This is a genomic window from Streptomyces sp. NPDC055287, assembly GCF_053646035.1.
The window spans coordinates 1-54,566 of the sequence record NZ_JBSHNE010000035.1 but is presented as its reverse complement, the minus strand read 5'-3'; the positions used below and the strand labels follow the sequence as shown (position 1 = coordinate 54,566).

Sequence of the window (54,566 nt, the reverse complement as noted above, 5' to 3'; positions counted from 1 at the left end):
GGGAGTCGAAGACGAAGCCTTCCCTACTGAGCGCAGGGGCAACTCCCCGGGCCCGAGTCCTCGACGCCTGATTCGATGCAGCGCCCTTGGCTAACCTCTCCTGGAGTATCTTCCGCCAGTCGTCACCGATATCGGGAAGCGCGGGCGCGGCAGTGACGCCGCGGACCTTAAGCCGTGCCGGCTGGCCACGTGGCCGAACACCGGCTGGATCGCTGCCGTCACTTCCGCGGTGAATCGAGGAACGAGGTAGGGCGGCATGATGAGTACAGCGTCCTGTAGGTCTCCGAACCTGCTATCAGGGGCCAGCTCTACATCTTCCACGTCTGCCAGCAGCGCAGCAGCCTGGCTGTTGCCTTGCTCGTGCATGAGAAAGGCTGTTTGAGCCAGGACGAGATGCAGTGGAGGCGTCGATGTGGCGAACTGACCGGAAGCTTCAGAGGTCGTTACGGCGACAGATACGTGCACTTCCGTCGCCGTGCCTTCCTGGGGCGAGCGGGGAAGGGCGAAAGGTGCCTGCCCCTCCACTACAAGCTGGATGGCGGGCCGGGTGTTGAGGACCTCGGCAAGCGCTTCCTCGAGCACGGCGGGAGAACCTGAACCGACGAGGTTGTCACATGCGCCCTGGTTCGTTGCGCTCAGCGTCAGAGTGACGCCGTCGTAAGAGAGCACCTGCATGTTTTGAGTCAGCAGAATCCAAGTGAACCGTCGCCGATTCTTGACTGCTTGCAGGATCTGGGGCCAAAGCTCTTCCGCCTGTGCCGTCTTGTCTGCCATACCGCCGTTCGTCCTCTCCCCTGCGCCGCCCAACCAACAGAGTAGAGGCAGACACTGACAGCCCGGGGCGCATCTACATCAGGTGCCTGAGCCCACCTGCCTCGTGCCCCCAGAGCGACGTGCAGCAGAGCTCCGGATCAAGATCGTCGTGGCACATCCGTGCGGCCAATTGGCCTCTTCATTGATGGACCTGCGCTGGTCGCTCTCGTCCCAGCCCTGCCCCACCCGCGACCACACGGTCGCCGAGCCTTGGGTTGCGCCCCGCAATTACTGGCTTGGCAGATCCCCTCCGCAGGCAGGCCGAATTACCGTACATTGCGTGGCCTTCATGAATGCTCACTGTTAGCGGCCAGGGACTGACGGACGTGCTGTCGTGGTCTAGGTCCATGCCGAAGCTGACGTCTCGCGCGGAAGGCGATCGCCCTCGCTCTTTGGACCTTGCTGGGCGTCCTCTACGTCAGTTGGTCGACAGGGAGAAGGCATTCACCGCCGCGAGACGTCTTTCTCTAGGCTTTCTCGGCTGCTTGACACTCGTCGGCCCGATTCTTGACCCTCGGGTCATCTGCCAGCTTCGCTGGGAGTTCCGTGTCGTTGGTGAACTGTGCCTTGATGAGCTGACGAACGCTTAGCCCTCGAACCGTACTGAGATCGGCGGCAGTGAGGTTGGCGTCCGTGAGGTCTGCGTGGGCCAGGTTGGCTCCGCTGAGTATGGCCCCCGTGAGGTCTGCTTTCGCAAGTTTCGCACCGACGAGATCAGCGTCTGTGAGGTCCGCGCCCTCCAGCGTCGTCCCGCTCAAGTCGGCATGTGCGAGACTTACATCTCTCAGAACCGCCTTGATGAGGAGTGCGCCTGTCAGATTGGCGCGGGGCAAGGAGGCATGACTGAAGTCAGCATGCGCGAGATCAGCCCCCACCAGGATCGCATTCGTCAGGACTGCGCTCGTAAACGTCGTGTCCACGACGTTGACTGCGGTGAAGTTGGCGTCCGGGGCGATCGCGCCGGACAGGTCACCTTCCCAGAATGTGGCCCCAGCGAGTGTTGCCGATGCGAGATGAGCGCCGGCCAGCACGACGCTCTCTAAACGGGCGCCTGTGAGGTCGACCCCCTGCAGATTCGCATCCTGCAGGTCCGCGTCGCGGATGGTAGCCCCGATGAGGCAGGCCCCACGCAAATCCATCACGAGACTGCGCCGCACCGGCTGCCGTCCGAGAACTGTCAAGGCCGCCGTAACGTCGGGAGCGAGCAGCTTGGTTGCCGCTTCCGGAGATTCCTCATCCGCGCCCGTTCCTACCCCTCCGTTCGGCCTGTTCCTGTCCAGTGCCGGGGTACGCACGAATGCCGACAGGACCTCGACGACTGTTTGGTGGTCTCTCTCGCTGTCGTTCATGATTCGCTCGAGGCTGTAGATGCCGCCGAGCCGTTCGTGGAGATTGCCGGACCCGAGCAGCTTGATCGCTGCAACGTACCGCTCGGTAACCTGCCCCTCGCGCGTCAGCTCCACTTGCTCACGGTCCTTCTCGCGCACGTGGGCGAACTGCTCCTGGCTGTGCTCGTACAGTTTCTCGGCGTGTTGGTGGTTCCGATGTGTGTAGGAGAGCCCGAGCCCGGCAATCGCCCCGGCTCCGATGGCAACGAGCATGGTCCGGAAGCCGGTGATGACGACGCCGTCGGCCGGCTGCAAGTTCTTCTCGCGTAGGTGGGCACCGTCGATCCACCACGGTCCACGCCACAGGATGAGGACGTATCCGATGGCCGCGACCGTGCCCGCAATGGCAAGGACGAGGCGTCTAGTCTCCGGCTTCATGCAGCGATCATGGCCGAGCGCGCAGCGGCATACACACGAACAGGTCATCCTTGGGATGAAGTTGAGCTTCGGCCCGCCACATCCGGCGGCGCCGCTGTGCAGGAGATCCGCAGCGAGTAGATTCGCCCTCCGCCATGCGGTAGACAGGCCCTCCCCAGCTGCCCCTCCCTGGCGTCATGGCCCCGAAAGTTCAGGCGGTGACCTCCTATAGGTGGCTGCGATCAAGCGCTCACCACGAAGCCCGGCCGCCGCGCGAAGTCCCGGCAGGATGTCCTCGTCTTGCGGGGCAGTCACCACAATCCCTTCGGTCGAACGCTGCATGCGCGCTGCGACTGTGGCCAACCTTTCGTCCAGCGTTGCCAGATCGCCGTGCGTGGCTTTAGCCTGCAGCCGGCATCGCCGGGCACCAGAAGACCGGCGTCTTCCTGAGCTACGAGGCAGCCCGGCTTGGAATGCTCTGCACTCGGTCCCGTGCGCCAGCATCCTTGTAGGTGCGTACATTCCCGCTACGCCTGCTCGACACGCCGCCGGGCTGCGTCCAGCGCGCGACGCTCCGTATAGGCACCATCGCCGCTGGTGGGAAGGGAGCCGTAGCGTTCCGTCGCGATCTGGTCGATGCGCGCGGCGTAGCGGCTCTTCGCGGCCTTGACCGCCTCTTCGGGAGGAAGGAGCTCCTCTGCGGCACGCAGTGCTTGAAACAGCTCTTGAGTGAGTTGCAGGAGCCGTTTGAGTTCGTCCTCGGCAGCGGAAGACCCTCGCATGTCGGCGGACTTGAGACGGGCGGCGGCCGTGCGGCGGGCCTGTTGCTCCATGGCCACGCACACTGCCTGACGGCGACGCTCCAGGGTCCGGAACGTGGTGTTACTCGGATCCGCGACGACCACTTCGGCGGCGTTCACGGCCCTGGCCAAGGCCGGTGTGAAGCGCGTCGCCGCCAGTGCGGCCGCCTCCCGCTCCTTGCGCTCAGCCTCGCGCCGCTGCTGCTGGAGGCCGGGCCAGGCGGGGAACTCCTCGCGCCCCAATCGCTGTCCGCGAGTACGCGGCTGCGCCTTTTCGGACTTGGTGAGGCGCGGGTCCCAGTCGCTGTGTGCGGTGAAGCTGTAGGCGCTGCATCCGACCGTTCCCCACCCCCCGAACCCGTGACGACCATGGGCCCAACGGTCGTTGACAAGGGTGATCGGCTCACCACAGTGCCGGCACAGTTCTTCCGACACCTCACGTTCCATTCCCACGATGCCCCCAGGCTGGCTGTGCGGCTCTCCCCCGAGCCATGTGACTGCCTCATCCTGCCACTTGCAGAGATGCGTGGAAGGCCGAGGCCGCTACAGCGGGGCTGATGAAAGCCGGCTGCAACGCGACTCCTCACGCCATACCGGCGCTCGCGTGTACAAACATGCGGACGAAAGCCGGCACCAACCACGCGCCCATAGGCCCACATAGGAAGTGCCGCCGAGCTGTCCAGCAGAAATGTCATGCCCCGCCACCGATGACCTCACAGCCATGGCATCGAGGGCATCTACAGATGCTCAGCTCAAAGGACCGATGCCATCCGCCTGACACTGACTCAGTATCGGCACCACTCCGCTGGCACCGCGGCGGCACTTCACACTGGGGTTACCCGAGGTGCTTGCGACGGGACTGCCCCAATCTCTGCTCGTGCGATCACGCACGAGGGTGTCAACTCCTTCTTCCCTGTAGCGCTGTGCGCCGTGTGTGCCGCAGCTCAGTTGTCGCGGATGGACAAGGGGCGTCGGGAGCGGGTTTCCCCTGCTTCGGAGAAAGGGCAGGGGGAACTCTTCGAGCTCGGCGCCTTGACTCTGGCCGTCGCTTTGATCTGGTGGTTCACCAGTGTCGAGACCGCTTTGGCCCTAGCGGTCGGACTCGGGGCCGGCCGGTCGTTGGCCGCCCGGAACCGAAAGTAGCGACAAGCGTCCGAAGCCGGGGCCCCGGTGCAAGGCCGGCAAGCGCCGACCGGTGAACGGTGGCTGCCGGGACTGGGTGCTGCCCTCCTACGGGCCGGGAGCGCTCTGCAAGGGGCTCCGTGCGAAGCCCCAGGGCCAGGAGTCACCTCCGGAGCAAGTGGGCGAACTCCTGTTGCAGCCGAGGGCCAGAGCGGTGGCCGACGGTGGCCGGGAGCGCACATGGATCTGCAAGAGCAGCGCCCGACGACCGGCACGCTCGTCATGCCTTCCAGCGTGCCCCGGGCTGGTTTCCAGGGGCGAGTCGGCTCAGGGCGTCCCCCATGACGTGTTGCCGGAGGCCAGTTCGAACGGTGCGGGCCGTGCAGCCGGGAGGTACCCCTTTCAAGAGCTCCTGTTCTCTTCTCGGATCATTCGTCGGAGGCTGGTGCGTGCCGCGCTCAGGTCTGCCTCGAGGCTCGTCACCCGGCTGTGGAGTGCGTGGTTGTCTTCGGTGGTCTGCCGAAGCGTGTCTTCGAGTCTCTGCTTTTCTCGGGTGAGCCGGTCGACGCGTTCGGTCAGATCCTTGGTGCCGAGGGTGTCGAGTTGCTGTCCAAGCTGATGCCGGAGAGCCTGCCGCATCCGCTCTTGTTCTTGCCGTAGGTCGCGGATCTCTTGTCTGGCCAGCTCGAGCTCTGTGCGCAGCGTCGCGGTGGGGGTTCGGGTGTCTGCGGGTCGGGAGACCTTGGGCTGGTGGCGTTGCTGGGCGGCTTCGATGTGTTCGCGGACGCCTTGGGTGTAGGTGAGCCAGGTGGAGACGCCGGCGGTGCGGGCGACCGCGGTGTGCGTGATCTTTTTGCCCTGTTGTTCCAGAGTGGTGAGGGCGGTGAGGACGCGCTGGCGTTTGTCGAGGCTGTCGCGGCGGCGGGCCTGGACCAGGGTGTGCGCGTTTCCACGGGGATTCATGCCGGGTCCGTCCTCGTGATCACGGTGAGGGGCAGGAGGGTGTGGGTGCCGGCTCGGGCTTTGCGCAGGACGGCGCTGGCTTCCTCGATCTCCTGGCGTTCGGCGTCGGGGAGGGCGGCGAGTTGGCGGCGCATGCGGTCGGTGACCTGCTCGAAGGCGCTGATCTGGGCGGTAAGGGCGGTGGTGACGAATTCGGCGGCGTCCATCGCCTGGGCTGTTTCGCGGTCGGCGCGTAGTTCGTTGATGTGCTGTTCGATCGCTGTGAGGTAGGAGGGGTCGGGGCGGTAGTAGCCGCAGCCTGCGCATTGGAAGCGGATGGGGCAGGAGCTGCCGCCGGCTTTGACGTTGCTGGGTTCGGTGCATCCGCCGTAGGGGACGGCGACCGAGCGCAGTTCGTAGGCTGACTCGGAGCAAGGGCTGGGCCGGCCGTGGTTGTCGACGACGTGGGCGGAGAGTTTGGTGACGGCGTCGCGTTTTCGTTTGAGGGAGACGGTGTAGTAGCGCTGGGTGGTGCTGACGGACTTGTGGTCCATCAGTTCACGCAGGACGTCGAGGGGGGTTCCGGCGTCTGCGTGGCGTTGTGCGTAGGAGTGGCGGAATGCGTAGGCGTAGATGAGGGTCCGGTCGAAGGGCAGCGGGTCGCCGTGTGTGTCGGCGCCTTCACCGTGCAGGTGGGGGATGGAGTCCACCCAGTGGCGCAGGGTCTCGCCGAGGTAGCTGGTGTGCAGGTACGGGCGGGTGGCGAGGCGGGTCAGAGCGGGGAAAAGGTAGTCGGCGCCGGTAGGCGGGAGGCTGGGCTGGAGCTGGTCCCGTCGGGTCTTCCAGGTGCGGATGGCGTCAGCGGTGGGTGCGGTGATGGGCAGGCGCCTGCGGTGGCGGCGGGCCTTGTGGTTGTTCCAGAGGAGTGAAATCTGGTCGTGGCGGGTCTCCAGGCAGTCGAGGGGCAGGGAGAGGACTTCCAGGGGCCGCCGTCCGGTGTCCCTGAGCAGGATGTAAAGGGTGCGGTACATCAGTTGCAGGTCTGTGGGGGCGAGGGTGCGCTGGCCTCGGGCCCTTCCCTGTCCTAGAAGGTCGAGGTGGGCGTCGAGCTGGCGGATCACCGGTTCCGGGATGGCTTTGCCGGTCTCGTCCTCGTTGGCCTCTTCCTGCTGGATGCGGTGGGTGGCGGGGTCGCGGACGAAGGCCGCTGAGAGATTTTCGGTTGCCCCGGAGCGCCGGCTGTAGTCGATCAGGGCGAAGAAGTGGCTCGCGATGGACATCCGGTAGGCCGAGCCGGCGGGCTCGCCGTCCAGCTTGAGCGCGGTTCGGAACGACTCGACCACAGCGGTGACATCGTCGTAGCGCAGCCGTGCGGGGTCGTCGGTGCCCGGGCGGGGCGCGAGGGCCCGGGAAGCGAGCTCCACCCCGCGCAGCGTGCGGCCGAACTCGTCCGCTCCGGGGCGTTGCTGGATCGTCCAGGTCCGCAGCAGGTCGCGCAGCCACCGTTGCCGGATCGTGCGCAGATCGACGGTCTTGGGAGTTCTGATTCCCGCCGGTGTGCGGGACCGCTGGCCCAGCGCTCGCAGGTCCAGGATGTCGTCCTTGGCCGGCGCTGTTCCTGTGTACTCGGCATGAGCGGCCTGGACCGCGGTGCGGACGCGGGTCAGAAGCCTGAGCACGGCGACGGTGGAGCGCGGGCACATCTGTTCGTCGGTGACGGGGCTGACGAGTGTGGTGGTATCGGCCAGGTCGCGGACCATTCGGCGGACCTGAGGAGGCTCGAAGATCCGCAGCCATTGCTCTGCCTGCTGCAGGCCGTAAAGCACCTCGAAGCGCAACGGCTCGGGCAGCGGAAGGAGACTGAACTGGTGCGGGAAGAGGTACGGGGGCTGCTGTGCCGCCCATGGAGCTACCAGGGCATCGGGGTGGGAGCGGCGGTGTTCACGGAAGCGCTGCGCGTGGTGTCGGCACAGGCCCCGGCCGTTCAGGCCCGGCAGCGGGCAGGCGGGTGCCGGGCATGCGGGGGTGTCGGTGTAGGGGGTGGTGGTGTCCTCCCAGCGGCCGGGCAGGCCGCGGCCGGTGAAGGTTCTCCACTGGGTGTAGTGCGTGACGCACAACTGCCGGCAGTGGCGTGGGCGGACACAGCGCTGCCCGTTCTTGCTGAAGCCGCATTGCTCCGGCAGCCTGCCGGACGGCACTCGGTTGCGTTCGGGCACGAAGGTGCGGGCGAACTCGTCTACGGGGTGGGGCGACCTCTTCTGTTGCTCCTTGCAGAAGGGGCAGAAGATCCCTGCCGGTGAGACCACCGTGTCGCACACATTCGTGCGGCACAGCGATACGGAGCTTCGAGGCTCTTGGACGCTTCCGGTGAACAGCCAGCAGTCCGGCCGCCACTCGGTGGGCCGCCAGGCAGGATCCAGACGGGCCATCAGCCACGGCACCCACCGTGCGTCCTCGGAGTCAGGGCCGTCGGCGGCGCGTGGTGCGGGTACCAGTGCGGTCACGGAGGGCAGGCTCACGGGCGTTCCTTCAGAGAGTCGACGTGCTCGACGGCGGCGCGTGCTTCGGCGTCGTCGACGTGGCGGTAGTTCTCCATGGACAGCGGTGAGGCGTGGCCCAGCAGCCGCTGCACCACATCCCGGTCGACGCCGTCGCGCAGCCAGCGGGTCGCCGCCGAGTGGCGCAGCATGTGCGGGCGGCAGGGATGCGCGGCGGTGCGGGCCAGGCGGTCGAACATTTCCTTGGTGCTCGGGTACGACATGGCGCCGCCCAGCGGCGGGCGGAAGAGGTTCACGAAGACCATCTGCGACTCGCCTGCCTGGGCCACCCGGTCCCGCTCGTACTGGTAGTCGGTGTAGAGCGCGACCAAGTCGGCGGTGGCCGGCACGGTACGGGAGAAGCGGGACTTCGCCAGAGCACGGTTGGGGTTGTCGGTACGACGGCGGACGTGCACGTGCGGGCCCTCGATCCCGCAGCCCACCGCGCGCGAGGAGGCCAGCAGGTGCATGTCGCCACGGTGCAGGCCGAGCGCCTCGCCGATCCGCAGCCCGGTACAGGCCAGCAGCGCGATCAGGAAGCGGTCCCGCGCTCTGGGCGTGATGGCGATCATGCGGCGGATCTGCTCGTCGCCGAGGTCTTCATAGCCCGGCTCGACGATCTTGAACCGGAACGCGGCCGTCTGCACCTCGCGCCGCCGGCCCCACTCGCCCGTGTCGAAACCGGGCGGAGTGAAACGCAGCAGCCTCGGCTCCGACAGCAGGCCGGCCGTGGACGCCGGCACCCAGCCGTGCGCGTGTCCGAACCGGAGGAACTCCGCCACCGCCGTCATCACCGCGTTCGCCGTCGCCCGCGAACGGAACCGGACCGGGCCCGGCCGGGCCTCATTGCTGCGGGACGGCAGAGGCGCCTCGATGAGCCACTGCTGCAGCCCGGCAAGCCCAAGGAAGCCCGGCGTCCTCCACTCCAGCCGCTGCATGAAGCAGTAGTTCAGGTACAGGGCGACCCGCCCGGCGTAGACCCGCTCGGTATTCGGCGAGCAGTCCCGGGCCCGCAGCGAAGCAAGATAGGCGACCGCTTCCGTGTGCAGAGCGTAGGTGTGGGCATCGACAACCACCCACCGCGCTATGCCGGTTCCAGGAGAGACAGCACGCTCCGCCACGTAGATCCGTTCCACGTGCCGAACGTAACCACCACTCCCCCACCCTCACCCTCGGATCACCCCACGACCATTCCCGCAGGTGACAACCCAAACAAACATCCCTCACACCCACCCCACCCCTAGATAAAAGGCCTTCGAGCGCATGATGAACGTGCCGTCGAGATGCTGGCCATTCCGCAAGAAGGGCTGCAGACGACGCATCAGACGTCGTCCTGGCTCGGTGAGGCGCCCGAGGACGAGGACGGCGAGGAGCAGCGGGTGCTGCTGCGGTTCGGGTCCCATCGGGACCCGGTGTTGGTGGCGCGGTTGGTCCAGTACAACCTGATCGAGCCGGAGAACGCGCACTGGAAGGCCGGCCACCGTGCGGCCGTCGCCTACCGGGAACGGGAGGGCAGTCTCTCCGTGCCCTACAACCACGAGGAGAGCGGGTTCCCGCTGGGCAGGTGGCTGTCGGATCAGCGGCGGGCCATGCGGGGCGGGGGCCTGCCCGCGAAGCGGGCTGCTGACCTGGACGCGCTCGGGATCGTGTGGGAGCCCGCGGATGAGGCGTGGGAGGAGAACCTGGGGGCGGCGGCGGCGTACTTCGAGACGTACGGGACCCTCGCTGCGCCGGTCACAGCGGCGATGATAGACCGGCCCATCGGGCAGTTCCTCGCGAACGCGCGGAAGAAGAACGGGCTCGGCAAAGACCGGCGGCGTGCCGAGCGGCGTGCGGCGCTGCTGGCCGCGATCGACCTGGACTGGAACCCTGACTGGCCCATCGACTGGCAGCGCGCCTACGCCACCCTGGCCCAACTCGCGGCGCCGGGCAGCATGCTGGCCTATGTGGAGCCCGGGACGGTCGTGCACGGCATCGACCTGGGGCGGTGGCTGGCCACCCAGCGGCGCGACTGGCACCTGCTGCAGGACGGGCAGCGTGAGCGCCTGGCAACGCTCGGGATCGGCCCCGCGGAAAAGCCGGAGGTCCCCGCCCAGGCCCGCCGGGCCGCAGGCCGGGCCTCGGGTCGGGCCTCGGGTGGGGCCTCGGGTGGGGCGTTCGAGCGAGGCGTCGCCGCGCTCGCTCAGTACAAGGCACGGGAAGGGAAGGCCGTCGTTGCCCGGGGGCATGTCGAGGAGTTGCCGGACGGTACCTCTGTCCGGCTGGGGGTGTGGCTGTCCAACACCCGCAGCAGACGCGCCGGGCTGAGCGAGGAACAGCGCGAGCAGCTCGCCGGGCTGGGACTCGACTGGGCAGCGGGATGACGACGGCGGAGGACTCGATGCCGCGTTCGGCCGCCCACCTGGATGGTCGGCAGGCCCGCCTGCGCGCCGCGCTTGAGCGTCACGCTCGCCGGCGGGCCTGGTGGGAGGAGACAGCGATCACAGCCGTGATGAACGACCCGCAAGTGCGGCGGCTGAGCGATCTGATCCACCAGGAGGACATCCCCGGCCGGCCGCGATCTGCGCGACCGGTGCCAGGTATTCCAGGACCGCTACGACCAGGCGCTTCGGCATGCGGACATCGGACGAGACCATGCAGTCACCGACACCCGCCTTGCCCGTGCTGTCAGCTCAAGTCACGCGAGGATCTTCGGGGCGGCTGGTGCCCGGTTCTGATCAGGCGGCAAGGCCGGGCTCCATGTCGCGGCCATCTTCCTATGGTCCGCGCGGTGAGCCAACGCGTGCTGGCCAGGACGAGTGCCGCGACGGCGGGGCGAGCGCGGGAGCCTTGTCAGCGGACGACGTCGAAGACGTTCTTCTGGAGGCCGTTGGCGTAGGCCTCGTGCTCGACGAGCTTCAGCTTCTGTGTGTCCTTGTCGGTGGCGCTGAAGAGCCGCTTGCCCGCGCCGAGCAGCAGTGGGAAGACGACCAGGTGGTAGCGGTCGATCAGGCCGGCGTCCGAAAGGGCCTGGTTCAGGGTGGCGCTGCCGTGGACGATGATCGGGCCGCCCTCGGTCTCCTTCAGCGCGGCGACCTCGTCGAGCGAGCGCAGGATCGTCGTCTCGCCCCAGTTCGACACCAGGTCGTCCTCGGCGAGGGTGGTGGAGACGACGTACTTCGGCATCACCTTGTAGTCGGCGAAGTCCTCCATGTCGGGCCACACCGGGCTGAACGCCTCGTAGCTGGTCCGGCCCATCAGGATCGCGGAGGCTTCCTTCTGCTCCCGGCCCTTGATCTCGAATGCCTCGGGGAGGAAGTCGACGTCCTTGAAGGTCCACCCCGTGTTCCGGTAGCCGGGCTCGCCTCCCGGGCCTTCCACGACGCCGTCGAGCGATATGAAGGCGGTGCTGATCAGGGTACGCATCTCAGGTTCCTCTGTGTCTCGTGTCTGTTCTCAGCGGGTGCGGCCGGTGCACGCTTCGACCACCCTCGTGGCTGCGGTGCAGCAATCATGATCTATGACTGTGGATCATGGAGAAACTCATCGGTCGTCGCCCGCCCCTTTCCCGACGGCCTCGGCCATCTGGATCACCTCGGTGAGCCACACACGTGCCCGATCGTGAGAACCTCCAGCACCGCAACGTCCCGCCTGGCGCAGCCCTTGCCGGCCCCCGGAGTGCGACGGCCCCACGGCGTTGACGCCGCGGTGCACGATCATGCGCTAGATGTCCGTTGTCATCCAACCCAGTCCTCATCTCAACGAACGCAGGCGACTGACGTTCCGTCTCATTCAACCGAGTCGTCGCAGGTCAACAGCCCAACGCTTACGGCGGATCGGCGCGGCGGAGCTGGCACTCCCGAAAGTGGCTGCGCCAATCCAGTCGCCGCAGATCAGGGCTCCACACGTCGACCTACTTCGCTGACAAGGGACAGCAGCGAGTCAGTAGGGTGCTGCCATGTATCACATGGGGCGTGAGACAAACGATTACATGAAGGACGACTACAGCTGGTGGGAGTACATCACCGGCGGGGTCACCCGGGACGCCAACAAGGAAGCCTGGGACGTCCTGACCAACAAGTCTGACTGGGCGATGAGCGACGACTACGCCGCCCTCATCTCATCGATCATTCTCGCTGCCATGTTCATCGGCACGCTGCAAGTCACCAACCTTGCCAAGAGCCTTACGGCCCCGTTCCAGGAACTGCGGTTACAAAAACGCCAGGCCGCCCGCCATCTGCGCGACGGCACTCTCACCAACGAGCACCTGGACGCAGTCCGCCAGGCCGAACTGGAGAACCAGGAGGCAGGACAGCGTCGCTCGTGGCTAGCCGCGGCTGTGCTGATCGCCTGGTGGTTGGGGGTGGGTTTCCAGTGTGGCGCGATCTTGATGCAGGTGCTTATCTGGTCAGCAACCGACAAACACACAGCCTCGCCTGACGTTGCCGAAGACGCCTTCATGGCAGCTCTATGGGCCGTTTCCGCGATCCTGCTCGAGCCAATCATCCGCGCCGCAGGGTCCTACCTCTCCAAGTGCAGCAAACTCCCACAGGAGAAACAGCTGGCAAGCATCTACGAGGATTACAAGATCGCCTATGCGGCCTCGAACCCCAGCACCGTGATGCTGCCCGTGCAATCCGGCAGCACCGTAACGCCTGAAGGCGCGTCTCGGAACGGGGGATGACTGCGGCGGCTCTCCTCTGCGACTGGTCGGCCACGGTTCGCGCCGGTCGTCCCAGCCCATGCAGTGCGAGACGATCGCGCCGTCGGCCAGCCACCGGACGGTGATCTGCCACGAGGGCCAGGTCTCGCACGAGCCCCTGCGGGCTGACCGTCCCGCTTGCCGCGCACGTCACCAACGGCTGCTGACAGTCGTGGCAGGCGCTGTAGCTCGCCGTCGGCGAGGCGACCCCGATCGGGTGGTCTCGGATCCGATTTCGTCTGTATCTGCCCGGTCCGGAGCCCTGATCTGCGGCGACTGGATTGGATGACACACCCACTCTCGGGAGAGCCAGCTCCGCCGCGCCGATCCGCCGTAAGCGTTGGGCTGTTGACCTGCGACGACTCGGTTGAATGAGACGGAACGTCAGTCGTCTGCGTTCGTCGAGATGACGTCTGGCTCTGTACGCGAGAACGGACCGCACTTACGCACCAGTTTGGGTGGCAGCCAGCGTCGGTCAGCGAGTCGAAGAGTTCACGAGTTTTGACAGCACCGGTACTCGACGGCATCTGATCGTTCTTCGGGCTGCCCCGAAGCGTGCCGCGCTCCTATTCCGCTGCGGTCAGCCAGTGCTGCGGGAGCGGGTCAGAGCCGGCCCACCGAGGGCCGTGCCGATCAGCCCGACCATCAGTAGCCGCGATGGCCCCGAGTCGCCTGGCGCTCATGGCATAGACGCTGGCGGCGGCCGACTGCACCCAGGCGCGTGGCTGCTGGTGCCGGTCATCGACACTCGGAGTGGGATGGCGCCAGCGGCCGCCGATGGACGCCGCTTGAGGATCAGGACGGCAGGGTCTCGCCGTCGACCTCGCGCCAGAAAGCGTCGACCCGTACGTTGAACAAGTCCGGGGACTCCTGGAACGGCTGGTGGGCCTCCTCAGCCATGACCTCGAAGCGGGCGCCCGGGATGGCGTCGGCCACGACCCGCCCGAGCCGCGGCGGCGTGGTGATGTCCCGTTCCCCGGCCAGGACGAGGGTCGGTGCGGTGATGCCGGACAGCCGGTCGAGCGTGTCGTGCCGCATGAACGGCTCCAGTTGACGCTGGAAGGCATCGGCGGACTGCGGGTACGGGAAGGCGAGCGTTTCGTCGATGATCCGCTGCACCGTGCCGTCGGCATGGGCGCGCGGCGTGTACATCCACAGGAAGAACGCCTCGAGCATGGCGCGCTCGTCGGGCGCTTCCGTCACCAGCCAGTGCCAGAAGCGGGCCATGGTGGTGAAGTAGGCGTCCGCCCGTGCCCAGGTACTCATGAGGACGAGGCTGCGGACGGCCTCCGGGTGACGGAGGGCCAGCTCCTGCGCGATCGCGCTGCCACCCGAGAAACCGGCGACATGCGCCCTGTCGACCCGGAGCCCCCGGAGCAGTTCCGCGGCGTCGTCAGCCATCATGGCCACGGACAGGGGCCCGTCGGGCAACGGCGTCCGCCCTGACCCTCGGTTGTCGAAGGCGATGACCCGGTACCGGTCCGACAGCCCGTCAAGCTGCTCCTGCCACGCCTCGGCGGGGTCGCTCAGCCCCGCGATCAGCAGGACGTCGGGCCCTTGGCCACGGCTCTCGGTCCAGATCCTGGTTCCGTTGGCTTCGACGTACTCACCCATGGAATACACCTCCCGCCCTATCGTCTCCTCTGCCGGTCCGTGATCGAATACCGCCGCGCCGCACGCACTCCTGAACACCTTCGGCCCTCCGCACCACATGCCCGGCCGGTCACGAACACCTGCACCGCTGGAGCCTCTAGTAGGTCGTCGATTGCCTTGGGCGGGTGCTGTCGTTTCTCTTGAACATCGAACATGGCGGAGTTCGAGTGCCTCCCAGAGAGCTGAACAACTGCTGTCGCAACTCATGAACAAAGCCAGGCGGTGGAGGAGCTGGTGGCTGCGGTTGTTCCGGAGCTCGAGCACCGGGTTGAGGCCGCTGCGGCATCCGCCGAAGCTCAAGAGCTGTGCGACCACTGAGGCTCTCCAAACCGGGCCGGCAGGCCACGAGCACCGACGCCCGCGACCTGGTTCCCTGAGCAACCGGGATCTTCTCGCGGTATCCGAGCGTCACCACGGCTGGCCAACGACGGCCGAGTCATAAGCCCCCGAGCGGATTGTGACGGCCACGCCGGGGGCTTACGCGCCTGCATGCCTACGCAGCGCAGACTGTCGCACCAGTCCGGCGCTGCGCGGGCCGCCACGCCTCGGCTCACCTGAACGCCACTGGGCAGCCGCTGCCGCAGGTCTCGATCGGCGTAGTCAGCCGAGATAGCCGAGGTCCCGGTCGGGCTTGCACACCGGGCAGGGGTTGATGCCGTCCGCGAGTGCGCGCAGGGCCTGGGCGCGGTCGATCGCCCGGGTGCGTCCGCCGCCGAGGCCGCATCCGCCGACGTGTACGGCCATGGGCGGGCGGCCTTCGCCGATGCCGAGCTGGATCACCCAGTCCGGAGGCGGTGGCGGAGGCCGACGAGCAGCGAGCTCGGCCTGGCGCTGCTCTTCCTGTCGGAGCCAGCGCCGGGTCTGGTCGAGCTGCTGGAGCTGGACACGCTCCAAGAAGCGGAGCAGCTCCACCCGCGACGGTTCATCGGACACCCGTTCGATTGTACGGTGACTGCCATGCCAGAGCCCCCGGCCGGATAGGAGGCCTCGTAGGGTGCGCCGTACAGAGCGCCCTACGAGGCGTCCTACGAGGCGCTTTGTCGTCCCGCGCGGACGTGACGGAACCGCAGGTCACGTCGCTGGTCAAGGGGTGCGCGGCGCGGCGACTACTTCCCTGAGAGGGGTCTTTGCGAAGAAGGGACGGCCCGCAGGAGCTCCCACACAGGGCGTGAGCCGGACGCCCACACGGCAAGGGTGTGGCGGTCGACCACATGGAGACGCTGCTGCTTGGCGAAGGCCACGGCGGGCGCGGTCACCCGGCCGTTCGTCACGAGCACCGCGATGTCGGCGCCGTGGACCTGGCGGGCGGTTCCGTTGAGGACCTGAAGGTCCGGTGTGCCCACCGGGGAGCCGGCGAGGCCGTTGTGGCGGTGCTTGCACTGGATCACCCAGCGCCGCCCATGGGGATCGGTGGCCTTCACGTCAGCGCCCAGGTCCCCGCCGCCCCCGACACGGACCGCGTCTGGGCAGCCGTCACGGCGCATCAGGTCCCGCACCGCGTCCTCGAACCGCGAGTGGTGCAGGGCGTCCAGCTGGGACAGCTCGTAGCGCAGGCCCTGTGCGCGTACCGCTTCCCACCGCGCTTTCTGCTGCTGGTGGTAGAGCCAGCCGCTGCCGGCCAGCACCGCGAGCGCGGCAAGGACGATGAGGATCCACCAGTGGGCGAGCAGCCAGTTGACGACCGCCACCACCAGGGCAACGGCCAGGGCCGCGGCGACAAGGAACGCGATCAGCCGGTCGTCCGCACGCTGTCGCCGCTTGCCCGGCCTGCGGGTACGCCGCCGCACCGGCGGGCGCCTGGCCGTGGTCGCCCGCCTCTTGCGTGCGCGGGGGCTCATCGGCTGGCCTGTGTGACGCCGCTCGCCAGCTGCCCCAGGATGTCCTGGATTCCCTGGCCGACCGGGGTGGGAGCGAGCAGAACCCCCAGCGCCAGGATGAGGACGGCAGTTGTCCTCTCCTCGTTCCGGCTGCGGGCCTGCGTACGGCGGCGCAGCCGGAAGAAGACGATGACCGCGAGCAGCACCGCCACATTGATCGTCAGCAACCGCCAGACTTAGCGGCCAGCACTGCCGCGAGGCCCTCTTGTAGGTCTTTGACAAAATACTCGGGGACCTCCAGCGACGGGAAATGTCCCCCGGTTTCGGGTGACCTCCATCGGACGATCTGTCGGTACCGCTCCTGTGCCCAGGTGCGCGGACTCTTCTCGATGTCGCGGGGGTACATAGTGATCGCTGACGGGACGTCGACCCGGAGTTCGGGATCGAGCGAGTTGTGGCTTTCGTAGTAAATGCGGGCCGACGATGCTCCGGTCCGCGTCAGCCAATACAGGGTGACGTCGTCAAGAATGCGGTCCCTGGAAATCGTCTCGAACGGGCTGTCCTCGGTGTCTGACCACTCGGCGAACTTGTCAAGGATCCAGGCAAGAAGCCCGACCGGTGAGTCGACGAGCGAGTAGCCGATGGTCTGCGGCCGGGTCGCCTGCTGCTTCGCGTACGCCGCGCGGTGGTGCCAGAAATCGCGGGTTTCCTCGGTCCACTTGCGCTCGACCGCCGTCAGCCCGTCCGTCGTCAACCCGGGCGGCGCCTCCGCGAACGTGGTGTGGATGCCGAGAACGTGCGCCGGGAACCTGCCACCGAGGACCGTGGTGATATTGCCTCCCCAGTCGCCGCCGTGGGCTACGAACTTGCTGTAGCCGAGCCTTCCCATCAGTTCAACCCATGCGGCCGCGATCTTTTCGGTTCCCCACCCGGTGGTGGCCGGCTTGTCGCTGTATCCGAAGCCCGGCAGCGACGGGACCACGACGTGGAACGCCGGCGCGTCCGCATCCTTCGGATCCGCCAACTCCTCCACTACATCGGTGAACTCAGCAATGCTGCCCGGCCAGCCGTGCGTCAAGATCAGAGGCGTGGCATCCGCGCGCGCGGACCGGCGGTGCAGGAAGTGGATTCCTAGACCATCAATGGTCGTGCGGAACTGGCCGATCCGGTCGAGGCGCTCTTCGAACGACCGCCAGTTGTACCCGGTGCGCCAGTAGTTCACGACATCGACGAGGTCGGCGAGAGGAACGCCCTGCTCCCATCGGCGAGAGCCGGGCCCGGCGCCATGGACCGTCTCAGCTTCCGGTAGCCGCGCCGCGGCCAGTCGCGCGCGCAGATCGTCGAGGTCAGCGTCAGTGGCGCGGGCTTCGAATGCTTGCACGTCGCTGGTGGGACGGGGCATGAGACCTCCTGGCTTCGCGGAACCGGCTAAGACGGTTCTAACAGTTCTTCGAGCCACGCCGCAACCAGCTAAGGTGGTTCCATGCGTGCTGGCTTCCCTGACTTCCGCCTCGGTTCGGTGCTGGCGACCAGCTTCACGGGGACTCTGTCGGAGCGACATGGCGACGCCGTCGAGCGCATTCCCACGCCGCAGCGACTCGTCGACTGGCTGGCCGTGTACGGCCTCGCCGTGGACTCCTGCACCACTGCCCAGCTCGACCTCGCCCGGGAACTGAGGGAGTCGATTCACGCCGCCGCGACAGCGGCCGCGGTCCAGGACGCCCTCCCTGCGTCTGCTGTCCACGTCATCAATGACCGCAGCGCCGAGGGTCGGGCTGCGGCCATCCTGACGCCCGAGGGCAAGCGGCAATGGCGGCTCAGCTCGGCTTCCTGCGTGGAAGATGCCCTCAGCGTGATCGCCACCGACGCGATTAGCATCATCTCGGGCGAACGAGACGGAAAACTGGCCTTGTGCGCCTCACCGACCTGCCAAGCCGCCTTCTTCGACACCAGCCAAAGCCGCACCCGCAAATGGTGTGACATGAACACGTGTGGGAATCGTCAGAAGAAAGCGCGCTTCAATGCCAACCAGCACAAAAACCCCAGATCAGCGGAGTGATCGTTACCTCGGTACACCCAAGTGGCTCCCACGCCTACGACACATTTGTCGCGTTGGGTGCACCCCAACGGCACCACTGAGAGCCATCCGTCGCCTTCGATCAACGTCCTCAATCAGTACGTCCACGTTTACTGATGAGCCGGCAAACCGCTCACATCACAGTGATCGCGTCCCGCTCAACGCTCATCGAGGCCACCCGGAGCCAAGCCGTCGGCAGCAACACGCTGGCCCCAGCCACTCCTGCCGACGTCGGACCACCTCGCCACGACACTCACGGACAGTGAGCATCCACCGCCGAGATTCGCCAACTATCCCTCTCAAGATTCGCCGACAAGAATTCTCCACGTGCTTCTGACCTGCACGGCTCAGTCCATGAGTCGCCAACTAAAGTTCTCGGTCACACTGTTGTGACTGAGCGCTCTACTTGGCCAATTAGCGTCCTAGTTGGCCAGCGTTAGCGCTTTAGTTGGCGCGCAGGGTAGCCCCCGACCTAGCCCGCCCGGGCGGCGGCGAGGTGGGCGTCCACGGCGACGACACCGTCCATGCCCTGGCAGAGGCCCACGATCACCGGGACGAGACGCGGTTCCGGGACGTGGCCCCGCAGGGTGACGGCCCCGTTCCGGACCTCGACTGCGACGGTGCCCTCGTCCAGGCCGAGGATGCGCCCCAGGACGTCCTGCTCGACCTCGCCGCGGATCTCGGCGTCGGAGCGGATGAAGGCGTCGAGCAGGTCGCTGCGGCTGACGATGCCGGTGAGGAGCCCGTCGTCGCCGACCACCGGCAGCTGCTTGACGTGCCGCCTGCGGAGTTCCCGCGCGGCCCGGGGGATCGTCCAGTCGGCGCGGGCGGTGAAGACGGGGCTGCTCATGAGCGCGTCCGCGGTCCGGGCCCGGACCTTGCCCCAGGCGCGCTCGTCGTTCCCGTCCTGCCCCTGCGGATCGGGCATGCCGGTCTCGTGCCGCAGCACGTCGGATGCGGACACGACGCCGACGGGGGCGCCGTCGTCGTCGACGACCGGGGCCGAGGCGATGTCGTTCGCGTCCAGCAGGGCGGCGACCTCCTGGAACGGTGTGTCGGGGCGGAGGGTGACGACCTCCTCGGTCATCACGTCACCGACCGTGCGGCGGTGCAGCATGGCTTTGGCCTCCTCCGCTGTGCGACGGGGCGGCCGCAGTCGGACCGCCCGGGCCGACGACTCGCGGCGCGCCGGCCTCCGCGGCCCTGCCGGCTCGTCCACGCAGTCTCCCCTACCCATGACAGCACCCCGCCGCTCCGGCGACCAGTGACGTTCGACCTGGCGAGGAGGGCCGCGGCCCCACGGCCAGGAGTGCCGCCGAGTGCGCGGTAGATGCTGGCACCTCGACGCCATGTCCGCGTCCGTCTGGAGTTGAGCGTTGTAGTTGGCCGAGCGGGCCAAGTTGGGCGGTCAGTCACAGTTGGCCACTCTGGCGCTCAGTTCTTGCGCGGAGGCAGAACAGCGGCGACCCGGCGGCGAATGCACCAACCGGGCGTAGCTGTTCCGTTGCGGAGGCAGGCACGCGGAAGGCTGATCACCGGAACCTCCGTGCAGCCATCGGGGCCCCCTCCCGGGAGCCAGACCATGGCGATGCCGTGGTGATCAAATCGTTGCCGGTCCGCGTACAACCGCGCACCGCCCTCACCTGTCCCACAGTCAGCCGCGAGGAGGGACCTCCGGCCGGTGCGCCTATGCGCTCGGCCCAGGCTGCAGGGGAACGGGCGGGCTCGATGAGGGGGAAGACGATGTGGAGAACGGTGGTGGCCGGTGCGGCGGCCGCCGTGTTCACAGGGGTGGCCGCGGTGCCGGCTGGGGCGGCGGAGGGCGGGGTCTCCTTCACCCGGGTCGCGGTGAACGGCGGGAAGCCGATCGTGATCGGGGTCAAGGAAGAGGTCAAGGTGCAAGCGGTCTTCCGGATGACGACCAGGCTCAGATACGACTTCGGGCCGACGGTGTTCCCCTACCGGGGGAATCCCGACACGGGGGAAACGCTGCACAGTGCCATCGAGTCCAGCGACTGCAAGGTCGTGGACAGGGAAAACGGAATCTGCGACTTCGTGGAACGGCTGTACATCGACCCGCGGAACCTTGGCGGCAACGAGGATGCCGGCACCTGGGGAACCGCTGCTCGGGTCTTTCTCGCCGGTGACGCCCACGACACCGACGACGAGAACCTCCCGTTGCAGGTCAAACGTGCCGCACGCGTCACTGTCAACGCCTCGCCGGAGCCGGTCGCCACAGGGAAGACGATCACCGTTACCGGGCTGGTCACACGGGCGAACTGGGACACCCACACGTACCAGGGGTACGCGGGCCGCACGGTGAGCCTGCAGTTCAAGGCAGCGGGCGCCTCCTCGTACACGACGGTCAAGAAGGCGACGTCGAGCAGCACGGGAGCGCTCAGGACCACGGTGAAGGCCACCGTGCCGGGGACGTGGCGGTGGACGTACTACGGGAACTCCACCACCGGAGCGAAGTCGTCGACCGGGGATTACGTCGCCGTGGGGTAGGCGAGGTGCGCCGACCGCCTCCCCTTCCATAAGCGTCATCATCCGGACCAGACCGCTCTGAAAGCCGCTTCCTGCGGAGCGAGTGGCGGCACAAAATCCTGAGCGCGCTACTTGGCCGGCCTGGCCAAGTAGCGCGCTCAGTCACACAGGCGCAAGTCTGGGAGCTGTTCCCGGTTGCCGAGTCCTGGGGCGCCCCCGCTGGCGCAGCTCGCTGAGCTGCTCCTGGAGCGCACCACCGCACGCCGACCGCTCCGCCGTTATTACTCAGTAATAGCGGCTCCGTGGATCGCCCCCACTCGCCGCGAGCTATTACTGAGTAATAACTCGCGCCGGAGAGCTCCACTGGGGGTCCGGAGCAGCAACGACTCCAGTACGCGAAAGAGCCCGCGTCCACCCCTGCAGCAGGGGTGGACGCGGGCTCTCTTTGGGGTGCGGGGTCAGATGTAGACGACCCGGACAACGGTGACAGTCAGGACCGGCGGGCTCACGTAGTAGCGGATGACGACGCCGGCGACGACCGCTTCACGCCGGTCCGCATCAGCCTTGACGGGGGCGGATCCCTGCGCGTACGGGTCTGCCGCGAGGCGTTGCATGGCGGTATCGAAACGAGCCCGCAGCGCCGGTTCCATGGCGCTGCGGGCTTGGTCTGCGGGCGGTGCGTATTGGATGCGGTAGCGGCTCACGCCACCTCCGGCCGGTCGGTGTCGGCGGGGACGGCGCCGATGTCCTCGCCGCGGGCCAGGCACTCGAAGAGGGCGTTATCTTCCTCGTCGGCGGTGGTGCCGGCCAGGGCCCAGCGGACGAGGGCGGTGGGGAGGTCGGCGGCGGGGACGTGCTCGATCTCGCGGTCGAACGCCTCAGCCTGGTCGGGGGGCGTGGTGGCGCGGATGGTGGCGATGGTGCCGGGCAGCTCCACCAGGGTGCCGCCGATGACCGTCTTGAGAGTGGCGTCCACGAGTGCCTCCTTAGCTCTGTGGCCACGGTACGCCGCCCAGCCGGGCGGGCGGAGTGCAACTGAGTCAGACCGAGGGGGCGGGAGGACATTGCATGGGGTGTCCATAGTTGGGCAGGCTGTGGGTGCCCCGGGGTGGCTGGCTGGCAATCTGCTGGTGACGGAACAGCCCGCCCCGGGGCCTTGCTGTGCTCAGGCGTGATCACGCTTGCGGCGAGACTTGGGCTCCGCTCGGGGCCCATGTGCACGTGCGGCAGCCGTGGCAGCGTGGGGGCGGGCAGATCAGCACGCATGTACCGCCAGAGCCGCTGACCCGTGAACCCGGCCCGCTGCAGCGCCCGGACCGTGGCGGGGCGGTGGCCGACAGGGAGAGCCTCCAGGCCGAGCGACAGGGCCGAAGCGAACTGGAACGCCTCCACCCGCCGAACAGGCAGCGCGGTGACGGCGTGGCAGATCAACGCGTCGGCCATCGCCTGGTCCTCGCGGCAGTGGAGCCACAGGAGCTGTCCCGTGCCGTCCTTCGCACGCACCGCGTACGACACGACGCCCACGACGGCTCCGGCCCCGTTCACGGCCACCTGGGTCACCGGCCTGTTCAGCTCGGCCCACCAACCGGCATCCACTGGCGAGCGGCCTTCCAGCGCCTCGCTCAGCATGGCCGGGGTGATGCGGGGCTGGCCGAGGAGCCGGTCCGCTTCGATCACACGCAGCACGGCCGGTGCGTCGGCCGGGCTGTACAAGCGCAGGTTCGGGCGCGTGCGGGGCTCCCGGTTCCGACCATGACCGCGTTTCCCCTGTCCAGCAGCCCAATAGGGGCGGCGTGAGGCCGCTCTACTGGGCTGACGGGCAGATGACCACTCCGCGCCGAGGAACCACTGTTCGAGCCAGCCGGGCGGGCACACGTTCGCTCCACCCCGGCGTGACGTCGGGGACCGCACGGGCGCGGCGGTCCCACCTCAGAGAGCGTCGTTGAACCCCGACAGATCCGTCCCCGCCCAGCTGGCATGTGCATCCCCGTCGAGCTCTGGACCCTGCGCGAGCATGTCGAGAAGCAGCGCGAGGTCGGATGCGTCTTTCGCCCGGCCCGCCAGGGCAAGCCGCGCCCGCTGGCGCTGCGCCCGCCGTCCCGCTCCCCCGATGGAATCGTGTTCTGCGTTGTCCATGACCGTCGTTTTCAGTCTGTGACCTCAGCGCGCGCCGACAACGCGCCTGCGCATGGCCTGACGGTCGATCCGGCGGCCTCGGTGCTGAAGGTGCGCCCGCCACGGTCAGGTGGGAGTCCGCCAAGACCGAGCCACAGCGCCGCCGCCGCCCGGTGTGTCGGCGTGCTGGCTGTTCAGTCCTGGCCACCCGCGATGGCCTTCAACGCAGGATGCAACGCGAGGGGTGCGGCCACCGTGGTGAGTGTCGAGTCCGCGAGCGCGACCTCGTGACGAACGACCGCTGTCAGGACACCGAGCCTCTCACAGCCCGGAACAACCTCCACAGCCGCTCCGGCACCAGCCCCTCAACGAGGGCCATCGAGTACAGCCCCCTCCATCGGTGCCGGAGTCACCGGTCTGTCAGTGGCCTTCCAGGACGCCCCAAAGCGCGCCAGGTAGTGCCACACCTTCTTGACCGCCTGGGGGTCATAGCGGCCGGCACGTGCAGCATCTCCGACGATCCGAGGATCGAGCACGCCGTCGACCCCGATGTGCGTGCCCAAGTCCACGTATTCCTGGCCGCGGTAGCAGGGGTGACGTCGGAGTTCTTCAACCTCGAGTCGGAAACCGGGGTGCCACTCCACTGGGCAGCCAAGACGCAGAGCCGCGGCCTCGACCGTCGTGCCTCGGTAGCAGGGGTCCAGAACCAGCGCCTCCACATGGTGGTGCAGCCGGACCGGGCCGTGCACCTGCGCCTCGATGTAATCGTCAAGCTCGTCCTGACGATCGGCGAGGGCAAGCTCGAGGAGCCCCATGCGGGCCGCGACACCGAAATCCGAAGGTTCAAGGAAACTGTCCGGGTAGCAGAACGTGGTCCGCTCCCGCGTCTCGGCAGCCAGCCGGAAGTGGGCGGAGCCGAACCGCGGCGCCCCGCCGACCGGCTTGCGACGGAAGTTCAACGCCCCGTAGACGGGCCGCTCATGAGCGGTCGCTTCGTCGTACGCCCCGTCGAAGATCCGGCTCTCCCAGCGCCACCGGTCGCCGCCTGGATACGCGGTCAGTCCGCCGTTGCTGGTTCCCGTGACGAACTGCGAGCGGTAGACGCCGTCCTCGGCCATGGCGTCCAGGATCGGCTTGCCGTGCAGCAGACGGTCCGGGTGGAAGTTGAGGGTCACCCGCAGCGCCAGGTCCATCGCAGGGCCCGACGCCAGTTCCGCGACATGCCGAAGAGCTCGTTCCTGCGATGTCTGGGAGGCTGCGAAGCTCATCGGCACAGTGTTCCCCGACTTGATCATCGGTGCACGTGGATTGTCCACCGACAGCCCGATCCGGTGTCACGGAGCGTTGATCCAATCAAGACCGTACCGGGCCCGGTCCTACGATCCGTCGCACGGCTGCGGACAACGTGCATGAGGCGAGGATCCTGGACGCTCTGGGCGAAGACTCCTCGTTAGCGGTGGGTGACGGTGAACCCGCTGTCGTTGAGCGCGGCGGTCCACACGTCCCGGTCGAACCACTTGGTGATGTTTGGCTGCAGTTCGGAGAGCACGCGCATGCGCGCCTGTACAGGTCGCCTCCGCTGCGGGCCAGGGCGTCCGGCACGCCGGCGAGGATCAGCGCCAGCTCGGGATTGTCCAGTGGCGGAAGGGGGGCCTGCCCGACCTGTTCCGAGTCGCCGCTGTCCTGGGCGTCGCGATCACTTTGCGCGAGACGCTCGGCGAGCGCTGCGGCGTCGAAGTACCGCCAGGCAGAGCGCACCTGGATGCCGAGGCGTTCCGCCACGGTGCTCATGCTCTGCTCGATGGTGTCGGCCACCGTCGCGGGTCCAAGGGTCACGCCACGCCTTGCCAGTTCGGCGAACATCGTAGGGGCGTCGCTGGCCCCGCCGTCGCTGACGAGAGGCACGGGGCTCGCCGGACCTGGCCGACGATCTGGACCTGACCCGCCGGGAAGCGGCGTCGCTGGCTCAGGCTGTGAGCGCGGTGGAGGAGGCCAGTACCGATTTCCGGGGAGCAGATCTGCGTTGCGTGGAGCTGGATGGTGTTCAGCTCGACGGCATCCGGTGGGATGCCGCGACCGGATGGCCTGCGGAATGGGAGGAGCGGATCTGGAATGCCTCGCTCGCGGCCGACACCGGCCGTGGTGAGCTCATCGTCGGTGTGGAGCCGCATGACAGCTCCGTGCCGGCTGACATTTGACGTGGCCTCAAGGCTTTGAACGCCGGTCGTGATCTTGGCACCGAAACGGTCTGTTCCTTGCCCGCCTCTGGAGAGGAGTTGAGGGGCTCTGGGGTCTGCGCAAATCGACTTGCGCAGCCTTGCAGGTGGCATGGCTGCGGCGGCCGCCCCAGGATGGCAACGAAAACCGGCCTTGCGGCGGGCCCCGGCGCACTGCGGCACCGTTGTCCGAGCAGATCAGACCGGCGCCCCATGCAGCCCGTTGCCAATGTGTTGCCGTGCAACGTTGGCACCACGGTGCAGGCGCGGTGGGCAACACCCTCCCGGAGCCCGCCAGCACGTCATAGGGATCGAACGGTGGAGCACGGACTTCCGGCGGTTTCCTGGCGCACGGTGGGCCGTGGGCCGGGAAACCGCCGGAAGTTGCGTGGCGACATTGCGTCGCCTGTGGGCACACTTCGCTGCAACGAGGCATGCCCGGTTCCCCTGTTTGTGTCGAGTAGCAACGGCCGGGGAGACCGCGATCAGAAGCCGCGCAGGTCAGCGGCAGGAGAAAGGTTTACGCGATCCGTCAGAGCCAGGTCGACAAAGGACACCGCAGCAGCAGGCGACCAGGCTCTAGGGCAGCAAGGGGCAGCACACCGGCCTTCGAGCGATACGGCCGTATCGACTGGGCAGGCCGGTGCACAGCCTGCACGCGAGCCTGCCGCCCCTCGGCCGTCCGTGCCGAACAGCACTGGCGCAGGCAACGACCGGTGGAGCGATGAATCGCCGCGGCCGCCGGCTCGTTGGGCCAAGGCGCCGGTGTGAGGCTGGCCGCCTGAGGCACCGGCGGAGACTGAGCACGGGCAAGGGATGGCGTCCGCACGACGCCGGCGGCCGGTTCGGTGCCGATGCGGGCAACGGAGTTCCCAAGCCAGGCCCCGGCCGTGGGCATCTCCGCACTCCCACTCCGGTGCACGAAGGCCGCCCCCTGACCGAGTTCGTGGGTGCGGTGGCATCGGCCAGCGGCCTTATGCACCACGCGTGGCGTCAGTTGGTTGCGAGCAGCAGAGACCGCACGGCACGGAGCCCTCTTGTCCGGCGACAGCGCCGAGGACGCCCACCACCCCGCCCCGTGGTCAGCGGATCGGATCTCGGCAGAGGGGGATGCATCGGCGTCTGCGACGGCAGCACACCGCTGCCCCGGAGGCTGCGGCCCGCTGCCCCCTGTCCTGAGCGTCCGGACCGTGCCGGGTGTGGCGGCGCCGGCGAAACGCCTGGCGAGACGGCGCTTCCAGTCGTCGCCCCCCCGCCCTTGCCCCACAGTGGCAGCCACGATCTCCACCGCCGCCGTGAGCCCACGGCTGCGACCCAAAGGCGCGCCGGTGTGCGGGCGCAGCTCGGCAACTGAGAGGAGCTGGCGAACCACAGGGGGAAGCATGCTGTCCTCTTCACCCTCGCCGGAATCCCGCCAACTGTCCCGAGGATTGGGGTTCCAGAACCTGCCGAGCCCCACGACGGCGATGGCGATGGCGATGGCGTTGTCGCCCCAGGAGAGCCTGCGGTCGAAAGGCGCGGAGTTCCGTTTCGCGGGCTTCCGGGAGCCGGCAAGCACTTCCCGGACGGGCCCGGCATCGGTGGGCTCCCGCAAGCCAGCGTCCCGACATGCCTCGAAGAGCACGCGGAGAAGGAGTGCGGTTTGGTGGCGCCGGGTGTGCGCCGCACGCTGTGTGTATGACCGCGCGTCGACGCTGACCAGCATGAGGTGGGAATCTGCCACGAACCTTGGCGTGTCTTCCATGTCAGGTCCCTCCTTCAGCTCTCTCACGGCGTTTGTGTGCAGCAAGGCCCGGGTCCGCCTCCGGCTCTGGCGTCCTGCTGCGGTTGTCCCCAGATCCTGTTCGTTTCATCCGTCCCGAACAAGGGGCCTAAGCCGTGCGGGAGTTGGACCCTTCACTCGACCAGGGAAACGCCAGTGCGCGCCTACGCCGACTGACCTGGGCTGTTGCCCGTTCAGGTCGGCAAGGGCAACTGGGACGAGATGAAACAGCCGGGTTCGTGCACTCTTTACTCCTTTCAGCGGCGGGCAGAAAGCTGTGCACTGAGGTTCCGGATCCTCCAGCCCTGCAAGGCTGGAGGATCGTCGTATACGGAGCCTCGAGTCGAGTAGCAACGATCGAGGAGATCACAAATGAAGAAGAGGCGCGGCCCCAAGCACGCATGCGTGCAGGGCGGCGGCCCGGCGGAGGCTGGCAGCGTTCAGCTGCCGGCCCCGGCCGTCGTCGTCATCATCGTGGTCCTGCTCCTGACCGCCGCCCTGGCGGTCACCGGGCAGCCTTTGGAGGCGATCATCGCGACACTGGTGGTCGGCGGCCTGGTGGCCGTCGAGCTCCTGCGCCGTACAGTGGCGATCTTCACCGGCCGCGTGGCATAAGGGGCGGCGGCATGGGGTGCAACACCAGCGCCCTGGCGACGCCCGCCCCCGTTATCGAGCTGGCGCAGTGGCTTCGGTCACGGCGCCAGCTCTCGGGGTTGAGCTACCGCCAGATGGCTGCGAAGGCAACAACCGATCCTCATCATCCAGTCCCCCACCTGCGGTTCTACTATGCCGATCGGGGACGCAAGCTGCCCGCGTGGCAGGTCGTCGAGTCGTACGTACGCATGTGCGGCGCGGACGAACGGCAGGCTGAGCGGCTGTGGAAGAAGGCCGAGACCGCTACAGCAGCGCCGGGCAGCCCGGCCGCCCGACGTCGTCCCGTGCTCGCACCGGAGTTCATCGGCGAGCCCATCGAACTGCTGGACGCCATGCGCGCGATGCGGTTCTCCCACGGGAACAGATCGCTGCGTGAGCTCGACCAGGCCGCCGGTCTGGGTCTGCTGCCGCGCAGCACCCTCGGTGCCGTCCTCTCCGGCAAGCGCATGCCCTCCAAGAATCTGCTCATGGTGTTCGTGCGGGTATGCGGAGGTGTGCAGCCAGGCACGCCCAAAGCCATGGCCTGGGAGCAGGCCTGGACTCGGGCCGACGCCCACCGGCGGGGGTTGCCCGCCCCCGCCCCTGCTGACATGCCGCAGCGTGATCGCGTCGAGGAGGCACGGCGGGATGCGGGCGGCGCCGACATGCCGCTGAGGTCCGTCACCGGTAGGCCTGCGCGGACATGGCGCAGGCGCGCAGCGCGGATGCTGCACGTCTTCTTACCCGCTTTCGACGCTCCAGTCACCAGCCCGATCCCGCCGGGCACCATGCCCGTGGTGAGGCTTCCTTCACCGACATCGAGGTGAACGGACGTGCCCCCTGGCAGACGCCGGGGGCACGGTCCGCTTGTGCAACTCAGCACGTAGGGAACGTGAAAGCCCCTGTCGACCCGCACGGCTAGCCGCTGTCCGGCGGTAGGGAGATGGCAGATCCGACAGAGCCGGCGCGACGGAAGGGGGCCCGTTGATCTGCTGCGCCGCCCGTCCCTTGTGCCGGAAGCCAGCCAGGGGTGGTGCGCATTCCTCCTACGGGACCCGGTCGAAGTGGACCTCCGTGGTCGGGCACTGCTCGGCCAAGTCGAGCAGCTCAGCCTGTTCCTGCGGGTCGATGGCCAGGTCCCAGCGGAGCTTGGTCGCGGTCCATTCCGCGGCGTACTGGCAGTGGACTTCGCCGGCGGGCGGCATCCACGTGCCGGGGTCCTGGTCGGACTTGCTGCGGTTCGAACGGGCGGTGACGCCGACCAGCGAGGTAGGGGCGCCCAGGTCGTTGGCGTACGCCTCGCGCCGCTTCGCGGTCCAAGCCGATGCGCCGGAATCCCAGGCCTCGGCAAGGGGCACCATGTGGTCGATGTCGAGCCCGGAGGGACCGGACACGGTCGTGGCGTCGTAGTACGACCACCAGGTGCCGCCGGTCAGCTTGCACCCGGGGCCGACCGCTGGGGGCTCGACCGCCTCCGCGATCAGCACCTCGTTGCGGGTGTTGCAGCCGTCCGTGGGGTTCTGTCCGGAGTTCCAGTGGCGGAACTTGTCGCGCGTGTACCCCTCGCGGGATTCATCGGCGAGGTTGAGCTGGTGAACAGCGGCGCTGAGAGGAAGGGTCTCGGCTGCATGCGCCGGCGGAGAGAGGGTCACGGGAAGGAAGGCGAGTGCTGCGGCCGTCACGGCGCGCTTCAGGTTATTGATCACGAACACATGGATAGCGGTGCGCGCTTAGCGGACGGGCGAGGCTGCCCGGCTACTCACTCGCCCGGGTGGTGCGGTTCACCGCAGAAACGATGCCGCTGTCCCCCAACCCAGCTCCCTGGTGGGCGAGGCGTCCCCAAGCCAGGCGCTCAGGATCCATCCGGGCACACGCCGACTCGCCGCACAGGCAGGCAGGCACGGACGACACAAACGGGTGGGATATGGGCAACCGGCGAACCACGGGGTGCCAGGGCAGCGTCGCCAGAAACATGGAGAAGATCGACGAACAGCACATTAATGAGCCCGGCCTCGTCGTCCTGGACATCACGCGCCGCCGACGAGGCAACCGTCCACGCTGTCATGGCCGGCCTAGGCGAGGCGTGGGCCACCTCCGGCATCACCCCGGTACGCCGCGAGCCCGGAGCGCCTGGGGTGAAGGCCCGCGTGTACGCGGACATCCGATGCCCCGGCTCAATGATGTAGGAGCGTCGTAGCCCGATGATCCCTCGCCGGGTCAGGTGCGGAAGTGCGAGCATCCGCCCGGCGGCCTTCGGCATGCCATGCGCCTCCTGCTGCGCTGCAGCCGACGCGTTCGGCCCCGCTCAGGGAGGCCTGCGGTGTTTAACGGCCCGGCTTTTGCACACGTCACAGCTGCTGGTGAGGTGTTCGGTCCACTGCCCCCAATGGGTGGATTGGACGGCCGTCCAGCAACCTTCGGTGAACTTCGTACCGCGCTCGGCGCACACCAGGGGGCCTCACGTTCGCGTCCTTCTGTTCAGCCAGGCGCTGCTGCTCGCCCCGGTAGGCGGCCGCTGCGGGGACTCCGCTGCGACCGGGCCGGGCGACGCCCTCCCGCAGTGACGTGCCTACGCGCCCCTCGCCACCGGGCGAGGGGAGCGTAAGCGGGTGCGGCGGGGTTAGTGGAAGGTGATGTAGCCGTTGCCGTCGCGGTCGTTGCCGCTCTTGCTGTAGGAGTGGACGTCCGCGCGGCTGCCGGAGGGCTTGTAGAGGTAGATCGTGTCGCGGTCGTTGTTCCACATGAAGTTGCAGTTGTCGCGGTAGACGACGTTGTTGGCGTCGGAGTCTGTGCCGTGGCCGCCCCGGAGCTTCACCGAGTCACCGGGCTGCAGGTAATGGTTCGCCGTGAAGGCGAAGCGGTTTCCGGTCGCGTCCTTGACGACGTAACCCTTGAGGTTCACAGTCGCGGACGACGAGTAGTTCTTGACCGTCAGGTACTCCTCGCGGGTGTTGCCGGAGGAGCAGCTGTTGGAGTCGCGGCCCGGGGCGTCGTACTGGACGGCGCGGACCTTCAGTGCGGAGGAGTATTCGGCGGCCTGAACCGGGCTCGCGGTCAGTACGGCCAGCGATCCGACCGTGATCGCAGCGGCAATGGCGGCATGGGTGGTGCGCAAGGTGAGGTCCCCCTGTTGATGAGCAGCAGAAATGCCGACACGGCGAGCTTCTGAATTCCGCTTCACGTACCTGATCGTGCACATTCGTTGTGCCGGTGAGCGCAGTTGCCTACGCCGGCTGCTGTGCGCCCGGCCCGGGGCGGTTTTTTGCGACGAGTGGTGGCCCTCGAGCGCTTCCCGCGGCACACCTCGTGTCCTGCCGTCCGGCCGGCTCGGCCTAGAGCGACCAGTGCGCCGGGTCCCGTCGGCAGGCGCCCTGAGGCGGTCCGGCGACCGCGGGCCGCGAGGGGGCGGCGCGCCGTTGGCGCGCCGCCCCGGTGGGTGCCCGTGGTCAGGTGCGGGCGGTGTGGTTAGCGGTGGTGGTGGCCGCCGCGGCCCCAGGACTCGGTGTCCACGACGCGGCGGTGGTCGTTGCGCAGGGTCGCGGTGTCGGAGCGGTTGTCCCACACGTAGTGGTCGCGGTCCTGGTAGAGGTCGGTACGGGTGTCGCGGCCGACACCGGTGTGGACACGCACCGTTGCGCGGCCGGCGAGGCGGACATGGTCGAAGCGGTAGCGGTTTCCGTCACGGTCACGCAGGGTCCAGCCGTCCAGGTTCACCGCACGCCGGTGGTTGTTGGTGATCTCGATCCACTCACGGTTCAGCGACCGGTTCGAGCCGTTGTCGAAGCCGGGGCTGTCAGCCTGGACGGCGCTGATCTCGACGCGCGAGCGCTGCTGCCGGTCACCGTCACGGTCCTGGGCCACGGCGGGGAGGGTGACGGCGGAGACAATGGCACCGGCCGCGAGAACGGTAGCGGCCAGACGACGGGCGGAAGAAGCAGACATAGGTGATGTCCCCTCAAATCGTATGCACCACCAGCCAGATGAAGCCGGGGGTGCGGTGCGGGTCTCGGCCCCCTGTCGGTGCCGAGGACCCAAACTCTGAACCCCCGACACCGGCCAGTGGGGGCACCTGACTCAGCGTTACCGATTATGGACATTTCCGTAACGCGCGCATGTACGGTACATCAATGGATAGTTGGGTGTGACCCTGACATTCACTGGCAGCTACACCCACCCGTTGAACCCTCAACGGAAGGCGCTTTCGCGCTCCCGGCGCGCGTCACCCTGCGCACCACCCGGCGCGCCACGACACCAACGGAGCCGGATTCCGGTAACAGCCGTTCTGCGCATTTCTTCGCACACTTGCACGTCTGCCGCAGAACTGTCCGACCAAAGAGAGCGGCCGGCTCCTGCGGCGACGGCAAAAGGTGCTGTCCAAGATCGAAACGACTTCGGCCAGCCTCGCGCAGAAAGCCATCGCGCAGTGGCAGATCCAAACGCTCAGAGACGGCCAACGGGGCCTGGAGCGGCTCGAGAGGAAGATGAGCGAGGCGCAGGACGCGGCGCCCGCGGTGCACGAGCGCAACAAGGACATGCAGCGCGTCCTGCAGGACCTCCGGTCCACGCTGGTGAGACGGCTCCCGTCATTCACCGAGCTGGTCGAAGCTTGCGACGACTTTGCCCAGTACGACTCCCGTCAGCGCGCAGAGGTGGCGGCGATGGTGGAACTCAACGACCTCGCCGTCATGGTCATGAATTGCCCGATCACTGACGCGGAGGGACGAATGACCGAGGAATCGGGGCGGGTCGTCGCCGACGCCGAGGCCCGACTGCGGGCGATAAAAATCGAGACGTGAGTTCCGGTAAGCCGCTGCCGTCGGGCGTGGGGCGGATCGTCCCCGGTCCCGGCCTTTCCCCGGGCGCGGCCCGGTTGCGTAGGACGTAGGCCCTCAGACCCCGGCCGTGCAGAAGACGCACGCCTCCCAGAACGGCAGCGCGTCCAGCACCCGGTGACGTACGCACGAGGCCATCGCGGCCTCCCGCGGCTTGGGCAGGACGCCCTCGCCGGCCCTCGCGGTCGCAGGGTCAAACTCCTCCACCATCACCCGGTACGTGCGCAGGTACCCCTCGGCCCGAGGTGATTCGTACGTCAGTTCCTCCCACCGGTGGCGGGACAACGCCAGATCGAGGACGCGCAGCAGGAAGTCCTTGGCCGCGGCCGCCTCCTGCGGCGTGTCCCCCCAGTCGAGCTCCGCCAGGCCGAAGCCGACCATCCCACGCCCCATCACGTTCTGGTCCTGGAGCGTCAGCAGGGCAGCGAAGCGAAAGTCCCACGGCTCGTGAGCCAGCGCGGACACGGCGAGCATCAGCACGTCCACGAACACCGCGGTGTCGCTGTTGGTCAACTCCAGGCACCGGCCGTCACCGCCGTCAAACACGTTCATGTCTGCATCCCCCATGAGGCAGGGCGACCAGCGTAGATCCGCACCCCACCCCACAGTGGCCCGGACTGTCCCGCCCGGTTAGCGCCCTCCCCGCGCGGCGGGCACCGAAGTTGTCCGGGGGCGAGAAGCAGTCCGGACAATCTCGCCCACCGTGCCCGACGTCTTCCTCCTCACCGCCCGTCCTCGGAGCCGCTTACGGCCCGGGCTAAGGCAGCCACCCAGACCGGCATCACCGTTCGAAACCCGCGCCCGGCTCGGCTTCACCGCCGCCACCGAAGCACCGACTTTGGCCGCGTCCGCCTCATCACCGAGGTGGAGTGACACGCAAGCGGCGCACCGGGCCGACGCCGTCGGCGGCCACCCGGCTCACGTCCCGGTTTCGTTCCGCGCCAGCAACGCGGCGTACCGCGTCATCCGGAGCCGGTCCTCGGGGAAGTACCCCTGCCACTGCTCGTCCAACGGCAACCAAGCCGCAGGCTGACCGTTTTCTGGGGTAAGTGGTGTGGTCTGGTCAACGACTGCCGCGAAAGCCACGCCCATTGTGGCCGACCAGCCGGGACGGTAGGAGCGAACGGTCACAGCCGCCGGCTCCGCGAGGAGTTCCGCTCTGATGCCTGTCTCCTCGAGCAGCTCACGGGACGCCCCTTCACGGGGTGTCTCACCTGCGTCGACCTTTCCCCCAGGCGAAACCCATCCTCGCCAGCGATGCTTGACCAGTAGTGCGTGCGACAGCTTTGTGTCGAAAACCCAGACTTCAGCCGCCAGCGGTCCGATTGCTGTGACGTCGGCTCTGCCCAGCCACTCGCTGGCGTTGTCGTACTCCGTGACGGCCTGGCGAGCATCTGAGCCGGCAGCTTCCAGGGTCCGCCCCGCGGCCATGTGGTGAGTCATTCAGGGAACATATGCCGAGCCACTGACAGCCGATCAGGACTCAGCAGAGCCACCGCCCTCCGCGTCGAGCGCCGCGCGGGCCCGGCGCCCGCCGTGCGCAGCGCCCGGGATCCAGGCGCGCCGCGTACGGGAGCGCCCTGTCGCTGTCGCCGAGCTCGCGGTGGACGCCGGTCCGGTACAGGGCGCACTGCGGTCTGCCCGGCGTCCTTCCCTCAGAAGGGTGACGATCTGCGCGGGCCTGACCGCATGCAGGAAGCGCTGGCGGGCGCCTTCGCCGCGCGCGCCGGGCGGGCTGCGGCGTACCGGCCGGACACGCGATCGACGTCAGCAAGCAGGACCCGCTGGACGCCGTGCCGCTCTTCGGTTGATCCCTGAAGGAATGAAACGATCAATAAATGTGCAGGTCAGAGCGATATCTGGCAGGAGGTAGTCACAGCGGTATGCCAGACGGCATACTCGAACCATGGCAGACACCAGCGTCAAGATCGACGACATCACCAGGGACCGGCTGAAGGCTCTGGCCGACAGTGCGGGCATGTCCATGAAGGACTATCTCGCCAAGGTGGCCGCGGAGAAGGAGCACGAGAAGCTGCTCGACACGGCCACGGCTGCGTTCCGCCGCGTCATCGGCGAGCCCGGCATCCTGGACCGCTTCGACGCCGAGTTCGGCGGGCTCCCGCCGGCGGCCGCGCACGGGACCCCGCGGGCGGCCTGAACCTGTGGAACTGCTCGTCGACTACCGATGGCTCCTGGCACGCCAGGAAGACATCCTGCGCACCGACCTCACCGTCAACGACCTCTCCGTACTCGTCGGCATGGCGGCCAGGCACCGGGTGAACACCCCCCGCCTGGACCATGCCGATCCGGACGCCTTCTGGCGGGCCGCCGTGTTCCTGGAGGAGTGCGTACTGCTGCGCCCGCTTCCTGCCCGCAACGAGGCCTACGGCTACGGCGTCGCCATCGCCTACCTGGAAGCTTCCGGCAAGCGGGTGGATGCGACGTACGAGCAGTGGCGCGACCTGGTCAATGAAATCCGCGCGCTGCGCGTGGACGTGTACGACATCGCGGCCCGCCTGCGGTCCTGGGCATAGGTCAGGCGGCACTCGAACCGATGGCCGCGGCTAGCTCGCGTACTCCAGGTACCTGAGCGTGCCGCGAGCGCAGGTCGGTGACGATCTTCCGGATGGCCGGTCGGTCGCGGACTTCGCCCGGAGAGACCCGTAGGGCGGACAGCAGCTCGGCGGCCGTCTGCTCCGGCTTGCCCCACTGCCACCATGCCCGGCCGAGGTCGGTGTGCATGCGTCCCTTGCGCTCGGCCGTCTTGAACTGGGCCGCATGCAGGCCGCGGCCTGATTCGAGGGCGGCGCCCGCATCTCCGAGCGCCCAGTGGACGCCGACGGCGTACAAGTCGACGGCGGCCGGGGTGATGGGGAACAGCCGGCCCTCGGGCGGCTCCTGCGGGAGGTCGCGGGCGGCCCGGGTGGCTTCTCGGATCATCGTGAGAGCCTGATCTCGGTCACCGGCCCGCGCTGCGGTGTATGAGGTGGTGCACAGCATCTGCGCGTACGCCGAAGCCTGCGCCCCGGTCTTCAGCCCGGTTCCCTCCACCCTGGAGACCGCGTCGAGGATGTGCCGTTGGGCGGCGGCCTGTTGGTCCTGGTGGCGGAGCACGATGCTCAGCTCCCGGGCCGCTGCCGCGGCGACGAGGGGCGAGCCGGACAGGTCGGCGTAGATGGTCGCCCGGTCGGCGCTGAGCCGCGACTGGTCGTAGTTGCCGATCTTCGTCAGTACCTGGGAGGTCAGGCTGTAGCAGGCGGACAGGCGGGCGAGATCGACCTCCTGGCGGCTCTGGGCGGCGTTGCGCGCGTCGGCCAGCAGGCCAGGCAACGTCTTGAGGAGCTTGCTGTGCTGACCGGCGTCGAAATAGCCGCGGGCAGCGGTGATGCGCCTCGCCAGGGGAATGGGCGAGCCCGTGGGATCCGGCGTGCTGGCGAGCGCGTCCTGAACGCCGGCCAGAAGAGCGGCGGGGGCCGTGAGGCTGGCGGCAGCGAGTAACGTGCGGCGACGCAAGGGGTCCTCCTCGGCACAGCGTGGCCCGTCCGCCACGACTCTAGCGGCTGGCGTCCCGGCTAACCCGAGCGACGCTGTGAGAACACGCGTCGGCACACCAACCTCCCGGGCGGCGTGCCGGATGAGCGCCAGGTCCGCGTATCTGCGGCGCTGTTCCAGCCGGGAGATGGTGGACGCGGAGCAGCCGACGCGCGCTCCGAGGTCTGCCTGCCGCCAACCCCGGTGCTCGCGCCCTATCCGTATGAGCCCGCCGGGGTCCTGGCGGGCGATGAGCATGCTGACCTTGCCGGAGTTCCAGAGCGGATCGGTGCGCATGGGGCCTCCCACTCGCCAGGGGCCGACAGGGCTGCCTGTCCACGGTAGGGGGCCGTTCAGCGGGGTGTATACGGCGTGTGCAGCATCTGCAAATGGCGTGCAGCCAGTGCAAGTTGACCACCAGGTGGTTGCGGCCGGCGCTGTGCTTGGGGCGTGGCCCCGCTTCGGGCGGGGCCCCGACATCCCGGAGGACAGCATGGCGACAGTCGTCGAGACCAAGGTCCGTGACCCGCGGGACTACGTGAAGCCCGAGGTCTGGGACCGCGAAGTCCAGCTCCTCATGCGCGACTACCCCTTCGACGAGGTGATGGCGACCCGGCTCTTTAGCGCCGCCGTCTCCTACCTGATCACAGCCATCGACAAGTGGGGCCAGGGACTGGAGATGTGCTGCGGCCGGACGGTCGACATCGCAGTCCACGTCTTCATCCTGGACACCAAGAACTACCGCGAGTTCTGCCACGAGCACTTCGACGGCAAGTTCCTCGAACACATCCCGGAGATCGAATTCAAGTACGACGGCAGCGTCGAGCGCACCGCGCAGATCATCGCCGGCAACCGCTTCGAGGTCGACTGGAAGCTGTGGGAGGCGGACTACGGCAAGTGCGGCCCGTGCAGGCCGGGCGAGAGCTGCCACTGAACCGCATCAAGCGGTCGGGCCCGGGGGTGCTGCGAGCACCGCCGGGCCCTCGCGCGCGCCCGTACGGGCGTCGTTGAGTCATTCGCCCGTGGACGGGAGGCAGCACCGGTACGGTGGCCAGCTTGGAAGACTGGACCCGCTGCCCCCACGAGGAACTGCATGCCCCGCGAGCCCCACACCCCGGCCGAATACTGGGACAAGTACATGCCGCATCGGGGCGAAGGTGAGCAGCCCGCCCCGGTGGTCGACTGGTTCGAGTGGACCCAGTACCCGGGCCACGGCCCCGGCGTTGAGATCCTCGGGCAACCGCGCCGCGCCCTGGACCTCGGGCCCGCAGAAGGCAAGGAAGCCGTGTTCTTGGCCCGCCAGGGCGTCGAGGTGACCGGCGTGGACCTTTCTGCCGCCCAGGTCGAACGCGCCCGTAGGTGGTGGAAGGATGTCCCCGGCCTGTCGTTCGTCCATGCGGACGTGTGCGACCACCTCGTGTCCGGCGCAGCACCGTACGACGCGATCTACTCCGTGTGGGGCGCGGTGTGGTTCACCGACCCGGAAGTCCTCTTGCCGATCGTCGCCAAGAGCCTGACACCCCGCGGAGTCTTCGCCTTCAGCCAGGCCGAGCCGGTCCCCGGCGCGTACGGCCCGCAGCCGATGCGCGGCAAATGGCTCGAAGGCCGAGAGCGCGAGCTGACCGTGCTGCGCTGGCAGTACACGCCCGAAGCGTGGACGGACCTGCTCAAGCGCCACGGCTTCACCGACATCGACGCCCGCATCCTGCCCCCGCCGAACGCAGAAGGCATGGGCACGCTCCTCGTGCGAGCCCAGGGCCCGGAGTAGTCGGCCAGGGCGACGGCTTGGTGTGAGTTCGATCAGAGCCCACGCGCAGCACGTCAGCGAGCCCGGCTCCGCGGTCCCGGGCCGCCGACGGCGGCGGCTGGCGGCGTGAGCAACGGCGAGTTCCGACTCGTTGAACGACAGCCCACCACGCACAGCAGCGGCTGGCGTCGGTGGTGTACGAAGTCCTTCGTGAACGAACAGATCCAGGCCACGACCGTCCGCGTCTTTATAGCCCTTGCTCCGCCCGACGACGCCAAGGAGGAGCTGGCGCAGGCGCTGCGGCCCGCCTATGACGCCTACCCGCGCATGCGGTGGAACCGCATCGAGGACTGGCACATTACCCTGGCGTTCCTCGGTGAGCTGCCGAGCTCAGCCGTTTCGCTCCTGCGGCCGCCGCTCGCGGAATTCGCAGCGAGGCGCCACCCCCTGCACCTGGCCTTGTGCGGCGGCGGGCACTTCGACGAGCGTGTGCTGTGGAGCGGGATCGGCGGGGACCTCGAAGGACTGCGGCTGCTCGCCGGGGAGGTGCGGGCGCTGGTTAAGGAACATGGTGTCACCTTCATGGACCGGCCGCTGAACCCCCACCTGACGCTCGCCCGTTCGCGCCGTAGCGATGCTTCCAGCGCGGTACAGGCCGCCGCAGGGCTTTCCGCGTTCACCGGCCGCACGTGGCAGGCCGAGCGTCTGCACCTGGTCGGCAGCAACTTCGGCCGCGGCCCCGGGCCGATCCACTACCGCGACATCGAGGCCTGGTCCTTCAGCAGCGCGAGATGAACCGTCCTTGTGGCGGGGCAAGGATGAAGGCCACTCCGTGGGGATACGGACGGGTTTGAGCGCACGCACCAGGGCGCTGGTGCACCGTGACTTCCCCGATCCTCAGGGAACGGTGGTCTCAGCATCAAGGAGGGCACCCCCGGGGGCGGACGGACCGGGTCAGTCCCACTGCTCGTCCGCCAGGGAGCTGACCGGCTGCGGCTTGCCGATGATGGCGAGGGCGATGAAGAAGTTGATCTGGCCGATCGCGATGGTGAGGGTGGCCAGCGCCTTCTGGTCGTAGTGCTTCGCCACCTCGGCGTACAGCTCATCGCTGACGCGCTCCTTGCCGTGCGGGGCGGGCTGGAGGGTGGCCTCCACCAAGGCGAGGGCGGCATGTTCGGCGTCGGTGAAGTACGGGGCGTCCTGCCAGGAGGACACGGCGGTGATGCGCCTCCTCGGACTCCCTTGCTTTGCGCAGGAAGCCGGTGTTCAGGATCGTCAGGTAGGTGTTGCCGACGATCTGCCCGGCGCGCAGGTGGACGAGGCTCATCGTGGTGCGCGGCACCGAGCGGTTGCCCGTGGCCCGGAAGAGGGCGGCGCTGATGTCGTTCAACTCGGGCACGAACTCGGCCGGGTTCGGTATCCGGGAGATCGAGGTGTTCGTCATGACTGCACTCCTTCACATCGTCCTGTCTGGCGTATCCACAGCACTGACGGATCGGCGCACGCAGATGTGAGCTGGAGACGTTCGCCAGGCTGAGTGCCGGCTGACCACCTCCTATGGAGCAGCCCTTCCTGCGCGGCCGAGGACACACAGGCGCCCTCGCCCTACACCGAGAACCACCCGCGTGCAGGGCATGGCAGGATCGCGGTCATGTCCCTCAGCGTTCCCCGCCTCTGGATCGGCTCGACCGAGATCATCGCCCTCGCCGACGGCGAGGGTCCGTTTTTCTCCCCGCGCGGCGAGGCCTTCCCCGAGGCCACGGCCGCTCAGTGGGCCGAGGCCGACCGCTACGACCCGGGCGCGGTCGACGCCGAGGGCCGCTGGCGGCTCCAGTTCCGCGCGTATGCGATCCGCGGCGACAAGGGCCTCACCGTCGTGGACGCCGGGATCGGTCCGGCGGACGGCCCGGCCGGCTCGTGGGCGCCCGTGCCCGGTGCGCTCCCCGAGTCGCTCGCCGCCGCGGGCATCGACCCGGCCGAAGTCGACACCGTGGTGCTCACGCATCTGCACACCGACCACATCGGGTGGGCGGTCGTGACCGAGGCGGCCGTCCCATCAGCGGGCGGCGCGGTGGACGGCAACGCTTCAACCGGCGTTGCGACCAGCGGCCGCCGTCCTTTTTTCCCGAACGCCGAATACCTGCTCCAACGGGCCGAGTTCGACGCCCTCGACGCGATCAACCCGCAGCTTCGCGAGACCCTCACCGACCCGCTCGAGGCGGCCGGTCGGCTCCGGCTCCTCGACGGGGACACACCGCTGCGCGCCGGGCGCGCGGTCGCCACGCCCGGTCACACGCCCGGGCACCAGAGCGTGCTGGTCGCCGACGGGCGCGAGCTGGCGCTCGTCACCGGCGACCTCCTGGTGCACGCGCTCCAGCTGCTCCACCCCGAGCTCGCCTACGCGCACGAGACCGACCCTGAGGCGGCCAGGCACTCAAGGGAGCGCATGCTCGGCCGCGAAACCGCCACCACGCTGCACCTGGCGACACCGCATTTGACGGAGCCGTTCATCGCGGCGTGATCGCGGCCGTTCAGCGCGGGTCAGGCCGCGAGGGCATACAGACGCTCCAATTCCTCGACGGTCTCGTCGTCGACGGGACTGAAGACCGTGAGGCGGCAGCCGCCTCCGGACTGGAGCCAGATCCGGTCGGCGAGCAGGCGCAGCACGCCGACCTTGGCCACGTTCTCGTGCACGATCGTGCGCTCGTCCTCGCCAAGAACTCCACCATCCGGTCGATGTGGCGAACCGTCGGGGCGACCGGGCTGGTGTCCTCGAACTGTTCGCGGGCCTGCCGGCCCCGCTCGACCTGGGCATAGTCGACCTGGTGGCGGGCGGTGTCATCGCTCATGGCCTCGGGCGGCTGCTTGATCGCGGCGAACCGCTCTTCCTCGTCAGGAATCGCCACGACTCTGCCCCCAACAACCGGCCACAAAGCCGGCTTGGGCGGCAGCCAGGCCACTCAAGCCATGCTGAGGAACGATCGCCGAACCGATATCCCAGCAAGCGAAACCAAGCACAGGCGGACGCCGTCGGCGTCGACCACCAGCCCCGGACGCACCGAACAAGGGCGCGATAAGCCCGAACGTTCCAGACGGTCGTCGCGAACGTGACCTCGCTGCGGGCGAACACCTTGTCCGCGCGTAGCTCGCTCGCCTGTGGAAGGTGTGCAACGGACGCGGTATCACAACCGCATCAAGTCAGGAAGTGTCGCTACTTACATGGGTGTGTGCCGGGCCGCTGCGAGCAGCCCGGCACCCGGTCCTTGTTGCGGAGGCGTCAGCCGCTACCGCTCACACGGCGGACGTTCGCCAGGGCGGTCCGGCGCTGGTCGGTGGCTGTGCCATAACCCGGATGGTGTAGCCGATCGGGATGCGTGCCGGACGGGGGAGCCATGGTGGGTCCATGGCAGACGAGCAATCTTCTCCGCGCCGTGGATCTGTGACCGATTGGATCAGTGTGGTGGTGGCCGCTGTTGCACTCGTCGTGTCGTTGGTGAGCTGGCGCGAGTCGCACCGTGCCAATGAGGAGGCGCGGGAGGCGAACGGCGAGACGCAGCGGCTGGTGACAAGGGAACAGGCGAGTGGGATCGACTTCATCCGGGAACAGGGGGAAGGCGGGGAGGTGCTAAGCATTGCTAACCGCTCGCGTTCCCTCATCCAGGACGTGATCGTCACCTCCGCGGACGGTTCTTACATCGACGTGGGAGCCGTGGGTGGTTGCACTGTTTGGTGGGTGTCACCACTCCGTGTGACGAATGCGGACGGTGAGACGGTCACACTCAAAGGCCGAGCTCGACTCGACTTCACTGATGCCCAGGATCCACCGGGACGTTGGACGATCATGGGTGACGGACTCAGGAGTCAGGTCTCCGAGCCCAACAAGCGAAGAGACGTCAAAGCCGCTTTCGGAGCGCAGATCAAGTTCGGTCCCGTCGACGGGTGCGGCTGACCCATGGGCGTCGGATCAATCTGGTGCAGCGGGCGTAAGCCAGCGGCAACGGAGAGACCGGCGGCAATGGCGGCAGCGGGCAGCTGCCCTGCTTTACGTGCACTGGTGCGCCCGCCGCCCGACACGCTCCAGGCTCCTGGCGGCCTTCGGGCCGGGCGGCGGCATGACGTGTGGGCGGCGCTGGTGGGTGGGGTCATCGTGCGGTGGTTTCGGCGCGGATCATGCGGCGCAGGCTGGTGCGGGCTGCAGCGAGGTCTTGTTCAAGTGAGGTGGTGCGGGCGCGGAGGGCCGTGTTGTCTTCGGTGGCCTGCTGGAGTTGGTCGGCCAGCTGGTGGTTGTGGTGAGTGAGTTCGTCGACGCGGTCGGCCAGGTCCCGTGTGGTGAGCGCGTCGAGTCGCTGTCCGAGCTGGTGCCGTATGGCGCTGCGGAGACGGTCGCGCTCCCGGCCGAGGTCCTTGATCTCTTGGCGGGCGGTTTCCGAGTTCTGCGCGCAGCCCTGCGGGCGTGAGGGGGTTCCCCGGCCAGGTGACGGGGGGAGGGTGTGGGCCTGTTGCTGGCGGGCGGCGTCGATGTGTTCGCGGATGCCGTCGGCGTAGGTGAGCCGGATGGAGACGTTCGCGGCGCGCGCACGCTGTACCGACCGGCAACCAACTGACCCGCATCATCACCAAAAGCGTCAGCCCGAGATCGGCGTACATGGCAGCAGCCGAACCACCACCGACAAAGCCTGCGGATCATCAGCTGGCCACGCCGTCACCGCGCCGCGGACCAGCTGGCGCATCATGTGCCCCCGGCCACCGAGACACGTGCGCTGGCGACGCCCGTACGCGATCCGAACTGGGTCGCCAGCCGCACCCGGAAAGACAACGAGTAGAGGTCACTGGCTCCCTACCGCCTTGCCCACACCAAAGCCCTGGCTGAAAAAGCCGAGGCAGCTGAACAGGTCTCAGGCGCGGCGGACCCGCCAGAGCCATGCTGCCGTGCCGGCCAGCAGGGCGAGCGTTACCAGGTTGGCCAGGAGGGCCGGGGTGCCGCCCGGCGGGGCGACGCTGGACGAAATCCAGATGCTGATGGCGACGGTCGGCAGGACGGCGGCAAGTAGTACGCCGGTGGTCTTCTGGACGGCGACCCAGTGCACTGAGGTGCAGAGCAGCACCGCGCCGATGACGCGGAACATGGTGCTGCAGAACTGTACGGCGGGGATGTGGGGCAGGATCGCCGCGAAGAGGAACGGGAGGGTGAGCATCAGGAGCGGGACCAGGGGATGCACCTTGGCGCGCCGGGTGCGTGCACCGCCACCGCTCCAGGCCGGAGCCCCGGCGGCCCCGTCCCCCGCCTCGGCCAGCGCCGTTGCCGCGATCGTGCGGGGGTCCCCCAGCTCCGCGAGGATTTCGCCGATCGCGGCGTCGGGGCGCTCGGCGCGCGTCACCTCGATGTGTTCGGCGAGGTCGGCGAGGAGTTCCTGGCGACGGTCGGCGGGGAGTGCGGAGCCCTCGCGCTCGACGGCGGAGAGGTAGTCGCGTGCGGGGTCGGCAGAGGTCTTCATGCGAGGTCTCCGGTGGAGGGGTGCGGGGTGGTCAGGAAGGCGTCGACGGCGTTGCGGAAGCCGGGCCAGACGCGGGTGAACTCGTCGAGTGCGGCCCGGCCGCTGTCGGTGAGCGCGTAGTAGCGACGGGGTGGTCCGGAGGCGGATTCCTGCCAGGTGGTGGTGACCAGGTCGTCGCGGCGGAGCCGGGAGAGCAGCGGGTAGACCGTGCCCTGGCTGGTGGCCAGGGCACCAGAGTCCTCCAGGGCGTGGAGGAGTTCCACGCCGTAGCGGGGGCGGTCCCGCATCAGGGCGAGTACGCAGTACTCCAGGACACCCTTGCGCAGCTGGGCGGCTGCCCGGGCCTGCTTGGTCGCCTCACCTGGTTCCATGCGATGCAAGATACCTGGTGGGGCAAGCGCATGGGAAAGGGGGGCGGGTCCCCTTGAGGGCTCAGGCTCAGAAGTGCTGGCCGCGGGAGGGGTGTGTCGGCAGCCCCAGCCCGGTGAGCCACAGGTCACCGTGGTCCCCCGCACTGATGTCATGAGCCCGTAGCTCGTCCGGACAGCTGGCCTTGCGGGCACGACACTCTGCGATGGTGAGCTCAGCGATCCGCCGCGGCGCGTCAGGATCGGTCTCCGGCAAATCGGTACGCCCCTACTGGTGTTCATCCAGGGTCTGCCAGCCGCGTGCGCGCATCTGTGCCCGTCGCTCCTGGGTCTGTTCGGTGCCCCGGTCGTGGATACTGACGGCCAGTTCGTACCCGTGGCCGCCGGGCGTGTACGACACGATCATGTCGCGGCCCCAGTCACGAGCGGTCCACAGGTTGAAACCGATCCAGTCACCCGGAGCCTGTACGGGGTACTGCTCCACCCACGCGGCGAGCATGAGCCCCAGACCCGTGACCGCATGATCCCAACCTCCCGCGACGATCACCCCGTTGTACGCCCACGACGAAGCTGTACCAGGACCTTTGCGATCGAGCTGCCATGTGCAGGGCAGCTTGGGTTCAGGATGGGGGCGCAGCCGGGGCTCTGCGGCCAAACGACCTCGTCGTCTCGAACCACCAAGGGCTCGAACCGGTCCGACTCGCAGAAACTGGTCCAGCCCAGGTGGACCGCACCGGAGGAACGGTGCCGGTCATCGGCTTTGGTAGCCAGCCACCTGAGCAGTTCACCAGTGCGGTCGAACTCACCGGGGCGGATCTCCTGCCGCGCAGTCAGGGCCCATGACCCGTAGAGGGCGTCCGCAGGGCGCATCAGTACTGAGACGAGTGGTCGCCAGCTGCACGGCCTCAGCAATCGTCAGCGGCTGATTGCGCCGCTTATGGCGCGCAGGAAAAAGCCGCGACCTGTCCGTGAATTCCTGGCCCCAACCCGAGTCGGGCTGCCCTCGTCGGATCCGTGGGGACCGGTCAGGGTGTGTAGGTCAGTTTGCGGTGGGCCGCCAGGCGGCTTCGGCGGCCTGGGCGGTGGGGTGGGTGGGGAAGACGTGCTCCAGGCCGACGATGCGGAAGGTCCGGCTGACGCGGTCGGGGACCGCGGCCAGCGCGATGACCGCACCGGCCGCCAGGGCGTGGTTGCGGGCGGCGATCAACACAGTGATGCCGCTGGAGTCGCAGAACGTAAGGCCTTCGAGGTCGAGGACGAGCTGCTGGCCTGGACGCAGGTCGGGCAGCGCGGTGCGGACCTCGGGCGCGGTGTGATGGTCAAGTTCCCCGGTCAGTTCGACGACCACTCCGGCGGTGGTGGTGCGGGTGTGGAGGGTCAGGTGCTGGGTCACGGCTGCTCATCGCTGGTGGGTCGGGGCACGTGGATGGCCAGGACGGCGGTGTCGTCGTCCACGCCGGTGCCGAAGGTGTCGAGCAGGTCGCGGACCGCGCCGATGGTGTCCGATGCGGTGGCGGGGGCCAGAGCGCGGCCGAAGCCGAGGAGGGCGTCGTCGCCGTACCGGTCCTCGCCGCCCGCGGCTGTGTGGGCTTCGGTCAGGCCGTCGGTGTGCAGCAGCAGGGTGTCGCCGGGGGCGAGGTGGACGGTGGCGGTGGCGATGTGGGCGTCGGGCAGGACGCCGATGAGCTGCCCGCCGGGGGTGGGTAGGTAGTCGGCGGTGCCGTCCGCGCGCATCAGCAGGGCCGGAGGGTGTCCGCCGCTGGCCAGGGTGATGCGGAAGCCGCCCTGGTCGTCGTCTGGGGTGAGCAGGCCGAAGATGACGGTGCAAAAGCGGGGATCAATGCCGTCGTACTCGTGGTTCAGGACTGTGTTGAGGTTGGCGAGGACGGCGGCCGGGTCGGGGTCGTAGACGGCGGCGGCGCGCAGGGTGTAGCGGGCCAGGGAGGTGACGGCCGCGGCGGCGGCGCCCTTGCCGCACACGTCGCCCAGGAACAGCCCCCAGGTGCCGGCAGCGAGGGGGAACAGGTCGTAGAAGTCGCCGCCGACCTCGTCGACGGAGGCGATGTGGTAGTGCGCGGCCACGTCCAGGCCCGGGACGTTCGCCAGCGCCGGCGGCAGCAGCGTCTTCTGCAGCGTGGCGTTCAGGCGCTGGAGCCGGTCGCGTTCCTGGTCGGCTTCCTTGCGGGCGCGCAGCAGTTCGGTTTCGTAGGCGCGGCGGTCGCGGGCGTCGAAGACGGTGGTGCGGATCAGCAGCGGCTGCCCGTCGCTGCCCGTTTTCACCGTGGAGGTGACCAGGACCGGCAGCCGCGAGCCGTCGGCGGCCTTGAGTTCCAGGGCGATGCCGCTGATCTCGCCCTGCATCTGCAGCAGCGGGGCGAAGTGGGTCTCGTGGTAGAGCCGGCCGCCGACGGTCAGCAGATCGGAGAAGTGCTTGCGGCCCACCAGGTCACGGCGCTCGTAGCCGAGCCAGTCCAGCAGGGTGGCGTTGACCTTCGCGATCCGGCCGTCCAGCAGGGTGGACAGGTAGCCGCAGGGCGCGTGTTCATACAGGTCCTCGGCGCTGTCTTCCAGCAACGAGGAGAACTGCGCGTGTTCATCCTCCGGCCCGCGGTGTTCGTTCGGACTGCCCTCTTCTTCGTCGCTGGTCTCGCACATCATCCGGCCGCTCCGGGGAACGCGGCGATCGCCGCGGCGGTCTCCTCCGGAGCTGCGAGCTGGGGGCAGTGGCCCGTCGCGTTCAGCGTGACCAGCCGACTTCCCGGTGTCACATCCATGCGGAACATACTCGCAGACCGCGAAGCACGTTGTCGGCGATGACCCCGCGACTGCCGAACCCGACCCCGTGGGAGAACCGGTTGAACGACTCCACCGTTTTCGTCGCCGCCGTCACCCGCAGCCGCAGCGGCAGCGGCAGCGGCAGCGGCAGCGGCAGCGGCAGCGGCAGCGGCAGCGGCGGATCCGAGGGGTAGCGCAGCAGCTGCATGGTGCGGATCGCTCGGCCGGCCTCGCCGGCAATCGCGGTCTCCTTCGTGGTCCGTGGCGCCTCCAGCATAGCGTTCACCCCCAATCAATTGCAACGAGCAGATGTCTGTCGTTGCATTAAATTCCAGGCCGTTGCAACAATCCTATGGCTCTAACCTGCCTTAATGTGAATTCCACGCAACGAGCTTCTTGCGGCATGCAGGAACGCAACGTAGCGTTTCTAATGTCAGAAACAACGAGTCGCAGGAGAACATGATGCAGAAGTTCGACACCCCCGCCCCGATCTCCGCCGTCCTCAACATCCCCGCCGGACGCGTGCAGTTCATCGCCGCCGACCGCGCCGACACCACCGTCGAGGTCCTGCCCGCCAACCCGTCCGAGAGCCGCGACACCAAGACCGCTGAGCAGACCACCGTCGCCTACGCCGACGGCGTCCTGCGGATCCACACCCCCGAGCCCAGCAACCAGCTCTTCGGCCCCTGTGGATCCCTGGAGGTCACCGTCCAGCTGCCCGCCGGCTCCCGCATCGAGGCCCAGACCGCCAGCTCCGAGCTCCGCGGCGTCGGCCGCCTCGGCGACGTCGCCTTCGAAGGCGCGTACCGTCAGATCAAGATCGACGAGGTCGAGAGCGTCCGCCTCACTGCGATCGACGGCGACATCGAGGTCGGCCGGCTCAACGGCCCCGCGGAGATCAGCACCGCAAGGGGCGACATCCGGATCACCGAAGCCGTGCGCGGCACGGTCGTGCTCCGCACCCAGTCCGGCAGCATCTCGGTCGCCGCCGCCGCCGGCGTCTCGGCCGCCCTGGACGCCGGCACCGACTACGGCCGCATCAGCAACGCCCTCAAGAACAACGGCACCGCCGAACTCGACATCCGTGCCACCACCTCCCACGGCGACATCACCGCCCGCAGCCTCTGAAGGCGCACAACCAGAACGAACTTGGCCACGCCTCACGCGAACAGCTGCAACACATGGCGAAGAACAGCACGTCCGCGGCCCGTTCGAAGTGGACCGGCATGGTGCCGGACGACGACATGGCCCTGGCCCTCACCGACACCGGCGGTCCCCGCACCCCCGTGGTCTGCCTCAATGGCCAGTTCGCCACGCAGGGGTACGGGCGGCGGGTCATCTCCGCACTGGAGACGGGGTGGCGGCACATACCTACGTCAAGCGGGCCCGCGGCCAGTCGAAGCGACGGCTTGAGCTTGCGGTCGGTGACGCGGTTCGACGGCGGGGCGATCTCTACCACGGCCAGGACGTGGTGCGCGGAGGCGGCGACGCCCGATGCCTCGGCGGCGACGGCGTCGATGATGGCCAGGGCCGGGATCAGAAGCCGTCCGGGACGATGACGTTGATCCCCTCGAGAACCTCGACGCCGGCGCCGGCGGTCTCGGCGGCCTGCTCCAGCAGGACGTGCAGTCGGTGCGATGCGCCCTGGTGCGCGAGGCCAGGCGCGAGCCTGAGGATGCACCGGATCCGGGCATCGTCCGTCGTACCGGGGCCGCCGTGAACCCGAACCTCGCGCCACTTTCGATCACGATGCCGGTCGATGTCACCGCCTGCTTCCTCGCCCGTTCCCGTACGTGCGGATGCCCGCCCAAGCGCACCTCGGCGACGAGCCGGACGGCCAAGTCGGGCAGGAGCAGCCGCACACGGCTGGTGAGGCAGCGCTCCACGCACCTGGGTCTCGAAGTGGCTGTCGCCGCTGAGGCCCACGCCGGGTCCCTCCGAGTGTCGCGCCGGCCCTGCAGGTCGTTGGTCACAGCGTCGAGGCCGACGAGGCCAGTCGGTTGCCCCTCTGTCAGGACAGCGACGCCGTCCGACAGTTGCTGCGCTGGCACGTCGAAACCGCCGACGGCGCCGCCCACGTCCCCCTCGACGTCTGCGCCGGACAGGACCGGGCACGGACCGACTTCCTGGAAGCAGTTGAGCGGGTGGGCGGCTGGCCCATGAAAGTGCAGCGCGCAGGCTGGACGGCGCAATTGAGGGGCCCGGCGGTCAGCACGTCGGCGGGTCTGTCGGGCATCCGGTGGCGGGGCTGCTGATGGCGGGCGCTTCCGGCACGGTCGTGCTGTCTGACCGGCCGTGATCGAGCCCCAGCAGCAGCCCCAGGACCGCGACCACTCCCACCGCGGCCGAGATCGCGCCCACCAAGTCGCCGCGGGCCGGGAGACCCGAGTGGGTGTGCGCGGTGTACTTGAAGACAGCGATCCCCGCGATGCAGCCCACGATGAGGACTCCCAACGCCTCGGGGGTGATCTGAAGAGTCATGCGGGCCTCCCAGCCAAAGGGCCCGTCTCCGCAACTGGACCCCGGCCCCGGGGTCCCTGCGGACGCAAGTACCCCAGCCCTTGCGGGCGGATCGGAGCCTGGAACCACAATCAACCCGCCCCATCAGGGGGAAGTACGCGAGAGAACACCCCTCGGCAGCGTCTGCCAAGAAATAATCGTCCCTGACATCTCATTACGGCGACTGACATCTGAGGCACCCTCATGTCGAGACTCCCGATGCCTGATGGCCTGTCCGGGCCGATGCGTGAACTCATGGTGCGCCTCCATGAGCTTCACGCCTTGGCCGGCTGGCCGAGCACCCGAACGATGGCGAAGACGCTGCCCTTCAGCCACTTCACCATCCATCAGATGTTCACCCGGCCCGACCTTCCCCGATCGACGGTCTACGCGGACGTGGTGGCTCTGTTGGCCCGGCTCAACCCTTGGGGCGACGAGGAGGAGATCTGCGACCGCATGTCCAGGCTGTGGCTCGCGGCATACCACTACCTCGCGCTCAATCTGGAACCGGGTTTCAACCGGCCCTCAAGCGGTCGGCAAAGCGCCGAACAGGAATCGGTCACGAAGACAACAAACGATCAGCCTGTCCCTCGCCAGCCGGTGCTACCAAGCCCCGTTCTCCCCAACAACTTCACGGACCGGCACCCGGACTTGCCGCGCCTGGACAGCTCCCGCGCAGTCATCGTGGGGGCCGGCAACTACAGCGACTTGGATCTGATGGACCTCCCGAGCGTCGTCCCCGGAGCCCAGGCCCTGCACGCCTTACTGACAACGGATGCCCCAGCGTTTCTGCCCGACTCCACCGTCGCCGTGATGAACGGCACACGGTCCGACGTCCTCAGCGCCGTCCACGACGCCACGGAGGAAGCCACCGACACCTTGCTGCTCTACTACGCCGGCCACGGCCTGCTCACCTCGTCCGGCGAGCTCACCCTCGCCGCGACCGATACTCAGCACCATCGGCCCTTCACCGCGATCCCCTATGACGAGGTGCGCGAGCTGCTGGCCAGGAGCCCAGCCAGGCGCAAGGCTGTGATCCTCGACTGCTGCTTCGCAGGCCGGGCATTTGCCATGGGAACCGTGGCGGAACTCGCCGCCGCGACCGGCACCTACGTGTTGACCTCGTCATCCGCGAACCGCGCCGCCATGGCGCCTCCCGACAAGCAATATCCCGACTTCACAGGCGCGCTGATCGACATCCTCGAACGGGGGGTCAAGGGCGGACCTGAAGTGCTTGACCTCCAGACGATCTTCCACGTGCTCCAAGAGCGCCTGACCATTGAAGGATCTTCTCGGCCACGGATGATGGTTGAGGGCGGAGTTCGGCTATCTCTCGGCTTGAACCACGCCTCTGACCCCTCTGGGACCGATCCCCAGGCCGGGCACTCCCGTCGCAGCCCGCAGGAGTGAGTCTGCGTTTCGCCTCTGCGCACCACAGGTCAGGTGTTGCGTCGGCTACTTCGGTTCGACCGCTCCTGAACTGCATCAGCCTTTGATCCTCACCACGGCTACAGCTCGGGCCCCCACAGACCCCGCCAACGAACTGGCCGCCGCAGGCGCCGGCTCGGGCACATCGCCCTCGAACTCGCCCCGCCCACCTCTCCGAACAGGAAGCCGTCGACACCGTCCTCACCCGGTTCGTGAACGGCGTCGGCAGCGATACCGGCACCATCCTCGCCGTACGCCGCTACGCCCTCACCGGCGACCGCCGCGCCCCGGAAGGCACCTGGCTCCGACCACCAGGCACCGCGCAGGGGGGGTGAACCCGCCACCGCGACGTTTCACCTCACCAGGTCCGTGACCCGAAGCTCACGCGCATCTGCCGGGACCGGTGGGGTCGGTTCGTGTCGGTCACTCCAAGCCGTGGGGGCGGCCGGGGCCCCGCTCCCCGTCTTCGCCCTGATGCAGCCGACCGGGCTAACGTCCGGGCTCGTTGCGGTGAGCCGCCGAGTGCGTTGCGAGATGCCGCTGGCTTCCTCGTGGATGCTGATCAAGACACGTGACCAGCTCCGTACGGCTCAGGTCGGCTCGCCCACCTCGAGCCTTCCCGCACCACGGCATTCATGCTTTGAGGAGCGTCATGCCACCCACCCCCGCTCCTTCTGTTTGGCTGCCCTCGCTGACCGGCTTGAGATTCGTTGCAGCTGCAGTTGTGTTCGTGGTCCACGCTGCGTATGGGAAGGCCAGGGAGGAGGGCGGCTGGCCGCCGGCTGGTCTCTTCCTCACGGGGACGGCGGCCGTTTCGCTCTTCTTTGTACTCAGTGGGTTTGTGCTGACCCTTTCGGCACGTGGGGCGGGTACCGCTCGTTCCTTCTGGCGGCGGCGGTTCGCGAGGCTCTTCCCCAGCCATCTGGTCGTGTGGGCGGCCCTCATGCTTCTCTTGCGAGGGGTGGGCGTTTCCTGGCCCGGTGACGGCTTGCTGAACGCGCCGCCTCCTTCCTTGCTGGGCGATCTGTTCAACGCCTTGTTGATCAATACTCTGGTTCCGCTGCCGCAGTTCCTCTTCGCCGGTAATCCTGTGACCTGGTCGCTCGCCTGTGAGCTGCTGTTCTATTTGCTGTTTCCGTTGCTCTTGCCGCTGGTTGGGCGGATCCGCTCGCCGTGGCTGCCAGCCGTGGCTGTGGGCGCTGTGGCGGCGGTGTGGGCGGTTCCCTTCGGCTCACTGTGGCTGGGCGGGCCGCCGCTGCCGGAGGACTTTGTGGACGGCTCTCTCACCGGGCTGCAGATGTGGTGCGTGTACTCGTTCCCGTTGTGCCAACTGCCGCAGTTCATCCTGGGCATGGTCCTGGCCAGGATGCACGCTGATGGGGTCGCTGTCCGGTTCGGGGCCGTCCCCTCGGCCGTGCTGCTGGGCGTGTGCCTGGTGACGGGTCTTGCGGTACTGCCCCGGCCGTTCCTCTTCGCCGCGGCCACGATCATCCCGGTGGCATTGCTCGTACGGGCTGTGGCTTCGTTGGATGCATGTGGCGCCAAATCCTGGCTGCGCACACGGCTCATGGTGTTCCTCGGTGACCTGACGTACGGCTTCTACCTGCTCCACGCGGCCGGGCTGGCGGTGGTCATGCACTACTGGGGTGGGTGGTCGGTGGTGGGTACCGTGGCCGCGTTCCTTCTGACCCTGTCGGCATCTTGGCTGCTGCATGTTCTGGTCGAGCGGCCCTGCTACCAGCGCTTGGCTGTCGCACGGGACCGGCCCGGCGGCCGAGAAGCACAGCTGGCGGAACGCCCCGCTACCGAGCGAATCGAAGCCTGAAAGTTGACCGATCCGCTCGCGCCCCGGCTGTCGAACCCCGGCGCCGGTGCTGGATGGTCAGCGCGGTCAGAGCAGCCTCAATGCCGGTGGCGCCCAGGGTGTGGCCGAGGGTGCCTTTGGTGGCTGTGACGCCAGGGCGGCGGGGCAGGACGCGGGAGATGAGGGCGGCCTCGGCCGCGTCGTTGGCCTTGGTCGACCTGCGTGCGCGTTGACGTGGTCGACGTCAGCGGGGCAGAGGTCGGCGTCGGCCGGCGCTGCTCGCAGAGCTCGTTCGGCTCCTGGCGCCCCTTCGGGCAGAACGGTGGGGTGGTGGGCGTCGCAGGTGGTGGCGCGACCGGCCAGGAGAGCCTGGGGACGGCGGCGGGCGCGTGCGTCTTGGGCCCGTCCCAGGACCAGGGCGCCGGGCCCTTCGGCCATGACGAAACCGTCGCGGTCGGCGGCGAAGGGGCGTGAGGCACCGCGGATGTCGTCCTTGCGGGTGGACAGTGCTCCGGCGCGGTGGAAGCCCGCCGTGGTCAGAGGGCTGGTGGCGGAGACAGTGCAGTAGCCTCTCTAGAGCCCACAGTGACCAAACAGTCACTCTTCGCGACTGCCGATTTGGGCAAGGAAAGAGGCGCACGAATGCAGTCCCCGACCCCAGTAGATCTGACGGGAGTCGCAGAGACTGGGTTGTGGACCGTCTACCACCGCGCGGCCGAGGCGACCCGCAAAGACACCGTACTGCCGGACCCTCAAGCAGTACGGCTGGTGGCCCAGCTGGACTTCCCTTTCCACGAACGACTCGGCCCCGTCCGATCCTGGGCGGCCCAGGCCATCGCGCTGCGAGCCCTCGCGTTCGACGGTGCGGTGCGCAAGTTCCTCTCCGCACACCCCGACGGCACCGTGATCGCACTCGGTGAAGGTCTGGAGACGACATTCTGGCGGGTGGACAACGGCCGGGTGCAGTGGGTCTCCGTCGACTTGGCCGACCCACTCGAGCTGCGCACACGAGTGCTCCCGCAAGGAAGGCGGCAGCGCCACATCTCCTGCGACATCAGCCACGACCCCGACAGCCGCTGGATGGAGCTCGTAGACACCTCACGCGGCGTACTGGTCACCGCCCAGGGGCTGTTGATGTACCTGCACGCTGCACGGGTACACAAACTGATCGCCGCCTGCGCGGAAACCTTTCCCGGCGGCACGATGATCTTCGACACCGTCTCGCGCCGTTTCAGTGCAAGGTCCCGGGCCGGCAGGAAGCCAGGGGGCTACAGGCTCCCCCCGATGCCCTGGGGAATGGACCCCGACGGCCACCAAACGCTTCAAGCCGCCCACCCCGCCATCACGGCGATCCGGGACATTCCCCTCCCTGCTGGCCGTGGAATCACAGGCCACGTGCTGTCCCGGGCTTCAGCACTACCTCCTCTCCGGAACAACCGACCTCTCATCACCAGCCTGCACTTCCGCGCTGCCCCGTCCGACCGTGCGCGACGCTGAGCACCTACTCGGCCTTCTTCTTCGAGACCATCTGCCTGACCGAGACCGGCGCGAGGGCCTTCGCCGCCGCCAACATGATCGTGATCGTGATCGTGAGCATCATCGTCGGACTGGTCGCAGCCTTCCTCGGCAGCGTGCTGGCCCGCGCAGCGTTCATGTGAACGCGTATACGACGTGATCACAGCGGATGATCACATGTGGTCGGGCGGTGCCGGCTGTGCGGTGTCTCCGATCTTCCGCCTGGTGGGCAGCATCCGAACCACGCCAGCACCCCCGGACAGCTGGTGGTGCAGCAGTCGGTTCTGCCGGCGTCCTGACCGGGGTGTCACCCGCGAGGGACACGGACACGGCCGGTCTGCTGGATCGGGGGCTGTCGCAGCGGGCGCTGCGCGAAGTCCACGGCCGGCTCGACGACCTCACCACCCTTGTCACCGAACGGCTCACCACAGCCGCCCAGACAGGCCGAGTGGCCGGCTGTCCGCTCCATCGTGATCCAGACCGTCGATGAACTCCGCCGCGAACCACACCCAGCCGCCGACGACACCGGCGGGGGTATCGGAGGGGTATCGGCGGCTCTCTGGAACGGGCACCCACCGACACCGCGCAGCACCCCGCTGACACCCACGCGATACGGCGCCCGGTCGACGAACTGGCCGCCGCCGGCGGCCGACTGGGACAGATCGCCCTCGAACTCGCCCCGCCGTACTGGTCCGAGGAGGATGCCCTCGACAACATTCTCACCCGGTTCGCCGACGACATCGGCAGCGACGCTGAGACCGTCCTCGCCCTACGCCGCTACGCCCTCACCGGCGACCGCCGCGCCCCGGAAGGCACCTGGCTCTGACCACCCGGCGCGCAACCCGGTGATCCCGGTGCCGCCACGCTTCAGCTTGCCCATCAGTCTCGCTGGCTCCCCGCACCTGTGAGGGTGAAACCCGGGCCGCACGCATGGATAGGAAGTGGTTCGGTTCGAGTAACGAGCTTGAGAGCTTTTCAGGTGGCTATGCCCGTAGATGCGATCGATCCGAGACCTGCAAGAAAGCCCCGGGCGCCATGGAGACCGACATGGGGACGCGTCAACTTGACCCGGCCCTGAAGGGACCGGGCTTGGAGGTAGCGCCCAACTGGCTGATGGGTTGGCTCCTCCGTCCTGCCACCCGTTATGGGGTGGCTGGGACGCGTGACTCACG

General features: G+C 68.2%; 58 protein-coding genes and 3 pseudogenes. 23 read left to right on the top strand and 38 right to left on the bottom strand.

Going from position 1 to position 54,566, the window contains the following annotated elements; translation table 11 throughout:
• Positions 1–90: 90 nt before the first annotated feature.
• The 6 genes from ACWIHY_RS32940 to ACWIHY_RS32915 form a co-directional block, all read right to left on the bottom strand.
• Entirely contained in the window at positions 91–774 is a 684-nt protein-coding gene (locus tag ACWIHY_RS32940; protein ID WP_454379929.1) for a hypothetical protein, read from the bottom strand.
• A gap of 506 nt (positions 775–1,280) precedes the next feature.
• On the bottom strand, positions 1,281–2,579 hold the full coding sequence (locus tag ACWIHY_RS32935; protein WP_454379927.1) for a pentapeptide repeat-containing protein: 1,299 nt from the start codon (positions 2,577–2,579) through the stop codon (positions 1,281–1,283).
• Positions 2,580–3,085: 506 nt separating this feature from the next.
• A complete protein-coding gene (locus ACWIHY_RS32930) occupies positions 3,086–3,793 on the bottom strand; it encodes a hypothetical protein (RefSeq protein WP_454379925.1) in 708 nt (235 codons plus the stop codon).
• Positions 3,794–4,882: 1,089 nt separating this feature from the next.
• On the bottom strand, positions 4,883–5,443 hold the full coding sequence (locus ACWIHY_RS32925; RefSeq protein WP_454379924.1) for a DUF6262 family protein: 561 nt from the start codon (positions 5,441–5,443) through the stop codon (positions 4,883–4,885).
• The gene (locus ACWIHY_RS32920) at positions 5,440–7,941 is read right to left on the bottom strand and encodes a tyrosine-type recombinase/integrase (RefSeq protein ID WP_454379922.1); all 2,502 of its coding nucleotides are present in this window, start codon (positions 7,939–7,941) and stop codon (positions 5,440–5,442) included. The genes ACWIHY_RS32925 and ACWIHY_RS32920 overlap by 4 nt, the downstream gene beginning before the upstream one ends.
• Positions 7,938–9,095 (bottom strand): tyrosine-type recombinase/integrase, encoded by a 1,158-nt coding sequence (locus ACWIHY_RS32915; protein ID WP_454379920.1) that lies wholly within the window; start codon positions 9,093–9,095, stop codon positions 7,938–7,940. Before ACWIHY_RS32915 ends, ACWIHY_RS32920 begins: the two co-directional genes overlap by 4 nt.
• A 147-nt stretch (positions 9,096–9,242) precedes the next feature.
• Between ACWIHY_RS32915 and ACWIHY_RS32910 the strand changes: the two genes are divergently transcribed.
• The gene (locus ACWIHY_RS32910) at positions 9,243–10,322 is read left to right on the top strand and encodes a helicase associated domain-containing protein (RefSeq protein ID WP_454379918.1); all 1,080 of its coding nucleotides are present in this window, start codon (positions 9,243–9,245) and stop codon (positions 10,320–10,322) included.
• Between the two features lie 469 nt (positions 10,323–10,791).
• On the opposite strand, the gene ACWIHY_RS32905 is transcribed toward ACWIHY_RS32910, so the two are convergent.
• Positions 10,792–11,364 (bottom strand): dihydrofolate reductase family protein, encoded by a 573-nt coding sequence (locus tag ACWIHY_RS32905; protein ID WP_454379916.1) that lies wholly within the window; start codon positions 11,362–11,364, stop codon positions 10,792–10,794.
• A gap of 565 nt (positions 11,365–11,929) precedes the next feature.
• On the opposite strand from ACWIHY_RS32905, the gene ACWIHY_RS32900 reads away from it, so the two are divergent.
• Positions 11,930–12,622, top strand: coding sequence for a hypothetical protein (locus ACWIHY_RS32900; RefSeq protein WP_454379914.1), 693 nt, complete (start codon positions 11,930–11,932; stop codon positions 12,620–12,622).
• 813 nt (positions 12,623–13,435) lie between these two features.
• On the opposite strand, the gene ACWIHY_RS32895 is transcribed toward ACWIHY_RS32900, so the two are convergent.
• The 5 genes from ACWIHY_RS32895 to ACWIHY_RS32875 form a co-directional block, all read right to left on the bottom strand.
• A complete protein-coding gene (locus ACWIHY_RS32895; protein WP_454379912.1) occupies positions 13,436–14,254 on the bottom strand; it encodes an alpha/beta fold hydrolase in 819 nt (272 codons plus the stop codon).
• A gap of 639 nt (positions 14,255–14,893) precedes the next feature.
• Complete coding sequence (locus ACWIHY_RS32890) at positions 14,894–15,226, bottom strand: DUF6233 domain-containing protein (protein ID WP_454379910.1); 333 nt, start codon at positions 15,224–15,226, stop codon at positions 14,894–14,896.
• 173 nt (positions 15,227–15,399) lie between these two features.
• Entirely contained in the window at positions 15,400–16,131 is a 732-nt protein-coding gene (locus ACWIHY_RS32885; RefSeq protein WP_454379908.1) for a restriction endonuclease, read from the bottom strand.
• Positions 16,128–16,337: a hypothetical protein gene (locus ACWIHY_RS32880; RefSeq protein WP_454379907.1), complete on the bottom strand. Its 210-nt coding sequence runs from the start codon at positions 16,335–16,337 to the stop codon at positions 16,128–16,130. Before ACWIHY_RS32880 ends, ACWIHY_RS32885 begins: the two co-directional genes overlap by 4 nt.
• The gene (locus ACWIHY_RS32875) at positions 16,331–17,512 is read right to left on the bottom strand and encodes an epoxide hydrolase (RefSeq protein ID WP_454379905.1); all 1,182 of its coding nucleotides are present in this window, start codon (positions 17,510–17,512) and stop codon (positions 16,331–16,333) included. The genes ACWIHY_RS32880 and ACWIHY_RS32875 overlap by 7 nt, the downstream gene beginning before the upstream one ends.
• An 81-nt stretch (positions 17,513–17,593) precedes the next feature.
• Between ACWIHY_RS32875 and ACWIHY_RS32870 the strand changes: the two genes are divergently transcribed.
• On the top strand, positions 17,594–18,169 hold the full coding sequence (locus ACWIHY_RS32870) for a CGNR zinc finger domain-containing protein (RefSeq protein WP_454379903.1): 576 nt from the start codon (positions 17,594–17,596) through the stop codon (positions 18,167–18,169).
• Between the two features lie 490 nt (positions 18,170–18,659).
• Here the strand turns inward: ACWIHY_RS32870 and ACWIHY_RS32865 are convergent, their stop codons facing one another.
• Positions 18,660–19,304: a CBS domain-containing protein gene (locus tag ACWIHY_RS32865; RefSeq protein ID WP_454379901.1), complete on the bottom strand. Its 645-nt coding sequence runs from the start codon at positions 19,302–19,304 to the stop codon at positions 18,660–18,662.
• 626 nt (positions 19,305–19,930) lie between these two features.
• On the opposite strand from ACWIHY_RS32865, the gene ACWIHY_RS32860 reads away from it, so the two are divergent.
• Positions 19,931–20,695: a hypothetical protein gene (locus tag ACWIHY_RS32860; protein WP_454379899.1), complete on the top strand. Its 765-nt coding sequence runs from the start codon at positions 19,931–19,933 to the stop codon at positions 20,693–20,695.
• A gap of 437 nt (positions 20,696–21,132) precedes the next feature.
• Here ACWIHY_RS32860 and ACWIHY_RS32855 read toward each other — a convergent pair whose 3' ends face one another.
• The 4 genes from ACWIHY_RS32855 to ACWIHY_RS32840 form a co-directional block, all read right to left on the bottom strand.
• Complete coding sequence (locus ACWIHY_RS32855; RefSeq protein WP_454379944.1) at positions 21,133–21,324, bottom strand: hypothetical protein; 192 nt, start codon at positions 21,322–21,324, stop codon at positions 21,133–21,135.
• A 50-nt stretch (positions 21,325–21,374) separates the two neighbouring features.
• A complete protein-coding gene (locus tag ACWIHY_RS32850) occupies positions 21,375–21,650 on the bottom strand; it encodes a hypothetical protein (protein WP_454379897.1) in 276 nt (91 codons plus the stop codon).
• A 953-nt stretch (positions 21,651–22,603) separates the two neighbouring features.
• Complete coding sequence (locus ACWIHY_RS32845) at positions 22,604–22,810, bottom strand: hypothetical protein (protein ID WP_454379895.1); 207 nt, start codon at positions 22,808–22,810, stop codon at positions 22,604–22,606.
• Between the two features lie 344 nt (positions 22,811–23,154).
• Positions 23,155–23,982 (bottom strand): DUF3626 domain-containing protein, encoded by an 828-nt coding sequence (locus tag ACWIHY_RS32840; RefSeq protein WP_454379894.1) that lies wholly within the window; start codon positions 23,980–23,982, stop codon positions 23,155–23,157.
• 780 nt (positions 23,983–24,762) lie between these two features.
• On the opposite strand from ACWIHY_RS32840, the gene ACWIHY_RS32835 reads away from it, so the two are divergent.
• From ACWIHY_RS32835 to ACWIHY_RS32825, 3 genes are all read left to right on the top strand, one after another.
• Positions 24,763–24,987, top strand: a complete 225-nt coding sequence (locus tag ACWIHY_RS32835; protein ID WP_454379893.1) for a hypothetical protein — start codon at positions 24,763–24,765, stop codon at positions 24,985–24,987.
• A 2,152-nt stretch (positions 24,988–27,139) separates the two neighbouring features.
• Positions 27,140–27,382, top strand: coding sequence for a hypothetical protein (locus ACWIHY_RS32830; RefSeq protein WP_454379891.1), 243 nt, complete (start codon positions 27,140–27,142; stop codon positions 27,380–27,382).
• Between the two features lie 11 nt (positions 27,383–27,393).
• Entirely contained in the window at positions 27,394–28,227 is an 834-nt protein-coding gene (locus ACWIHY_RS32825; protein ID WP_454379889.1) for a hypothetical protein, read from the top strand.
• 219 nt (positions 28,228–28,446) lie between these two features.
• Here the strand turns inward: ACWIHY_RS32825 and ACWIHY_RS32820 are convergent, their stop codons facing one another.
• Positions 28,447–29,106, bottom strand: coding sequence for an HNH endonuclease family protein (locus ACWIHY_RS32820; protein ID WP_454379888.1), 660 nt, complete (start codon positions 29,104–29,106; stop codon positions 28,447–28,449).
• Here ACWIHY_RS32820 and ACWIHY_RS32815 point away from each other — a divergent pair.
• Positions 29,029–29,586, top strand: a complete 558-nt coding sequence (locus tag ACWIHY_RS32815; protein ID WP_454379886.1) for a DUF6207 family protein — start codon at positions 29,029–29,031, stop codon at positions 29,584–29,586. The two genes, ACWIHY_RS32820 and ACWIHY_RS32815, sit on opposite strands and share 78 nt — an antisense overlap.
• Positions 29,587–30,020: 434 nt before the next feature.
• Here the strand turns inward: ACWIHY_RS32815 and ACWIHY_RS32810 are convergent, their stop codons facing one another.
• Positions 30,021–30,515: a lamin tail domain-containing protein gene (locus ACWIHY_RS32810; RefSeq protein ID WP_454379884.1), complete on the bottom strand. Its 495-nt coding sequence runs from the start codon at positions 30,513–30,515 to the stop codon at positions 30,021–30,023.
• Between the two features lie 350 nt (positions 30,516–30,865).
• A complete protein-coding gene (locus tag ACWIHY_RS32805) occupies positions 30,866–31,342 on the bottom strand; it encodes a lamin tail domain-containing protein (protein ID WP_454379882.1) in 477 nt (158 codons plus the stop codon).
• Between the two features lie 425 nt (positions 31,343–31,767).
• On the opposite strand from ACWIHY_RS32805, the gene ACWIHY_RS32800 reads away from it, so the two are divergent.
• A complete protein-coding gene (locus ACWIHY_RS32800) occupies positions 31,768–32,196 on the top strand; it encodes a hypothetical protein (RefSeq protein WP_454379880.1) in 429 nt (142 codons plus the stop codon).
• Positions 32,197–32,289: 93 nt separating this feature from the next.
• On the opposite strand, the gene ACWIHY_RS32795 is transcribed toward ACWIHY_RS32800, so the two are convergent.
• Together ACWIHY_RS32795 and ACWIHY_RS32790 are read right to left on the bottom strand one after the other, a co-directional pair.
• Positions 32,290–32,784, bottom strand: coding sequence for a hypothetical protein (locus ACWIHY_RS32795; protein ID WP_454379878.1), 495 nt, complete (start codon positions 32,782–32,784; stop codon positions 32,290–32,292).
• A gap of 366 nt (positions 32,785–33,150) precedes the next feature.
• Positions 33,151–33,675: an NUDIX hydrolase gene (locus ACWIHY_RS32790; RefSeq protein WP_454379877.1), complete on the bottom strand. Its 525-nt coding sequence runs from the start codon at positions 33,673–33,675 to the stop codon at positions 33,151–33,153.
• Positions 33,676–34,138: 463 nt separating this feature from the next.
• Here ACWIHY_RS32790 and ACWIHY_RS32785 point away from each other — a divergent pair, with 463 nt between their 5' ends.
• Entirely contained in the window at positions 34,139–34,390 is a 252-nt protein-coding gene (locus tag ACWIHY_RS32785; RefSeq protein ID WP_454379876.1) for an antitoxin MazE7, read from the top strand.
• A gap of 4 nt (positions 34,391–34,394) precedes the next feature.
• Complete coding sequence (locus ACWIHY_RS32780) at positions 34,395–34,766, top strand: toxin Doc (protein ID WP_454379875.1); 372 nt, start codon at positions 34,395–34,397, stop codon at positions 34,764–34,766.
• A gap of 1 nt (position 34,767) precedes the next feature.
• On the opposite strand, the gene ACWIHY_RS32775 is transcribed toward ACWIHY_RS32780, so the two are convergent.
• Positions 34,768–36,060 (bottom strand): helix-turn-helix domain-containing protein, encoded by a 1,293-nt coding sequence (locus ACWIHY_RS32775; RefSeq protein ID WP_454379873.1) that lies wholly within the window; start codon positions 36,058–36,060, stop codon positions 34,768–34,770.
• A gap of 196 nt (positions 36,061–36,256) precedes the next feature.
• On the opposite strand from ACWIHY_RS32775, the gene ACWIHY_RS32770 reads away from it, so the two are divergent.
• The 3 genes from ACWIHY_RS32770 to thpR all read left to right on the top strand — a co-directional run bounded on the left by ACWIHY_RS32770 (position 36,257) and on the right by thpR (position 38,305).
• A complete protein-coding gene (locus tag ACWIHY_RS32770) occupies positions 36,257–36,697 on the top strand; it encodes a hypothetical protein (protein WP_454379871.1) in 441 nt (146 codons plus the stop codon).
• A gap of 159 nt (positions 36,698–36,856) precedes the next feature.
• The gene (locus ACWIHY_RS32765) at positions 36,857–37,531 is read left to right on the top strand and encodes a class I SAM-dependent methyltransferase (RefSeq protein ID WP_454379869.1); all 675 of its coding nucleotides are present in this window, start codon (positions 36,857–36,859) and stop codon (positions 37,529–37,531) included.
• A 189-nt stretch (positions 37,532–37,720) separates the two neighbouring features.
• Positions 37,721–38,305: an RNA 2',3'-cyclic phosphodiesterase gene (thpR, locus tag ACWIHY_RS32760; protein WP_454379867.1), complete on the top strand. Its 585-nt coding sequence runs from the start codon at positions 37,721–37,723 to the stop codon at positions 38,303–38,305.
• Positions 38,306–38,464: 159 nt separating this feature from the next.
• Here thpR and ACWIHY_RS32755 read toward each other — a convergent pair.
• Positions 38,465–38,900: pseudogene (locus ACWIHY_RS32755) on the bottom strand (carboxymuconolactone decarboxylase family protein).
• Here ACWIHY_RS32755 and ACWIHY_RS32750 point away from each other — a divergent pair.
• A complete protein-coding gene (locus tag ACWIHY_RS32750) occupies positions 38,794–39,024 on the top strand; it encodes a hypothetical protein (protein ID WP_454379948.1) in 231 nt (76 codons plus the stop codon). The pseudogene ACWIHY_RS32755 and the gene ACWIHY_RS32750 overlap by 107 nt on opposite strands.
• A gap of 137 nt (positions 39,025–39,161) precedes the next feature.
• A complete protein-coding gene (locus ACWIHY_RS32745; protein WP_454379865.1) occupies positions 39,162–40,031 on the top strand; it encodes an MBL fold metallo-hydrolase in 870 nt (289 codons plus the stop codon).
• Positions 40,032–40,051: 20 nt separating this feature from the next.
• Here the strand turns inward: ACWIHY_RS32745 and ACWIHY_RS32740 are convergent, their stop codons facing one another.
• Both ACWIHY_RS32740 and ACWIHY_RS32735 read right to left on the bottom strand, forming a co-directional pair.
• Positions 40,052–40,204 (bottom strand): hypothetical protein, encoded by a 153-nt coding sequence (locus ACWIHY_RS32740; RefSeq protein WP_454379946.1) that lies wholly within the window; start codon positions 40,202–40,204, stop codon positions 40,052–40,054.
• Positions 40,205–40,281: 77 nt separating this feature from the next.
• Positions 40,282–40,359, bottom strand: a pseudogene (locus ACWIHY_RS32735) (hypothetical protein); the annotation flags it as partial.
• Positions 40,360–40,913: 554 nt separating this feature from the next.
• Between ACWIHY_RS32735 and ACWIHY_RS32730 the strand changes: the two are divergent.
• Together ACWIHY_RS32730 and ACWIHY_RS32725 are read left to right on the top strand one after the other, a co-directional pair.
• The gene (locus ACWIHY_RS32730; protein ID WP_454379863.1) at positions 40,914–41,459 is read left to right on the top strand and encodes a hypothetical protein; all 546 of its coding nucleotides are present in this window, start codon (positions 40,914–40,916) and stop codon (positions 41,457–41,459) included.
• A gap of 340 nt (positions 41,460–41,799) precedes the next feature.
• Complete coding sequence (locus ACWIHY_RS32725) at positions 41,800–41,967, top strand: hypothetical protein (RefSeq protein ID WP_454379861.1); 168 nt, start codon at positions 41,800–41,802, stop codon at positions 41,965–41,967.
• A gap of 438 nt (positions 41,968–42,405) precedes the next feature.
• On the opposite strand, the gene ACWIHY_RS32720 is transcribed toward ACWIHY_RS32725, so the two are convergent.
• The 7 genes and pseudogenes from ACWIHY_RS32720 to ACWIHY_RS32690 all read right to left on the bottom strand — a co-directional run bounded on the left by ACWIHY_RS32720 (position 42,406) and on the right by ACWIHY_RS32690 (position 46,425).
• Positions 42,406–43,005 carry an HAAS signaling domain-containing protein gene (locus tag ACWIHY_RS32720; protein ID WP_454379859.1) on the bottom strand — a complete coding sequence of 200 codons (600 nt, stop codon included), beginning with the start codon at positions 43,003–43,005 and terminating at the stop codon, positions 42,406–42,408.
• Positions 43,002–43,376, bottom strand: coding sequence for a PadR family transcriptional regulator (locus ACWIHY_RS32715; RefSeq protein ID WP_454379857.1), 375 nt, complete (start codon positions 43,374–43,376; stop codon positions 43,002–43,004). The genes ACWIHY_RS32720 and ACWIHY_RS32715 overlap by 4 nt, the downstream gene beginning before the upstream one ends.
• A 265-nt stretch (positions 43,377–43,641) precedes the next feature.
• On the bottom strand, positions 43,642–43,872 hold the full coding sequence (locus tag ACWIHY_RS32710; RefSeq protein WP_454379855.1) for a hypothetical protein: 231 nt from the start codon (positions 43,870–43,872) through the stop codon (positions 43,642–43,644).
• A 540-nt stretch (positions 43,873–44,412) separates the two neighbouring features.
• Entirely contained in the window at positions 44,413–44,766 is a 354-nt protein-coding gene (locus ACWIHY_RS32705; RefSeq protein WP_454379853.1) for an STAS domain-containing protein, read from the bottom strand.
• Positions 44,763–46,028, bottom strand: a complete 1,266-nt coding sequence (locus tag ACWIHY_RS32700) for a PP2C family protein-serine/threonine phosphatase (RefSeq protein WP_454379943.1) — start codon at positions 46,026–46,028, stop codon at positions 44,763–44,765. Before ACWIHY_RS32700 ends, ACWIHY_RS32705 begins: the two co-directional genes overlap by 4 nt.
• A pseudogene (locus tag ACWIHY_RS32695) lies at positions 46,028–46,135 on the bottom strand (alpha/beta fold hydrolase); the annotation flags it as partial. The pseudogene ACWIHY_RS32695 and the gene ACWIHY_RS32700, both read right to left, overlap by 1 nt.
• Before the next feature lie 2 nt (positions 46,136–46,137).
• Positions 46,138–46,425 carry a hypothetical protein gene (locus ACWIHY_RS32690; RefSeq protein ID WP_454379851.1) on the bottom strand — a complete coding sequence of 96 codons (288 nt, stop codon included), beginning with the start codon at positions 46,423–46,425 and terminating at the stop codon, positions 46,138–46,140.
• Between the two features lie 185 nt (positions 46,426–46,610).
• Between ACWIHY_RS32690 and ACWIHY_RS32685 the strand changes: the two genes are divergently transcribed.
• The gene (locus tag ACWIHY_RS32685; RefSeq protein WP_454379850.1) at positions 46,611–47,276 is read left to right on the top strand and encodes a DUF4097 family beta strand repeat-containing protein; all 666 of its coding nucleotides are present in this window, start codon (positions 46,611–46,613) and stop codon (positions 47,274–47,276) included.
• A gap of 53 nt (positions 47,277–47,329) precedes the next feature.
• Positions 47,330–47,707, top strand: coding sequence for a hypothetical protein (locus tag ACWIHY_RS32680; protein ID WP_454379849.1), 378 nt, complete (start codon positions 47,330–47,332; stop codon positions 47,705–47,707).
• A gap of 649 nt (positions 47,708–48,356) precedes the next feature.
• On the opposite strand, the gene ACWIHY_RS32675 is transcribed toward ACWIHY_RS32680, so the two are convergent.
• Positions 48,357–48,629 (bottom strand): hypothetical protein, encoded by a 273-nt coding sequence (locus tag ACWIHY_RS32675; RefSeq protein ID WP_454379847.1) that lies wholly within the window; start codon positions 48,627–48,629, stop codon positions 48,357–48,359.
• Positions 48,630–48,866: 237 nt separating this feature from the next.
• On the opposite strand from ACWIHY_RS32675, the gene ACWIHY_RS32670 reads away from it, so the two are divergent.
• Together ACWIHY_RS32670 and ACWIHY_RS32665 are read left to right on the top strand one after the other, a co-directional pair.
• The gene (locus ACWIHY_RS32670) at positions 48,867–50,057 is read left to right on the top strand and encodes a caspase family protein (protein ID WP_454379845.1); all 1,191 of its coding nucleotides are present in this window, start codon (positions 48,867–48,869) and stop codon (positions 50,055–50,057) included.
• A gap of 670 nt (positions 50,058–50,727) precedes the next feature.
• Positions 50,728–51,900 (top strand): acyltransferase family protein, encoded by a 1,173-nt coding sequence (locus ACWIHY_RS32665; protein WP_454379844.1) that lies wholly within the window; start codon positions 50,728–50,730, stop codon positions 51,898–51,900.
• On the opposite strand, the gene ACWIHY_RS32660 is transcribed toward ACWIHY_RS32665, so the two are convergent.
• Positions 51,878–52,048, bottom strand: coding sequence for a hypothetical protein (locus ACWIHY_RS32660; protein ID WP_454379941.1), 171 nt, complete (start codon positions 52,046–52,048; stop codon positions 51,878–51,880). The two genes, ACWIHY_RS32665 and ACWIHY_RS32660, sit on opposite strands and share 23 nt — an antisense overlap.
• A complete protein-coding gene (locus ACWIHY_RS32655; RefSeq protein WP_454379940.1) occupies positions 51,967–52,386 on the bottom strand; it encodes a beta-ketoacyl synthase N-terminal-like domain-containing protein in 420 nt (139 codons plus the stop codon). The genes ACWIHY_RS32660 and ACWIHY_RS32655 overlap by 82 nt, the downstream gene beginning before the upstream one ends.
• 135 nt (positions 52,387–52,521) lie before the next feature.
• Here ACWIHY_RS32655 and ACWIHY_RS32650 point away from each other — a divergent pair, with 135 nt between their 5' ends.
• Complete coding sequence (locus ACWIHY_RS32650) at positions 52,522–53,376, top strand: class I SAM-dependent methyltransferase (RefSeq protein ID WP_454379842.1); 855 nt, start codon at positions 52,522–52,524, stop codon at positions 53,374–53,376.
• A 4-nt stretch (positions 53,377–53,380) separates the two neighbouring features.
• On the opposite strand, the gene ACWIHY_RS32645 is transcribed toward ACWIHY_RS32650, so the two are convergent.
• Both ACWIHY_RS32645 and ACWIHY_RS32640 read right to left on the bottom strand, forming a co-directional pair.
• A complete protein-coding gene (locus ACWIHY_RS32645; RefSeq protein ID WP_454379840.1) occupies positions 53,381–53,533 on the bottom strand; it encodes a hypothetical protein in 153 nt (50 codons plus the stop codon).
• A gap of 168 nt (positions 53,534–53,701) precedes the next feature.
• The gene (locus ACWIHY_RS32640) at positions 53,702–53,863 is read right to left on the bottom strand and encodes a hypothetical protein (RefSeq protein ID WP_454379839.1); all 162 of its coding nucleotides are present in this window, start codon (positions 53,861–53,863) and stop codon (positions 53,702–53,704) included.
• Positions 53,864–54,566: the final 703 nt, after the last annotated feature.

Bases quoted from the DNA above. Each gene is read 5' to 3' on its own strand.
- ACWIHY_RS32940 (WP_454379929.1), bottom strand. From the start codon at position 774: ATGGCAGACAAGACGGCACAGGCGGAAGAGCTTTGGCCCCAGATCCTG.
- ACWIHY_RS32935 (WP_454379927.1), bottom strand. From the start codon at position 2,579: ATGAAGCCGGAGACTAGACGCCTCGTCCTTGCCATTGCGGGCACGGTC.
- ACWIHY_RS32925 (WP_454379924.1), bottom strand. From the start codon at position 5,443: ATGAATCCCCGTGGAAACGCGCACACCCTGGTCCAGGCCCGCCGCCGC.
- ACWIHY_RS32910 (WP_454379918.1), top strand. From the start codon at position 9,243: ATGCTGGCCATTCCGCAAGAAGGGCTGCAGACGACGCATCAGACGTCG.
- ACWIHY_RS32905 (WP_454379916.1), bottom strand. From the start codon at position 11,364: ATGCGTACCCTGATCAGCACCGCCTTCATATCGCTCGACGGCGTCGTG.
- ACWIHY_RS32900 (WP_454379914.1), top strand. From the start codon at position 11,930: ATGAAGGACGACTACAGCTGGTGGGAGTACATCACCGGCGGGGTCACC.
- ACWIHY_RS32895 (WP_454379912.1), bottom strand. From the start codon at position 14,254: ATGGGTGAGTACGTCGAAGCCAACGGAACCAGGATCTGGACCGAGAGC.
- ACWIHY_RS32885 (WP_454379908.1), bottom strand. From the start codon at position 16,131: ATGAGCCCCCGCGCACGCAAGAGGCGGGCGACCACGGCCAGGCGCCCG.
- ACWIHY_RS32875 (WP_454379905.1), bottom strand. From the start codon at position 17,512: ATGCCCCGTCCCACCAGCGACGTGCAAGCATTCGAAGCCCGCGCCACT.
- ACWIHY_RS32870 (WP_454379903.1), top strand. From the start codon at position 17,594: ATGCGTGCTGGCTTCCCTGACTTCCGCCTCGGTTCGGTGCTGGCGACC.
- ACWIHY_RS32865 (WP_454379901.1), bottom strand. From the start codon at position 19,304: ATGCTGCACCGCCGCACGGTCGGTGACGTGATGACCGAGGAGGTCGTC.
- ACWIHY_RS32860 (WP_454379899.1), top strand. From the start codon at position 19,931: ATGTGGAGAACGGTGGTGGCCGGTGCGGCGGCCGCCGTGTTCACAGGG.
- ACWIHY_RS32855 (WP_454379944.1), bottom strand. From the start codon at position 21,324: ATGGAACCGGCGCTGCGGGCTCGTTTCGATACCGCCATGCAACGCCTC.
- ACWIHY_RS32845 (WP_454379895.1), bottom strand. From the start codon at position 22,810: ATGGACAACGCAGAACACGATTCCATCGGGGGAGCGGGACGGCGGGCG.
- ACWIHY_RS32840 (WP_454379894.1), bottom strand. From the start codon at position 23,982: ATGGACCTGGCGCTGCGGGTGACCCTCAACTTCCACCCGGACCGTCTG.
- ACWIHY_RS32830 (WP_454379891.1), top strand. From the start codon at position 27,140: ATGAAGAAGAGGCGCGGCCCCAAGCACGCATGCGTGCAGGGCGGCGGC.
- ACWIHY_RS32825 (WP_454379889.1), top strand. From the start codon at position 27,394: ATGGGGTGCAACACCAGCGCCCTGGCGACGCCCGCCCCCGTTATCGAG.
- ACWIHY_RS32815 (WP_454379886.1), top strand. From the start codon at position 29,029: ATGCGCCGGCGGAGAGAGGGTCACGGGAAGGAAGGCGAGTGCTGCGGC.
- ACWIHY_RS32805 (WP_454379882.1), bottom strand. From the start codon at position 31,342: ATGTCTGCTTCTTCCGCCCGTCGTCTGGCCGCTACCGTTCTCGCGGCC.
- ACWIHY_RS32795 (WP_454379878.1), bottom strand. From the start codon at position 32,784: ATGAACGTGTTTGACGGCGGTGACGGCCGGTGCCTGGAGTTGACCAAC.
- ACWIHY_RS32790 (WP_454379877.1), bottom strand. From the start codon at position 33,675: ATGACTCACCACATGGCCGCGGGGCGGACCCTGGAAGCTGCCGGCTCA.
- ACWIHY_RS32785 (WP_454379876.1), top strand. From the start codon at position 34,139: ATGGCAGACACCAGCGTCAAGATCGACGACATCACCAGGGACCGGCTG.
- ACWIHY_RS32775 (WP_454379873.1), bottom strand. From the start codon at position 36,060: ATGCGCACCGATCCGCTCTGGAACTCCGGCAAGGTCAGCATGCTCATC.
- ACWIHY_RS32770 (WP_454379871.1), top strand. From the start codon at position 36,257: ATGGCGACAGTCGTCGAGACCAAGGTCCGTGACCCGCGGGACTACGTG.
- ACWIHY_RS32765 (WP_454379869.1), top strand. From the start codon at position 36,857: ATGCCCCGCGAGCCCCACACCCCGGCCGAATACTGGGACAAGTACATG.
- ACWIHY_RS32745 (WP_454379865.1), top strand. From the start codon at position 39,162: ATGTCCCTCAGCGTTCCCCGCCTCTGGATCGGCTCGACCGAGATCATC.
- ACWIHY_RS32730 (WP_454379863.1), top strand. From the start codon at position 40,914: ATGGCAGACGAGCAATCTTCTCCGCGCCGTGGATCTGTGACCGATTGG.
- ACWIHY_RS32720 (WP_454379859.1), bottom strand. From the start codon at position 43,005: ATGAAGACCTCTGCCGACCCCGCACGCGACTACCTCTCCGCCGTCGAG.
- ACWIHY_RS32715 (WP_454379857.1), bottom strand. From the start codon at position 43,376: ATGGAACCAGGTGAGGCGACCAAGCAGGCCCGGGCAGCCGCCCAGCTG.
- ACWIHY_RS32710 (WP_454379855.1), bottom strand. From the start codon at position 43,872: ATGCTCGCCGCGTGGGTGGAGCAGTACCCCGTACAGGCTCCGGGTGAC.
- ACWIHY_RS32700 (WP_454379943.1), bottom strand. From the start codon at position 46,028: ATGTGCGAGACCAGCGACGAAGAAGAGGGCAGTCCGAACGAACACCGC.
- ACWIHY_RS32690 (WP_454379851.1), bottom strand. From the start codon at position 46,425: ATGCTGGAGGCGCCACGGACCACGAAGGAGACCGCGATTGCCGGCGAG.
- ACWIHY_RS32685 (WP_454379850.1), top strand. From the start codon at position 46,611: ATGCAGAAGTTCGACACCCCCGCCCCGATCTCCGCCGTCCTCAACATC.
- ACWIHY_RS32680 (WP_454379849.1), top strand. From the start codon at position 47,330: ATGGCGAAGAACAGCACGTCCGCGGCCCGTTCGAAGTGGACCGGCATG.
- ACWIHY_RS32675 (WP_454379847.1), bottom strand. From the start codon at position 48,629: ATGACTCTTCAGATCACCCCCGAGGCGTTGGGAGTCCTCATCGTGGGC.
- ACWIHY_RS32670 (WP_454379845.1), top strand. From the start codon at position 48,867: ATGCCTGATGGCCTGTCCGGGCCGATGCGTGAACTCATGGTGCGCCTC.
- ACWIHY_RS32665 (WP_454379844.1), top strand. From the start codon at position 50,728: ATGCCACCCACCCCCGCTCCTTCTGTTTGGCTGCCCTCGCTGACCGGC.
- ACWIHY_RS32650 (WP_454379842.1), top strand. From the start codon at position 52,522: ATGCAGTCCCCGACCCCAGTAGATCTGACGGGAGTCGCAGAGACTGGG.
- ACWIHY_RS32645 (WP_454379840.1), bottom strand. From the start codon at position 53,533: ATGAACGCTGCGCGGGCCAGCACGCTGCCGAGGAAGGCTGCGACCAGT.
- ACWIHY_RS32640 (WP_454379839.1), bottom strand. From the start codon at position 53,863: ATGGAGCGGACAGCCGGCCACTCGGCCTGTCTGGGCGGCTGTGGTGAG.